General features: G+C 44.3%; 45 protein-coding genes, 1 tRNA gene and 1 pseudogene (1 of these 47 cut by a window edge). 17 read left to right on the plus strand and 30 right to left on the minus strand.

Annotated elements, in window-relative coordinates; all coding sequences use genetic code 11:
- Positions 1-1,409 carry the 3' portion of a tRNA (5-methylaminomethyl-2-thiouridine)(34)-methyltransferase MnmD gene (gene mnmD, locus EYQ95_RS05060; RefSeq protein ID WP_111913798.1) on the plus strand. The gene continues 415 nt to the left of window position 1, outside the view, so the window shows 1,409 of its 1,824 coding nt (coding positions 416-1,824); the start codon falls outside the window, past its left edge; the stop codon is at positions 1,407-1,409.
- Between the two features lies 1 nt (position 1,410).
- Here the strand turns inward: mnmD and EYQ95_RS05065 are convergent, their stop codons facing one another.
- Complete coding sequence (locus tag EYQ95_RS05065) at positions 1,411-1,701, minus strand: YfcL family protein (RefSeq protein ID WP_111913797.1); 291 nt, start codon at positions 1,699-1,701, stop codon at positions 1,411-1,413.
- Positions 1,702-1,836: 135 nt separating this feature from the next.
- Here EYQ95_RS05065 and fldB point away from each other — a divergent pair, with 135 nt between their 5' ends.
- On the plus strand, positions 1,837-2,361 hold the full coding sequence (gene fldB / locus EYQ95_RS05070; protein WP_111913796.1) for a flavodoxin FldB: 525 nt from the start codon (positions 1,837-1,839) through the stop codon (positions 2,359-2,361).
- Here fldB and EYQ95_RS05075 read toward each other — a convergent pair.
- Both EYQ95_RS05075 and EYQ95_RS05080 read right to left on the minus strand, forming a co-directional pair.
- Entirely contained in the window at positions 2,358-2,774 is a 417-nt protein-coding gene (locus EYQ95_RS05075) for an HIT domain-containing protein (RefSeq protein WP_111913795.1), read from the minus strand. The genes fldB and EYQ95_RS05075 overlap by 4 nt on opposite strands.
- An 11-nt stretch (positions 2,775-2,785) precedes the next feature.
- The gene (locus tag EYQ95_RS05080) at positions 2,786-4,480 is read right to left on the minus strand and encodes a M28 family metallopeptidase (RefSeq protein WP_207801064.1); all 1,695 of its coding nucleotides are present in this window, start codon (positions 4,478-4,480) and stop codon (positions 2,786-2,788) included.
- A 130-nt stretch (positions 4,481-4,610) separates the two neighbouring features.
- Here EYQ95_RS05080 and EYQ95_RS05085 point away from each other — a divergent pair, with 130 nt between their 5' ends.
- From EYQ95_RS05085 to EYQ95_RS05095, 3 genes are all read left to right on the plus strand, one after another.
- Entirely contained in the window at positions 4,611-6,821 is a 2,211-nt protein-coding gene (locus tag EYQ95_RS05085; protein ID WP_111913794.1) for a TonB-dependent receptor, read from the plus strand.
- Between the two features lie 150 nt (positions 6,822-6,971).
- Entirely contained in the window at positions 6,972-7,691 is a 720-nt protein-coding gene (gene deoD, locus EYQ95_RS05090) for a purine-nucleoside phosphorylase (protein WP_111913793.1), read from the plus strand.
- A gap of 75 nt (positions 7,692-7,766) precedes the next feature.
- Entirely contained in the window at positions 7,767-8,135 is a 369-nt protein-coding gene (locus EYQ95_RS05095) for an acyl-CoA thioesterase (protein ID WP_207916219.1), read from the plus strand.
- An 81-nt stretch (positions 8,136-8,216) separates the two neighbouring features.
- Here EYQ95_RS05095 and EYQ95_RS05100 read toward each other — a convergent pair whose 3' ends face one another.
- Both EYQ95_RS05100 and cysS read right to left on the minus strand, forming a co-directional pair.
- Positions 8,217-9,749 (minus strand): leucyl aminopeptidase family protein, encoded by a 1,533-nt coding sequence (locus EYQ95_RS05100; protein ID WP_111913791.1) that lies wholly within the window; start codon positions 9,747-9,749, stop codon positions 8,217-8,219.
- Between the two features lie 30 nt (positions 9,750-9,779).
- Positions 9,780-11,168 (minus strand): cysteine--tRNA ligase, encoded by a 1,389-nt coding sequence (gene cysS, locus EYQ95_RS05105; RefSeq protein ID WP_111913790.1) that lies wholly within the window; start codon positions 11,166-11,168, stop codon positions 9,780-9,782.
- Positions 11,169-11,243: 75 nt separating this feature from the next.
- Between cysS and EYQ95_RS05110 the strand changes: the two genes are divergently transcribed.
- From EYQ95_RS05110 to lpxH, 3 genes are all read left to right on the plus strand, one after another.
- Positions 11,244-11,993, plus strand: a complete 750-nt coding sequence (locus tag EYQ95_RS05110) for a TIGR00730 family Rossman fold protein (protein WP_111913789.1) — start codon at positions 11,244-11,246, stop codon at positions 11,991-11,993.
- 89 nt (positions 11,994-12,082) lie between these two features.
- The gene (locus EYQ95_RS05115) at positions 12,083-12,580 is read left to right on the plus strand and encodes a peptidylprolyl isomerase (protein ID WP_111913788.1); all 498 of its coding nucleotides are present in this window, start codon (positions 12,083-12,085) and stop codon (positions 12,578-12,580) included.
- Positions 12,577-13,323 (plus strand): UDP-2,3-diacylglucosamine diphosphatase, encoded by a 747-nt coding sequence (gene lpxH / locus EYQ95_RS05120; RefSeq protein ID WP_111913787.1) that lies wholly within the window; start codon positions 12,577-12,579, stop codon positions 13,321-13,323. The genes EYQ95_RS05115 and lpxH overlap by 4 nt, the downstream gene beginning before the upstream one ends.
- Here lpxH and miaE read toward each other — a convergent pair.
- On the minus strand, positions 13,320-14,102 hold the full coding sequence (miaE, locus tag EYQ95_RS05125) for a tRNA isopentenyl-2-thiomethyl-A-37 hydroxylase MiaE (protein WP_243699857.1): 783 nt from the start codon (positions 14,100-14,102) through the stop codon (positions 13,320-13,322). The two genes, lpxH and miaE, sit on opposite strands and share 4 nt — an antisense overlap.
- 169 nt (positions 14,103-14,271) lie before the next feature.
- Here miaE and EYQ95_RS05130 point away from each other — a divergent pair, with 169 nt between their 5' ends.
- Positions 14,272-14,874: a Yip1 family protein gene (locus tag EYQ95_RS05130; RefSeq protein ID WP_111913786.1), complete on the plus strand. Its 603-nt coding sequence runs from the start codon at positions 14,272-14,274 to the stop codon at positions 14,872-14,874.
- 128 nt (positions 14,875-15,002) lie between these two features.
- Positions 15,003-15,659 (plus strand): cupin domain-containing protein, encoded by a 657-nt coding sequence (locus EYQ95_RS05135; protein ID WP_111913785.1) that lies wholly within the window; start codon positions 15,003-15,005, stop codon positions 15,657-15,659.
- A 9-nt stretch (positions 15,660-15,668) separates the two neighbouring features.
- On the opposite strand, the gene EYQ95_RS05140 is transcribed toward EYQ95_RS05135, so the two are convergent.
- The 3 genes from EYQ95_RS05140 to EYQ95_RS05150 form a co-directional block, all read right to left on the minus strand.
- A complete protein-coding gene (locus EYQ95_RS05140; protein WP_111913784.1) occupies positions 15,669-17,717 on the minus strand; it encodes a S9 family peptidase in 2,049 nt (682 codons plus the stop codon).
- Positions 17,718-17,795: 78 nt separating this feature from the next.
- The gene (locus tag EYQ95_RS05145; RefSeq protein ID WP_111913783.1) at positions 17,796-18,584 is read right to left on the minus strand and encodes a TatD family hydrolase; all 789 of its coding nucleotides are present in this window, start codon (positions 18,582-18,584) and stop codon (positions 17,796-17,798) included.
- A complete protein-coding gene (locus tag EYQ95_RS05150; RefSeq protein ID WP_111913782.1) occupies positions 18,556-19,206 on the minus strand; it encodes an AhpA/YtjB family protein in 651 nt (216 codons plus the stop codon). Before EYQ95_RS05150 ends, EYQ95_RS05145 begins: the two co-directional genes overlap by 29 nt.
- 92 nt (positions 19,207-19,298) lie before the next feature.
- Here EYQ95_RS05150 and serB point away from each other — a divergent pair, with 92 nt between their 5' ends.
- The 3 genes from serB to rimI are packed head-to-tail and all read left to right on the plus strand — an operon-like array spanning position 19,299 to position 20,882.
- On the plus strand, positions 19,299-19,970 hold the full coding sequence (gene serB / locus EYQ95_RS05155; RefSeq protein WP_111913781.1) for a phosphoserine phosphatase SerB: 672 nt from the start codon (positions 19,299-19,301) through the stop codon (positions 19,968-19,970).
- 31 nt (positions 19,971-20,001) lie between these two features.
- Entirely contained in the window at positions 20,002-20,403 is a 402-nt protein-coding gene (locus EYQ95_RS05160; protein ID WP_111913780.1) for a hypothetical protein, read from the plus strand.
- Positions 20,400-20,882, plus strand: a complete 483-nt coding sequence (gene rimI / locus EYQ95_RS05165) for a ribosomal protein S18-alanine N-acetyltransferase (RefSeq protein WP_111913779.1) — start codon at positions 20,400-20,402, stop codon at positions 20,880-20,882. The genes EYQ95_RS05160 and rimI overlap by 4 nt, the downstream gene beginning before the upstream one ends.
- 3 nt (positions 20,883-20,885) lie before the next feature.
- Here the strand turns inward: rimI and EYQ95_RS05170 are convergent.
- Positions 20,886-20,962 (minus strand) — tRNA-Trp (locus tag EYQ95_RS05170).
- 200 nt (positions 20,963-21,162) lie between these two features.
- Between EYQ95_RS05170 and EYQ95_RS05175 the strand changes: the two genes are divergently transcribed.
- Entirely contained in the window at positions 21,163-22,602 is a 1,440-nt protein-coding gene (locus tag EYQ95_RS05175) for a CDP-glycerol glycerophosphotransferase family protein (RefSeq protein WP_111913778.1), read from the plus strand.
- Positions 22,599-23,012, plus strand: coding sequence for a glycerol-3-phosphate cytidylyltransferase (tagD, locus tag EYQ95_RS05180; protein WP_111913777.1), 414 nt, complete (start codon positions 22,599-22,601; stop codon positions 23,010-23,012). Before EYQ95_RS05175 ends, tagD begins: the two co-directional genes overlap by 4 nt.
- Positions 23,013-23,030: 18 nt before the next feature.
- Here tagD and EYQ95_RS05185 read toward each other — a convergent pair whose 3' ends face one another.
- Entirely contained in the window at positions 23,031-24,356 is a 1,326-nt protein-coding gene (locus EYQ95_RS05185) for a glycosyltransferase (protein WP_111913776.1), read from the minus strand.
- A gap of 127 nt (positions 24,357-24,483) precedes the next feature.
- Here EYQ95_RS05185 and EYQ95_RS05190 point away from each other — a divergent pair, with 127 nt between their 5' ends.
- The gene (locus EYQ95_RS05190) at positions 24,484-25,722 is read left to right on the plus strand and encodes a CDP-glycerol glycerophosphotransferase family protein (protein ID WP_165831900.1); all 1,239 of its coding nucleotides are present in this window, start codon (positions 24,484-24,486) and stop codon (positions 25,720-25,722) included.
- Here EYQ95_RS05190 and EYQ95_RS05195 read toward each other — a convergent pair.
- The 4 genes and pseudogenes from EYQ95_RS05195 to EYQ95_RS05210 all read right to left on the minus strand — a co-directional run bounded on the left by EYQ95_RS05195 (position 25,705) and on the right by EYQ95_RS05210 (position 28,094).
- On the minus strand, positions 25,705-26,094 hold the full coding sequence (locus EYQ95_RS05195; RefSeq protein WP_111913774.1) for a nucleoside-diphosphate sugar epimerase/dehydratase: 390 nt from the start codon (positions 26,092-26,094) through the stop codon (positions 25,705-25,707). The genes EYQ95_RS05190 and EYQ95_RS05195 overlap by 18 nt on opposite strands.
- Positions 26,095-26,140: 46 nt before the next feature.
- On the minus strand, positions 26,141-27,238 hold the full coding sequence (locus EYQ95_RS05200) for a DegT/DnrJ/EryC1/StrS aminotransferase family protein (protein ID WP_111913773.1): 1,098 nt from the start codon (positions 27,236-27,238) through the stop codon (positions 26,141-26,143).
- A gap of 2 nt (positions 27,239-27,240) precedes the next feature.
- A pseudogene (locus EYQ95_RS26960) lies at positions 27,241-27,696 on the minus strand (acyltransferase); the annotation flags it as partial.
- Positions 27,693-28,094, minus strand: a complete 402-nt coding sequence (locus EYQ95_RS05210) for an FdtA/QdtA family cupin domain-containing protein (protein ID WP_111913771.1) — start codon at positions 28,092-28,094, stop codon at positions 27,693-27,695. The gene EYQ95_RS05210 and the pseudogene EYQ95_RS26960, both read right to left, overlap by 4 nt.
- A 177-nt stretch (positions 28,095-28,271) precedes the next feature.
- Here EYQ95_RS05210 and EYQ95_RS05215 point away from each other — a divergent pair, with 177 nt between their 5' ends.
- Positions 28,272-29,357, plus strand: a complete 1,086-nt coding sequence (locus tag EYQ95_RS05215) for a glycosyltransferase (RefSeq protein ID WP_111913770.1) — start codon at positions 28,272-28,274, stop codon at positions 29,355-29,357.
- Between the two features lie 11 nt (positions 29,358-29,368).
- Here the strand turns inward: EYQ95_RS05215 and EYQ95_RS05220 are convergent, their stop codons facing one another.
- Genes EYQ95_RS05220 through pseF form a run of 15 tightly spaced genes read right to left on the minus strand, consistent with a single transcriptional unit; the run spans position 29,369 to position 42,638 of the window.
- Entirely contained in the window at positions 29,369-30,448 is a 1,080-nt protein-coding gene (locus EYQ95_RS05220; RefSeq protein WP_111913769.1) for a TDP-N-acetylfucosamine:lipid II N-acetylfucosaminyltransferase, read from the minus strand.
- Complete coding sequence (locus tag EYQ95_RS05225; protein WP_111913768.1) at positions 30,445-31,188, minus strand: sulfotransferase; 744 nt, start codon at positions 31,186-31,188, stop codon at positions 30,445-30,447. Before EYQ95_RS05225 ends, EYQ95_RS05220 begins: the two co-directional genes overlap by 4 nt.
- Positions 31,178-32,038 (minus strand): sulfotransferase domain-containing protein, encoded by an 861-nt coding sequence (locus EYQ95_RS05230; RefSeq protein WP_165831899.1) that lies wholly within the window; start codon positions 32,036-32,038, stop codon positions 31,178-31,180. Before EYQ95_RS05230 ends, EYQ95_RS05225 begins: the two co-directional genes overlap by 11 nt.
- Entirely contained in the window at positions 32,025-32,789 is a 765-nt protein-coding gene (locus EYQ95_RS05235) for a TauD/TfdA family dioxygenase (protein WP_165831898.1), read from the minus strand. Before EYQ95_RS05235 ends, EYQ95_RS05230 begins: the two co-directional genes overlap by 14 nt.
- Positions 32,786-33,460, minus strand: a complete 675-nt coding sequence (locus tag EYQ95_RS05240; protein WP_111913765.1) for a WbqC family protein — start codon at positions 33,458-33,460, stop codon at positions 32,786-32,788. Before EYQ95_RS05240 ends, EYQ95_RS05235 begins: the two co-directional genes overlap by 4 nt.
- Positions 33,457-34,542 (minus strand): DegT/DnrJ/EryC1/StrS aminotransferase family protein, encoded by a 1,086-nt coding sequence (locus tag EYQ95_RS05245; protein ID WP_165831897.1) that lies wholly within the window; start codon positions 34,540-34,542, stop codon positions 33,457-33,459. The genes EYQ95_RS05240 and EYQ95_RS05245 overlap by 4 nt, the downstream gene beginning before the upstream one ends.
- Positions 34,543-34,579: 37 nt before the next feature.
- Positions 34,580-35,764: an acyl-CoA reductase gene (locus EYQ95_RS05250; RefSeq protein ID WP_111913763.1), complete on the minus strand. Its 1,185-nt coding sequence runs from the start codon at positions 35,762-35,764 to the stop codon at positions 34,580-34,582.
- A complete protein-coding gene (locus EYQ95_RS05255) occupies positions 35,761-36,828 on the minus strand; it encodes an acyl-protein synthetase (RefSeq protein ID WP_111913762.1) in 1,068 nt (355 codons plus the stop codon). The genes EYQ95_RS05250 and EYQ95_RS05255 overlap by 4 nt, the downstream gene beginning before the upstream one ends.
- Positions 36,829-36,830: 2 nt before the next feature.
- Positions 36,831-38,252: an AMP-binding protein gene (locus EYQ95_RS05260; protein WP_165831896.1), complete on the minus strand. Its 1,422-nt coding sequence runs from the start codon at positions 38,250-38,252 to the stop codon at positions 36,831-36,833.
- Between the two features lies 1 nt (position 38,253).
- Positions 38,254-38,490: an acyl carrier protein gene (locus EYQ95_RS05265; RefSeq protein WP_111913760.1), complete on the minus strand. Its 237-nt coding sequence runs from the start codon at positions 38,488-38,490 to the stop codon at positions 38,254-38,256.
- Between the two features lie 27 nt (positions 38,491-38,517).
- On the minus strand, positions 38,518-39,273 hold the full coding sequence (locus EYQ95_RS05270) for an SDR family NAD(P)-dependent oxidoreductase (protein ID WP_111913759.1): 756 nt from the start codon (positions 39,271-39,273) through the stop codon (positions 38,518-38,520).
- Positions 39,274-39,293: 20 nt separating this feature from the next.
- A complete protein-coding gene (gene pseH / locus EYQ95_RS05275; RefSeq protein WP_165831895.1) occupies positions 39,294-39,851 on the minus strand; it encodes a UDP-4-amino-4,6-dideoxy-N-acetyl-beta-L-altrosamine N-acetyltransferase in 558 nt (185 codons plus the stop codon).
- Positions 39,848-40,888 (minus strand): pseudaminic acid synthase, encoded by a 1,041-nt coding sequence (gene pseI / locus EYQ95_RS05280; protein ID WP_111913757.1) that lies wholly within the window; start codon positions 40,886-40,888, stop codon positions 39,848-39,850. Before pseI ends, pseH begins: the two co-directional genes overlap by 4 nt.
- A complete protein-coding gene (gene pseG / locus EYQ95_RS05285; protein ID WP_111913756.1) occupies positions 40,885-41,940 on the minus strand; it encodes a UDP-2,4-diacetamido-2,4,6-trideoxy-beta-L-altropyranose hydrolase in 1,056 nt (351 codons plus the stop codon). Before pseG ends, pseI begins: the two co-directional genes overlap by 4 nt.
- A gap of 5 nt (positions 41,941-41,945) precedes the next feature.
- Entirely contained in the window at positions 41,946-42,638 is a 693-nt protein-coding gene (gene pseF, locus EYQ95_RS05290; protein ID WP_111913755.1) for a pseudaminic acid cytidylyltransferase, read from the minus strand.
- Positions 42,639-43,520: the final 882 nt, after the last annotated feature.

Genomic DNA, 43,520 nt, shown 5'->3' on the forward strand with positions numbered 1-43,520 from the left:
AGATTCACCCTCAAATCACTCTCGATCTTTACTTCGGAGATATCTCAGATACTTTACCCGACTGGCAAAGCAATAATTATAATTGCGTAGACGCTTGGTTTTTAGACGGTTTCGCACCATCAAAAAACCCTGATATGTGGCAATCGAGTCTATACATGGGCGTATTTAATACGCTCAAAGCATCCGGTACATTTTCAACCTTTACTGCAACAGGTCATGTGCGAAGAGGTTTAAAGGCCGCGGGGTTACAGGTCAGTAAAGTGAAAGGTTTTGGTAATAAGAGGGAAATGCTAATAGGCAGAAAGCTAACGCTTGGTACAGCGAATACCCCGCATAGCCCTCACATAGTAATTGTGGGTGGCGGGATAGCCGCGGCGACATTGTTATACGCCCTTAAAACTTACCCAGGTAAAATTACTCATATTTACGATGTGTTAGCTGACGGAGCATCTGGCAACCCACAAGCTGCGATTTATCCGCCTTTGCAAGCGCAATGGAACACCTTTAGTGAATTTTACCTTCATGCATTTCTCTATGCCCAGCGTTTCTATCAACCTTTGCAAGAGCAAGCTATATTTTGGTCTGGAGTACATCTAAAACATCGCACGCCAGCAGACCGGGAACGTCAGCAAAAACTACTCGCACTTTACAAGAATCACCCACCAGTACTGTCGCCTAGTCCATTAGGCATCGAAATACCCCGTGCAGGTTGGGCAAAACCGGAACAGCTGGTTAGCAGTATGATTCGCGATACACATGATTACCGAGCACATCAACAGCTGCAAACCAAAGTCATAGAACAGAGTAAAGTAACTCAGGTACATAGCCACGGAAGAGGCGTGGTTATAAGCCTAAATTCACAACAAGAACCAGTGTCTGCGGAACGCATTATCTTTTGCACCGCACACCATCAAATTCCACAGCATAGCTTTTTGCCAATTCGACCTGTTCGCGGGCAAGTTACGCAACTACAATGGAAAGGCACACCAAGTCGTTTAACAGAATTGGCAGAACACGTTGTATGCGAGAAGTCCTATGCAACTCCTCCGCATAATGGCACGTTCTGTGTTGGCGCAACGTTCGATAAAAGCACGTCGGAAGCAGAAGTTAAAGACCAAGATAATCTGGAAAATATTGAACAATTTAACCAGATGAGCGGCGAACAATATCAAGCCTCAGACATTAAATCCTGCCGCGCTTCGGTTCGTGCCACCACGCCTGATCACCTTCCAATTGTTGGATTCACTAACAATGGCAAAGTGGGAATATTTTCAGGGTTAGGATCTCGAGGGTTCACTAGCGCTCCGATTCTAGCCGAAGCGCTCGCTAGTGAAATTTTAGGCAAACCAGCTCCATTTGGTCTGCGCATTCAACAAAGAGTATCGATAAATCGGTTCGAGCGTCGCTAGTTTATTTTAACGCAGGGTGCTCAACCGTTTTTCTAATTCTGTTCAGTAGCTTTTTCACTAACTCCCAATCGTGCTCAGCAAGTTCTTTTGCGTTGCTTTGTAAGCTCTGGTCTACCTCATCCCAAAACTTATCCACGTCCTGTTCTCCAGCCATGAGCAACTGAGCAGCAACCAAGTCAATATGACCACGCAAGTACCCACTAGCGAATAGTTCATCGTCGCTTCCATCTACAATCATACGGTCGAATTCTACTTCAAGTTGGTCTGCAACTTCGGTAATGCTTTTGCTCATTGAATTAGCCTATTTAAACAACTTAAGGAATGATTATATCGCCCCTAGACCTCAATTTCGACCGAGAACTTATTTCTAACCTTTGATACAATTACACTTTATTTCAAACCCATATATCAGTGTCGTTGAAGTTTTATGAGTGAATTTAAAATCGGACTATTTTATGGCTCGTCCACTTGCTATACCGAAATAGCTGCGGAGAAAATTCGTGACTTTATCGGGGCAGATATTGTTGAAATTCACAATATAAAAGACGTGCCGCTTAGTGAAACGCAAAACTACGAAATACTCATTTTCGGCATATCCACTTGGGACTTCGGTGAACTGCAAGACGACTGGGAAAGTCACTGGGAAGAAGCGAGCTCTTTAAATCTTCAAGGTAAAACCCTAGCCATATACGGCATGGGCGATCAGGAAGGTTATGCCGAGTGGTTCCAAGACGCTGTGGGTATGCTTCATGACGCGGTGCAGCAACCGGGCTTAAAAAGAATTGGTTATTGGCCCAATGAAGGTTACGAATTCATAGCATCTAAAGCGCTTACCCCTGATCGGAAGCAATTTGTCGGTCTAGCATTAGACGAAGACAGCCAATACGACCTTTCAGATGAGAGAATAGCTACTTGGTGTACGCAGGTTTTAGAGGAAATTGCAGGCAGCTAAACAGCCTGCAATTTTAACTCTTTCGCTAGTTGTTGAGCGAACGCTTCAACCGTTTCGGTAGTATAGGGTTGAGCAGGTAGTTTTCCCCATACTGGCGCGGGCCAAGCAGGGTCTGACTTAAACCTCACAACGTGATGTACATGCAGTTGCGACACCACATTGCCTAATGCAGCTACGTTTAGCTTATCCCCATTAAAGTGGCGCATTAACCACATGCTCAGTAACGACGACTCTTGCAACAACTGTTGCTGTTCCATCGCCTGTAACTCATAAGCTTCTGTTACACCCTCTACTCGAGGTACAAGAATTACCCAAGGGTACTGAGCGTCGTTCATGATCAGAACACGCGACAGTGGGAAATCTCCCACTGTCACTGTGTCTTTTTCTAATTGAGCGTTCAATTGCCAAGACATGAACTTAACCCTTAATGACGAATACTATTTTCGTCGCCAGCAAACACCTGACCAAAATAGCTGTCTTCATTCCAAGTTGGACGCTCTTGTGCATTCGCAACAGTTTTTCCAATCTCGAAATTAATATTGGTGAACGTTGCTGCAGCACCGTAACGAATACCACCGTAAACTTCAGTTAAAGTGCTAACCTCGTCGGTTGGGCGGTGGTACTGTTCACGCAAGAACTGATGCCAAATAGCGCCAGCATCTTCACCTTCTACCTGAGAATTAAATCCAGTCATTAGAAATACAGAAGGAATACCCTGCTTCACAAGCGTGTAATGATCTGAGCGAGTAAACAAAGCTTCTTCCGGCATTGGGTCTGGGCTACTAGTAATCGAGAACTTCTCTGCAGCAGTAGACACCGCACTATTCAATGAAGAATGATTAGCACCAAACGCAACAACATCTGCAAATGTATACAGTAACACCGGCATGTCTAGGTTTACGTTCGCAACAATGTTTTCAATCGGTACTGTTGGGTTATTCGCGAAGTAGTCCGCACCAAGCAACCCACGCTCTTCGGCAGTTACCGCGGCGAACAAAATAGAACGTTTAGGACGCTGTCCAGAAGCAGCTAAGTCAGAAAACATGCGTGCAGTTTCTAGCATAATAGAAACACCAGAGGCATTGTCCATCGCGCCATTATTGAACTCTTCTGGGCCTTCTACACTGCGTACCGGACCGATATGGTCAGAGTGAGCAGTATAAATAATATATTCGTCTTTAAGCTCTGGATCGCTGCCAGGTAGCATCGCAATAACGTTTGGACTGTCCATATCTTCATAGGTTGAAGATTTCTCAAGCGTAACCGTTAAACCAAGCGGCATACCTACCGGACGCTCGCCCTCGTCCATTTGCTGCCAAATTTGCTCTGGCTGCAAAGCAACTTCCGAGAATAACGCATCGGCAACTTCGTAATTTATGGTCGCAGCACCTTTAATTTCAGGGTAAGCATTTTGTGGCTCGCCATTAGGAGCGACCCAGCGCACGCGCGGTGCGTTTGCGTAAAAAATCATGCGCTCATAAGGGCGTGTTTCCGCGCGCTTCGGCGTGTGAATGCTTACAATACCCACAGCTCCGCGCTCAACAGCAAGTTGCGTTTTAATACTGTTTAGATGCGCAGCTTCTTCACTAGGAAGTCCATCCGGAAGACCTGAAAGCATAACCACAATAGCGCCTTCAACATCCAAGTTTGCGTAGTCGTTGATATCGAACTTATCAGACACCATTCCGTAACCTACGAATACTAATGGAGCCGTTACCGTAGATTCATTCTCAAAAACGCTTGGCCCCATAAGGAAGTCTCTTGGGTAAACAAGTTCTACGTTTTCACCGCTACTTTGATGAATGGTAAATTTTTGACTGTCAGGAGTAATACGAGCAGTTCTTAGAGGCACGCGTTGGTAGAAACCTTCGGTACCGGCTGGCTCTAGACCCATTTGCTGAAATTCTGCAGCAATATAAGCAGAGGCAATTTCGTGCTCTTGCGAACCCGTATCGCGGCCTTCTAATAAATCACTCGCTAAAAATTCCAGATGAGACTGAATGGCTTGAGCATTTGCTTCTATGTCTGTTTCTTGCTGGGATTCGCCACATCCAACCAATACAAGCGCCATACCTGCCAGAGCACTTAGCGCAGACTTTCGCCCTAAATAGTTTTTCATGATTACTCCTTTTTTATAGTCAGCGCAGTTTATCGACTTCTGGTCGCAGACGCCACATTTGGGGTTGATCAAAACCGCCGATGAATGTAATGTTATATTATTACATTAAATACAAGTAAGGGTTATCACCATGAAGTTTAAGAAGTCCTTCATCGCAAAACAGGTTATTACTGCTTTAGCGTTTTCTAGCGTAGCTGTTTCAGCCATGGCGCAAAATACTCAAGAAAACGACGTTGCCGACGAGCACGATCATGACTACGAACGTATCGTTGTTACAGCGTCACCATTGCAAAAATCAGCCGTCGACAGCGCTCAACCCATTTATGTGATGAGCCAAGACGAATTACGTCAGTCACAAGCGGCTACCTTAGGTGAAACTCTTAGAAGTATCGTAGGGGTTCAAGCCAGTTATTTTAGTCCTGTTTCTAGCAGCCCTATTATTCGTGGACTAGGCGGTCCTCGCGTACGCATCCTACAAAACGGCTTAGACGTCGCAGACATTTCTCGCGGCGGGCCAGATCATGCCGTATCAACAGAAACAAGTACTGCACAACAAGTCGAAATTTTCCGAGGTCCTTCTACCTTGCTTTTCGGTAGCGGCGCAAGCGGCGGTGTCGTAAATGTCGTTGATAACCGCGTTCCACGTTTTCTAGAGCAAGGCGTTTCAGGCGAATATGGTGTGCAATATAACGACGTAAGCGACGAAAAGCTTGTGAGTGGCGAATTTAATGCCCGTTCTGGAGACTTTGCCTTCCACCTTGACGCATTCAAGCGTGATGCAGATAACTACAGCGTGCCAGAGTTCACGAATGACGAAGGTGAAGTAACCGACCATATAGAAAACAGCTATACGGAAGATGAGGGTTATACCATTGGCTCAAGCTACCTTTTCAACGGCGGCTTCATTGGCTTTTCTGTAGGCCGTTTAGACCGTACCTACGGAATTCCGGGTCACTCGCATGGGCATGAAGACGAACATGCACATGAAGAAGAAGGCGCTCACGATGAGCATGAAGAACACGAGGAAGAAGGTGTTTACGCTCTATTCAAGCAAGACCGTTATCAACTGCTGAGTTCATTTGTGGAGCCAATGTCAGGTATTCAGCGCTTAGACATTAATTTTGGTTACTCAGAATTGTCTCATAACGAAATTGAAGAAGAATTAGTGGCTTCTGGTTTTGCTGTCGAGCAATCTGAACTAAGAGTTTCAGCAACGCATACCGCTGTTATGGGTTGGACGGGTGCATTCGGAGCACAATTCGAGCAACGTGAATATAGCTCGAATGGTGAAGAAGCTTATACGCCAACATCAGACACAGACCTAGCTGGTTTGTTCTGGCTTGTAGAGAAGCAATTTGGAGCGCTTACTGTAGAAGCCGGTGCTCGTTATGAAGAAGTTTCTCTAGAAACTGAAGAGTTCAATACGCTCGAATACACACCTATGAGTTTCTCGTTAGGCGCACGTTACAGTGTAAATGAAAATTTGAGCTTGGCATTTAACTCAAGCTACAGCGAGCGCGCACCACAAGCGAATGAACTGTTCTCTGACGGCGCACACCTTGCTACAGGAACCTACGAATTAGGTGGTGTTTATGAGCTGCATGAAGCTCACCACGAAGAAGAAGGTGCCCACGAAGAGCACGAGGGAGAAGAGGTTTATCATATTGAGCGACGCAGCAATGCGCTAGCCACCGAGAACTCACAGAACATCGACCTTGGATTGCATTACCAAGGTGATCGCTTCCACGTTGAAGCAAATGTGTTTTGGAATGAAATAGAAAACTTTATCTATCAACAAAACTCAGGTGTGTCTTCAGCTCAATTTGACGAACATGCTCACGAAGAACATGAAGGCGAAGCGCACGAAGAAGAACATGCTCACGGTGAACTTCCTGTCTATGTTTACCAGCAACAAGACGCGCGACTATATGGTTACGAGATTTCGGGTCATTACCAACTCAGTACGAATTGGCACGTAGATGCATTTACCGACTACACCCGCGCTAAGTTCGTAAACGGTGGCAATATTCCGCGTATTCCAGCACAACGCGTTGGCGCTACGCTTAAATATTTACAGCCTAATTGGGACACGTCTTTAAGCGTGACTCGCTACAACGAACAAGACAAGGTAGGTATTAACGAAGAGGCAACCGAAGGATTTTCTCTGGTGAACGTGCGAATGAATTACTACCCAGGACGTTTCGCAAACCAAGACTTCTCGGTTTACTTGAAAGTTGAAAACCTTACTGACGAACTAGGTTTTGTGCATAGCTCTTTCATTAAAGAGGACGCGCCATTACCCGGACGAAACGTGGGTATCGGAATTCGCGCTCACTTTTAAACCGGTCGAGTAACAAATCGAAGTTCTCCCTTAAATGCCGTAAGTGTGCACTTACGGCATTTTTTTATGTTGCTTTGATGGTTTTATTTTAAATACCTCCGAGGAAACCGATATAGTATCTAAACATCGTTTTAAGAAGAGTGAAGTTAGATGGCTACCCCTCATATTGAAGCTAACATAGGCGACATCGCGAAATGCGTTCTGATGCCCGGCGATCCCCTTCGTGCCAAATACATTGCCGAACATTATTTAGAAAACGCCACTCAATTTAATTCAGTACGAAATGTACTTGGCTACACAGGCACGTTTCAGGGGCATCGCGTTTCTGTAATGGCAAGCGGTATGGGTATGCCGAGCATGGGTATATACGCTTACGAGCTCTACAATTTTTATGGCGTCGACACTATTATTCGTATTGGTAGCTGCGGCAGTTACAGCGAAGCATTAAATATCGGTCAAGTACTCTTAGCTACAGAAGCTTTTTCAGAGTCATCATTTGCTCGCGTACAAAGTGGAGAAATGAGCGACACATTATTTCCCTCACATGGGTTATTACAGCATATATTGCAGAAGTCTAAGGCACTTAACATTAACCTCGACCAGGGCGCTATTCACAGTAGCGACGTGTTCTACCGACTTAATGAACATATTCCCGCATGCGTTAAGGAAAAAAGCCTCGTAGCTGTCGAAATGGAATCATTCGCTCTTTTTAATATCGCAAAATGCCTAGATAAGTCAGCCGCAGCGTTGCTTACGGTAACCGACTCCATGCTGACTAGTGAAAGTCTATCTTCGCACGCTCGCGAATCCAGTCTTAATGACATGATTACACTTGCACTTCATGCTGCGGTTACTTGGCAAGATTCTTAAGTCGAGTTATCTTATTCATAACATTCAAAGGTAAGGAACTTTCCAATTATGCGTTTTCTTTCTCGACGCCTCGTAATGCCTAACGACCTGAATTTTGCCGGCTCATTGTTCGGTGGACGTATTTTAGAGTGGATAGACGAAGAAGCTTACATTTTTGCATCTTGCCAATTAGAAGCAAAAAGCTTAGTGACCAAGCACATCGGCGCGATTACTTTTGAAGCCTCAGCTTTTCAAGGTGACGTAGTAGAGTTTGGGCTAGCCATTAAGCACGTAGGCAACAGTTCCATTAGCGTAACTTGTGTCGTACGCAACAAAGGAACCAAACAAAATATTTGTACCGCCGACGACATTGTTTTCGTTCATATCGACAGTGAAACCCGTAAACCGCTGCCACACGGCAAAACAAAAGAACAGCTCGATGAAATGAAATTCGAGTTGCCTTAACTTCAGATCTTGAATAAAGACCAATCTAGAAACAAAAAACCCAGCATGTTGCTGGGTTTTCTTTATTCGGTTGCTTGCTTGTTACTTATCCAAGAAAGCTCCCGCCAATGCAATAACAGGGGAAGCAGAAGGCTTACCATGTTGCCAGTTACCACCTTCAACACCACTACCTGCGATATCTATGTGTGTATATGGCAAAGGTGTATCGCTATTCTGACCATGTTTGTCTAAGCCAGCTACAGCGACTAAGAATGCCATGGGGAACTGGTGTCCGCGCACAGTAGTCGCAGAAGGTCCATTGTTCGACGACAATACATCATCTGCCTTCGTGCGGCCGCGAATAAAGTCGAAGTCTTCACGACGACTTGGCGAAAGTTCAACGCCGTCACCCCAGCTTTCGCCTGCGTCTAAAATACGCTGCACATATCCCTTAGACATTGCAGGCTTATTAGGCACTAAAGCCGCATAAGGTCCTTTTGCTAGAGCTGCGTGGCCTGTAAGGGTTGCGATAGTGTACAAAGAAGGGTTGGTAGCAGACACCGCTTCCTCAGTTAACTTCGCCAAAGGATCAGCCATAACTAAACGCCCTTCAGCATCGGTATTACCAATACGCACGCGAACTCCCGAGCGTCCGGTAATAATTTCGTCCGCTACGAATGCAAAGTTGTCGATGTTGTTGCGCACAAACGCCAGTTCAGCAACTACTTTCACGCCCTTAGGATTCAACCCAGCTAATGCTTTCACAAAACCAGCAACGGCCGCAGCACCACCTTTGTCACGGCTCATACCTGCCATGTGGCCACCAGTTTTCAGGTCAGCACCTCCCGTATCGTAGGTAATCCCCTTACCCACAAGGAAAATAGACTCTTCGATAGGTCCTTCGCCTTCAAACTCCAAACGGACAACAGCAGGTAGCTGCTTTTCCACTTCAAACGAAGCTCTAGCAACCGCACAAAGCAACGGATATTCATGCTCCAGTTGCATACGGTCGTCAATAACTTGCACAGAAACAGACGTTCCAGCGAAAGCTTCTTGGCAATATTCCGCCGCACGCTTCGGAGACATACGCTCTGGCTCGGTTCCACAAATGTCTCTTGCAACCCGACGCCCTGCTTCAATTGATTTTACGAAGCTGGGGTCAACATTGCCCACAACACCAACGGTTGCAAAAGGTTCTACGTCATCGCCATGATGTTCTCTGGCTTCTAATGACTCGTAATTACCTTGGTTAAAACCAAAGTATGCAGAGGCTAATGCCTTGTTCCATAGCGCGCCAGTAGGTACCGCAGTAACCATAAGTGCTGGCTTTTTCGCACCAGATGCTGCAACACGAGCGACAGCTTCGCGCGCGGCGTCGTAAAAACGTCTTACGTCGTCATAGTCGCGGTCTAATGGTCCTGTAGGCGCGAGTAACAAACGATTCCCCGGAGCTACTTCACAGGAAAGTACTGACAAAGTCTCGCCAACCGATGCGTCAAACATTTTCGCATTCTGTATTGCTGCTTGATAGTCACTGTCCAATTCAGAAAAGTTTGGACCGATAACGATAAGGGCGTCCCAGTCGCCACCTTCCAATGCTTCAAATGTTAAAACTTCCGGTGCTGCTAAAGCCATTAATCACCTCTTACTTTTAATCTTTAAAAGTTAACCTTTACGCCAACGCGTACCTTCAGGCCCGTCTTCCAAAACAATGTTCATAGCCTGTAGTGCGTCGCGCGCCTTATCTGCACGAGCCCAATCTTTTGCAGCTCGTGCGTCGTTGCGCTCTTGAATCAACGCTTCTATTTTACTTACTTCGTCGGTATCCGCTTGACCGCGCAGGAACTGCTCAGGGTCTTGCTCTAAAATACCAAGCACCGCGCCAAACTCTTTCATTAAGCTGACGCACATTCCCATTTCTTGCTGCTGGTTCTCTTGCCCTTTTAATCGGTTCAATTCGCGAGCCAAGTCAAAAATGACCGTCATAGCTTCAGGAACATTAAAGTCGTCGTCTAACGCAACTTTGAACTTTTCTCTATATACCGCTGCAAAGCTTTCGGTGGCAGCTACAGCCGTCACACCTCGTAAGGCGGTATAAAGTCGTTCAAGCGCACTTCGGGCTTGCTCTAAGTGGCTTTGAGAGTAATTCAACTGACTGCGATAATGCCCACTTAACAAGAAAAAGCGCACTGTTTCAGCGTCGAATGTTTTCAGTACGTCACGAATAGTAAAGAAGTTTCCTAACGACTTAGACATCTTTTCAGAATCAACCTGAACCATGCCTGTGTGCATCCAATAATTTACATATGGACTGTCATTAGCACAGCACGACTGTGCTATTTCATTTTCATGGTGCGGAAACTGTAGGTCTGAACCGCCACCATGAATGTCAAAATGCTTACCTAAATGTTTGCCATTCATTGCTGAACATTCAATATGCCAACCCGGTCTACCCTCTCCCCATGGAGAGCTCCAGCTCGGCTCACCCGCTTTTGCCTTTTTCCATAATACAAAGTCTAGCGGGTCTTCTTTTCCTTCAGCTACTGCAACACGAGCGCCCGACTGCAACTGTTCAATGGCTTGGCCGCTCAGTTTTCCATAATCAGGGAAACTACTTACGTCGAACAATACATCGCCAGAAGCGGAGACGTATGCGTGCTTCTTCTCTAGAAGCTGTTCAATCAGTGCAATAATTTCCGCCATGTGAGTGGTAACGCGTGGTTCAATATCCGGCTCTACTAAATTAAGCGCTGCAAAGTCTTCATGCATTAGCTTTAGGTTTTGCTCAGTTACAAAGTCGATAGACTGATTGGTTTCTTCTGCACGCTTAATTATTTTGTCGTCAACGTCCGTTACGTTACGCACGTAAGTCACGTCGTAACCTGAATAACGTAAATAGCGAACTGCCACATCGAACGCCACATAAGTTCGCGCATGACCAATGTGACAAAGGTCATAAATGGTTACGCCGCAGACATAAAGCCCAACTTTACCTTCCACTAAAGGTTTAAAAGTTTCTTTCTGGTGAGTAAGTGAATTATAGATCTGCAGCATCGTTCGCTCTGGTCTCCAAAGACTACCTGTGGTAAAACCCGAAGCTTACCATTATTGGCCGCTTCGAGGAACCGAATGAGCGACACATCTAAGCAAGAACTTGAGCAAAACCTACAAGCTCTAGCGGGACATCAACAAGAAGAAGATATTGCTAAACACCTTGCCAACGAATGGCAAAAAGCAGAAAACACCTTCAACAATGAAAGTGTGCACCATACTATCTCCATTTTTGGTAGTGCCCGCATTCCAGCGCCAGAAGAAAAGACCGATAGCGCGTGCTCTAAAATGTCTCGGTTCTATCAAGAAGCTCAGCAACTCGCCTATGAGCTTGGAAAGATCATCGAGGATTCACCGCACCAAGGGGTACGCCTGATTACCGGAGGTGGGCCAGGTATTATGGAGGCAGCAAGTAGGGGTTCCTTCGATGCAGGACATCCAAGTATAGGGCTGAATATAGTCATTCCGCGCGAGCAACGGTTGAACCCTTTTATTGCCGCAAAGCACAGTATTGAGTTTCAGTACTTCGCACTCCGTAAAATGTATTTTTTAAGAAGAGCAAAAGCACTCATTGTTTTTCCTGGAGGATTTGGCACGCTTGATGAGTTATTTGAAACATTAACTTTAATTCAAACCAAAAAAATGAAACGCGTTCCTGTAATTCTTTACGGTAAAGACTTTTGGGCTCGGTTGCTGGACCTGGCGGTATTGGAAGAATGCGGCTTAATAGACAACACCGACGAATCCTTATACCAAATCGTGGACTCGGTTCCCGAAGCATTAGAAGCCATGCAACCGGTTTTCTCATCGCTTAATAACAGCAAATAAGAAGAATCGATAAATCATAGCTTTTGTTTCCAATAACAGTGATATTCGCTACACTTCGCAGCGTATTCGCATTTAAACAGGATAAATTCATGTTCGTAACACTACACACTAACCACGGCGATATTCGTATTGAGCTCTTTGCTGAGCAAGCGCCAAAAACAGCAGCTAACTTTGTTAAGTACGCAGAAAGCGGTTTTTACGAAAATACTTTATTTCACCGTGTGATTAGCGACTTCATGATTCAAGGTGGTGGTTTCACCCCAGGTATGGAACAAAAGCCAACAGACGCACCGATTGAGAACGAAGCGAACAACGGTGTTTCTAACGAGCGCGGCACAATTTCTATGGCTCGTACGCAAGACCCACACTCGGCGACTTCGCAGTTTTTCATTAACGTGAAAGACAACAAGCCATTAGACTTTACGGGCGAAAACCCATATGGCTGGGGCTACTGTGTATTCGGTAAAGTTGTTGAAGGCATGGACGTAGTAGACAGCATTCGTGACGTAGACACAGGCCGCTCTGGTTACCATGCAGACGTACCTGTTGAAGATGTTGTGATTAAAAACGCTACTGTGGAAAAATGATCACACGATTCATATCTGATCTACACCTCAGTGAGAACAGGCCTGACATAACAGGCCTGTTTGTTTCTTTCCTAAGAGGTGAAGCAAGAGAAAGTGACGCGCTCTACATTCTCGGCGACCTGTTCGATTATTGGATTGGCGACGACGACCTGCGCCCATTTCACCTGCATATCATTCAAGAGCTGAAGAACGTAGTGGAATCAGGTGTTCCAGTTTACTTCATGGCAGGAAACAGAGACTTCTTGATTGGGAAAAAGTTTGCAGAGCTTACCGGCATAACCATACTTCCAGACCCTACCGTAGTCGACTTATATGGCACGCCTACCCTGCTACTTCATGGCGACACGCTTTGCACCCAAGACGAAGGCTACCAAAAATTTCGTAAAACAATTCGTAACCCTCTACTTCTGGGTATTCTTACTAAGCTTCCGCTTTCATGGCGCCGTAAGGTTGCACAAAAGCTACGCGCAAATAGTAAGAGCCAGCAGAACTTGTCTGCAGAGCAATTAGCTATGATGGATGCTACAGAAGAGGCGGTAGTGCAAGCGTTTGAAAGTCACAAAGTAGAACGCATGATTCACGGCCATACGCACCAGCCCGACATTCATGAACACCCATTGAGTGAGGGTAAAACCGGACTTCGTATCGTTTTAGGAGACTGGTACGAGCAAGGCAGCATTCTCGAGCTTACTGCCGACACCTTTATTCTGCGCAACGAACCTTTTAGCGAAGACGAAGATTAAGCGGGAACCCCACTGTGAAACCGAAGTTCATTGTCGGTAGAAGTGATTAACCCCGCTTCCACGTCCACTAGCCTTTGTATATCTGCACTAATGTCGCGCCCCGCAATTTCTTGCGCCAGCTTCAGATAATCCTCGAAATGACGCGCTTCAGAGCGTAACAAGCTTATATAAAATTTCTGCAGTTGCGAATCTAAATGCGGAGCTAAGGCAGCAAAACGTTCACACGACCGAGCCTCAATTAAACCACCCACAATAAGCTTGTCGATTAAAGTTTCAGGCTCGTAAGTACGCACATGGCTAAGTAAAGACGCTGCGTAACGGGAAGCACTTAAGGGCTGTATATCCATCTCTCGTTCACGCATAATTTCATAAACTTGAGTGAAGTGATGCAGCTCTTCTTTCATCAGAAGCAACATGCGGTCCACCATACGTCCCTGCCAATTACGCTTCTGCTCTTCAGTTTTGCGAATCCTAGGTATTTCCTTTTGTGCAGCAATAAGATCGTGATTAGCTTTGCGGTAAGCCACGTCTTCAAAGGGCACTAACCACTCCAAAACCTGACTCGCCTGTTCTTTCGTGAGCACATATTTACGAAGCAAGAAAGCAGCACTTTGTGCAGCCTTTAACTCACAGTGCAAATGATCAATAAGTAACGCATGTAACTCATCAGACCTTGCCGCTTCATTGATCCAAGCGGCTGGAGTAGATGAGCCCAAAAAACCATGAATCGGTTCTAGTAAATGGTTCATTTCACCTTGGCTTACTGATGTTTCGCTCACTACAACGCACCTATAGATAGTTAACCTTTATATAACAAAAAGTTCTGAACAGTTTTTGTTCAGAATGTTTCATTCTTGATTTCAAAGCTCGTTCGCTCCGTATAATGGAGTCGACAACAGGTGTATTTTTGTTGATGGTCAACGAGTCAATGCACTTCAAGGAGTAGTTATGATACTAAATCATATTTGGGGACTCTACTTTCATCCGCTAAGAGAATGGAAAACCATCGATGAGCGTCATGAAAGCCTAAGATTTTCCCTTTCACACATATTATTGGTTGCGCTAATTCCAGCGTTCTGTGCGTATTATGCGTCTTCGAACATTGGCTGGAACATTGGGGCGCGAGAGCATATTTTCATATCTGAACAAAGTGCGACCATTATGGCAGTGCTTATGTACGCAGGTTTGATTGCTGGCGTATTAGCACTCTCCTACTTGGTGCATTGGATGGCGAAAACTTTCGGTGCTAAGCCTACTTTTACCCAGTCGTTGGAACTTGCTGCATACACGGCAACTCCGGTACTTATGTCGGGTATTAGTGCGCTTTACCCAGAACTCTGGTTTGTAAGTGTTGTGTTCTTAGGTGGGGTAGCTTACTCGGTTTACCTACTGTACACGGGCGTGCCGATTTTAATGCACATTCCTGAAGAGCGCGGATTTATGTACGCAAGCTCTGTAGTTACAGCTGGGTTAATCTTAATGGTTGTACTTATGGTGACCACGGCAATTTTATGGACAAATGGTTTTGCGCCAACTTTTGAACACGCGTAATTTCTAAGTTTGTCCTTGTGAAAGAAAGCGCCTACCTGGGCGCTTTTTTATTATCTGTAACCCTGATCTTTAGTTAAACTAACCACCGTAACCCTACTACATAGAATTTTGGTACTTGGGAAAAGCACATGCTGAACATGAACTTTAACGAACGAGTGGTTATCGACACCAATGCAATTAACTGGGAGCCTAGTCCCATGCAAGGGGTTGATCGTAAAAAGCTTGCGCGTGAAGAAGCCGAGCAAGGGCACGCAACCAGTATTGTTCGCTATGCACCAGGCTCTGAGTTTAAAGCTCATGCCCATCCGTTAGGTGAGGAAATACTGGTGCTCGACGGTGTCTTTTCCGACGAACACGGTGATTACCCAGCAGGTACCTACTTTAGAAATCCTCCAGGCACATCCCATGCACCTTTCTCAAAAGAAGGCTGTACTTTATTCGTGAAATTGCATCAGTTCGATCCGCGCGATCTAAAGCAGTTTGCAATCAACACAAATGAACAAGAATGGCTACCAGGTATAGGGGGTTTGCAGGTTATGCCACTGCATGACTTCGAACATGAACACGTTGCACTTGTGAAGTGGCCTGCGGGCGGGGTGTTTAAACATCACCGACACTTCGGCGGAGAAGAGATACTGGTTCTCTCTGGCGTGTTTCGGGACGAAAATGGCAGTTACCCTGCCGGAACATGGTTACGCAGCCCACACAATAGCGAACATACGCCTTTTGTAGAGGAAGAAACCGTTATTTGGGTGAAAACCGGGCATCTTCCTCTACCCTATTAGTTAAACCGCTTATTCATCTTCTTGCTGACGAAATCGGTCAAACCAATAGGTGACATAAGCAGGTTTAGCCATCAGCTGACTGGGTCTAACATGCAGCGCATGCGAAGCCCCCGGAACTCTCACCATTGCAGACTCTACGCCTCTAAGCTGCAATGCTTGATAATACTGTTCTGTTTCTGAAATCGGTGTGCGGTGATCTGACTCACCAGTAAATAATAATGTTGGTGTGTTGACCTGACCAACATAAGAAATAGGCGAGTACTTCAGGTAATGCTCAGGAATATCCCATGGAAACCCAGGGAACCAATATTGGGTAAAGTAATTATACAAATCCGCATTTAATACGAAGCTGTACCAATTAATGACTGGGTTCACGGCAACTGCTGCTGCAAATCGGTCGGTATGCGCGATACTCCATGTCGTAAGAACACCACCACCGCTACCCCCAGTAATAAAGAGTTCTTCTTCGTTGATAAAGCCACGGTCAATGACCGCGTCAACACCATCCATTAAGTCTTGAAAGTCATGACTTGGGTAGTTGTGATGAATCTCATTACCAAAACTCATGCCATAACTGGTACTGCCGCGAGGATTCGTATAAAGCACGACATATCCTTTCGCCGCCATAAGTTGTAATTCCATGGCAAAAACATCGCCATAGGCAGCATGCGGTCCACCGTGAATCTCAAGAATCAGAGGATATTTTTTGGTGTCGTCGAAACCAGGTGGATACATAATCCATCCTTGTATGGGTAGCTCGTCAATAGTCGACTCGTACCAAAACATTTCAACATCGGCGATTTCACGCGCCATGTCTAAGTCGTCATTAAACTGAGTAAGCGTTTCCGCACCTGAACGTCGAACCGCAGCAAGCTCTGCAGGGCGCGAAGTACTGGCTTGGGTATACACCAGTAAACCATCGTCTGAAACACTGAAGTCTCCGCCTAGGTATGGACGACTGTAAGCACTGCCACCAAGGTCGTTCACCAACACTGTGTGTCTGCCGCGCAAGGTTTGATTCGCAAGAATGCCACGCCCTTCGCTGTTATACGAAACGACAAGCTCTCTGCTGTTTTCTTTCCACGCAAAATCGTTAATGCTTCTATCGAGTTCGCCTGTAAGTACTTCAATGTCCGAACCGTCAATGTTCATCACATAAAGTTTGTTCTGCTGGTAAGCCAAGCGCTGATCGTCAAAACCTAAAAACGCGATACGCCGTCCATCAGGCGAAACTTTAGGACTCGAGTCTGGCCCCGAGCGCTGGGTGATTTGTTGCAACTCCTGCGTTTCAACATCAATGCTAAAAATCTCTGAATTCAAAGGTTGGGATTTCCAGTCTTCGTGGCGGTTAGCAGAAAAAAAGATTCGGTCACTTTCAGATGCCCAACTTAACTGTCCTGAATGATGAAAATTTCCCGATGTGAGTTGTATTGCAGTTCCACCAGCTGAAGGCACGACATAAAGGTGACGATATCCGTCAGGAAGGTAGCCAGCGCCATCTGAACGGTAGTTCATGCTATCAATAAACTTCGGTGGAGCCGCCCAATCAGCGCCCGCGGGCTGTCCAGGAAGTTGTAGAGGTGCCGTATTACTACCTGCTGTAAACATTGAAAAAGCGAGCCAGTGACCATTTGGCGACCATTCGACAGAACTCGGTGAACTCGCAAGCTGGGTAATTTGACTAACGCGACCACTTTCTAACCAATACATATGAATTTGACCATCTGCGATAAACGCAATTCGGTCACCGGTGGGAGACCATCGTGGCGAGTAGGCGTTTATATTCATATCGAGAAGCGCTTGTAAGTTCTCGCCATCTTCTTGCACGATCCACAACGACATACGTCTTCTATCCGTCTGTCGGTCCATCCAGTTTCTCACGAAGACAATGCTTTCTCCGTCGGGGCTAGGTTGTGGATCACTCACAAACTCCATTTCAAAGACATCATCGAACTGCAATGGCTGAATCTGATTCTCGGCCTGCTCTGACGGCTCTGCAGCTACTGTGAAAACAAAGAGTAGAACCGATAAACCTAGAAAAATATTATGCGCTCTCATGCTATAACCCTTCAGTAGTTTGAAGTTTTATATTAGCTCAAAGAAAGCGAAAGTAGAGGGTAACTAGTTCAACGGGTATTAAAGTGCGTTTATTGCAAACAAGTTCTGGGTGTTTTTCAATATTTGCGTCTGAATTTCGGCAGCAGATTCTGATCGTAGCTCACACAATGCACGAAAGATATGTGTTATGTTTTTTGGCTCGTTTCGTTGACCTTGCTTGCCTTCAATAGGCATATCTGGACTATCGGTTTCTAAAATCAAAGATTCGAGCGGCACTCGGGAAATGGCGTCTCGTGTTTTCTTAGCGCGAGCGTATGTAATCACACCACCCACGCCCAACTTAAAGCCCATTTCATACCAGCTCATTGCTTGTTCATAGCTACCACTGAAGGCGTGAAGTAACCCAGAGTCACTGCGGGAGCCAAGTATGTTTTTAACAGCAACAAGTAAATCGTTTTGCGTTTTCTGATGGTGCAACACCACACAGCGCTTTAAACCTTCAGCTATTTCTAGTTGCTGATGGAATAGTTTCAATTGAATTTCGTAGCTCTCTATACGGCTGTCTAAACCAATCTCGCCAACAAAAGCCAGCGGGTAAAGATCAAGAAAGTGCTCCAGAGCCATTATATCTGCAGGCACATGCTGACTTATAAAGTATGGATGCAACCCGAAGCCTATTGAGCTTTGCATATATTGCTCATGGAAAGAGACTAGCCTCGGCCAAGTGTCTTTCGACACGCCCGGAACTACAAAATGGTTTATACCAACGTTTTCTGCAGCTTGCACAACCGCTTCGCGATCAGTGTCAAACTCTGGAAAGTCGAGGTGGCAATGGCTATCAATCAGTGTCGGAGGATTCTGGCTCATGCTTCTTTCCACGAATCAGAACGGGTTTTCTACGTCGAATAAACGCTACAGCGACCATAAAGCCCGCGAAAAAAGCGAGTAAGGTTAAATAGGCGTTCTCACGTAAAATACCTCGGTGATAAGGGCGAGACTCTGCCATTATACGGTCGTAGTCGAAGGTAATGCGTACAAAGCCCAATAGATTAGCGCCAGCACCATCACGGTCTAGTACCGGTTCTACCATAGGTACGGCCCATATCACCTCGGGTAAAGTTTGCAAATATTCATGAATAGGTTGGTCGTGGCCTGCTCGAACAATGGTTTGCCCCCACTCGTCTTGAATGGCCACTTCTAGGACAACACTTTGCGCCACCAAATGGTTCGCTAAACTCTCGAGTGCTTCTTCATTTTCCTCTAAAAACCATATCCGTGCTTCGTGCTGCGCTTGCGACATGCTCAGTCGCGCAGACCGTTCGGTTTGAGCCATTAACGCAGCCTCACCTCGAGCTTTGGTTTGTAAAAACGTGTCGGCAATAGCAATGAAAAACAGTGTAGCTATCGCTAGGTAAAGCCCCCGGCGAATCCATCTGTCTTCTCTAAAGTGCCAACGGAAAGTCCGTTTCGTTCTAATCTCGGTTTGCATGAGCACACTTTAGCCTAAGCGCCCCACAGTGACAATCTTATTCGAGTAGGATAATCTTGCCACTTCCTTAACATGAAAGGTTAACTGCATTCATGAGCCATTTACTTCCCAAAATGCATGCTCCGGGCATGGTTGTATTTGATATGGACTCTACATTAATTCAAATGGAGAGCATTGATGCAATTGCCGAGGCCGCCGGCTGTGGAAGTGAAGTTGCTGCGGTTACCGAGGCCGCTATGCAGGGGCAACTCGATTTTAAAGAAGCCTTAGAGCAACGTGTGAGCAAGCTCACTGGCGTTTCAGAAGAAGTCATTTTGCAGATGTGTGACAACCTGCCCTGGTCCCCAGGAATAGATGATCTTATGACTTGGTTTAAAAGCAAGCGTTGGCGAGTCGTTATTGTTTCCGGTGGCTTCACCTGGTTCGCTGATGAAGCAGCCAGAAGATTTAAAGCCGACCACGTCGTGTGTAACCAACTAGAAGTGAAAAACGGACGTTTAACCGGCCAGCTGATTGGCGACATTATAGACGCCAAAGCCAAGCAGCAAACTTTGTTAAGCCTGATGAATACTTGGCACTTACCACAACAACAAGTGGTAGCAGTAGGTGATGGCGCGAACGATATCGACATGATTCAGTCAGCAGGAACAGGCATAGCCTACTGCGGCAAAGCAGCATTGAAAAAAGTCGCAGATATCTGCCTTGATGACAAAGACATCAGCCGTATAATTGGAATCTTATCTCCCACCGTTTCATCGGATTGAGTCAGTACAATAAGAGGGTTTACCTAGCACCATGGCAAATTGGTCTAACGAGCAAGTTCGAGCACTCAAAGCGCTTGGTATCCCTTTATTTGAAATGGGTAGCACCGCAACAGAAACTCCTTCAACAGATGTAAATGCGGAGACCACGCCAAGTGAGCCAGTGCAAAAGCAACCGGCTAACACTGCTACCCAAGACGTGAAGAGAACTTTTTACCAAGTAGGTGTATGGACCTTAAGTTTTCCGGTAGAAGTTCCTGTACCGCGTTTTCAATGGTTAGAAGATTTAAGTCGTGCATTCGATACACGGCCTACTCAAGTCAGTTCTCCTGAGCACAACTCAGTTGTTGATTGCACGGCCTATGCAAAGTCAGCGCTCAGCCCCGACGAAAAACGAGCATTGTGGGCGCAGCTTAAGCCATTGCTCCAGCCATGATTTTCAGTCAGCTTCATGAATACTCTGAACAGCTTTATGAAGTGGAATGTACTGCCCACCCGCTACCTTGGAAGGAAAAAACACTTGCGGGCTGCTTTAGTGCAACTTATGACGTAGTTGCCCTGTTCATTAAGCCCTCAGAATCAGAGCATGACCAGATTGCAGGTTTTTATATCTGCCAACATGTAGCCGATGAAGTGACCTTAATGAATATCGCAGTACACCCAAAATTTCAGGGGAAGGGCTTGGGTTCGGCACTACTCAACGACATGCTGATGCGCTACAGCGATTTCAGTGACCAAGAATGGCAAGTGAATGTGCCTATTTATCTAGAGGTACGAGAGAGCAATACCGCTGCCATACGCTTGTATGAAAGGTACGGGTTTAAATGCTTAGGAAGTCGTCCTGGGTATTATCCGCCAGTGAATGCTGGAGAGCCTAAAGAAACAGCGTTAGTGTATGCGAGGCTTGTGGAGTAAAACTGGCAGGGGTGGAGGGATTCGAACCCCCAACCGTCGGTTTTGGAGACCGCTGTTCTACCAATTGGAACTACACCCCTGCAACTAGGCTCGGAATTATACAGCCGGGTTTGAATCTGACAAGTGTTTTTGCGAATGTTCTGGCTTATATGGTTATTTGTTGAGCACCGCCCCACTTCCGCCTGGCTTGTGACAGCAAGCGGGTTCGGCTAACATCGAAGTTTGTAGTGGATACTCCTAAGCTAACAATAACAAGATTAAGCGAGCACACTAGGCATTCATGATTACCTCACTTCAAGGTTATAAAGTTTATATTGCGCCAGCCAACCCCAAGGGAAAGCTGTTGGCTGAATCGCTAGAGCAAAAGCGCGCTAATGTAATCGGCCTTGTCGATAATTTAAAAACGGGTGAAGGTATTATCAACCTCCCGGAACAAGCTGAACATTACGACTATCTTGTGATTGCCGACGGCCCCTATCAGCAAGAAATTGCCCGCACCTTGGTACAGAAAGGTTTTCAAAGTCAGTCAATTTTGTGCGAACAGGAAGGACACTTCGAAGTATACAATTATGGGTTCGTAGCTTGTGTAAGTCATAAGATCCAACAACTAAGTATCAAGGCACTCAAAACATTTGTTTCATTGGTTAGTAGCGCAATGCCTAGCCAAAGGGTGGTTTATTACACGGAGGATTTTGTCGACAACAACACGTTAAGCGCTTGGTTTTACCACGCAAAAGAGCAACCCAAAACATTACTGGTGGGTAAAAACCTGAGCGACACTAACCTGCCCTATCTAGATGTAAAAACGTTCAGTGGCGCATGGGCCTTAATGCGCGCAAAGTGCGTTGTTCTCGATCACGAATATCAAGGCACATTATTTAATATTATCCGTGAAAAACGCCCATGTATTCAGCTTTACCACGGGCTGCCCTACAAGTTTCTAGCGGGTAATCGACACTTTGAACATATAAACGACTTTGCTTTTGTATCTAGCTCCGAATATTTTAATCAGCATATTTTTCCACAGTTGTTTAATGCTCAAGCTTATTTAACTATAGGCTACCCCCGGAATGACGTATTTCTCCAAGCGGCAAATGACCGTTGTTGGTTAAATACGCCTGAATCACAGCCGCAACACATCATAGAAAGCACCGGAAAAATTTGGGTGTATATGCCCACATATAGAGACGACGGCACATTTAACATGCCATTCTCCCTTTCTAAAATGCAGGCATTATGTGAACAATTAAACCGTAGCCTTATTCTAAAATTTCATCCCTTTGTGGCAGAACAAGTCATTCAAGAGTTTGGGCTACAGAATGCAGAGTGCAATATAGTTTCGCTACCCCATTATCCCAATATCTATCTCTACCCTACACGAATGAACATTTATCCTTGGCTTGCAGATACTGAGGTTCTTATAACCGACTACTCAAGTGTCGCTTTCGACTTTTTGCTCGCCGACAAGCCAATGGTGTTCTTTCAATACGACCATCACCAGTACTACCAAAACCGAGGCAAATTCACATTCCCAACCGACGAATTTGCTGCAGGTCACGAGGTTTATAAGGAAAGAGAGCTGTTTGAGGCACTTACTCAAATAACCGAGCAAAATGCCGATACGTACAAAGACAAGCGACAAAAACTGCTTCGTAAACTCGGGCTCAATAAAGAACTCGCTAGCCCAGAACTAGTGAAATTTATTCAGGAAAAACTATGAAAACAGTGATCACCTATGGCACGTTCGATTTATTTCATATTGGCCATGTAAACCTTTTGAAACGAGCACGTAGCTTGGGTGACCGTTTAGTCGTTGCGGTGTCTACGGACGAGTTCAATCAAGGCAAAGGAAAAACAACACTGGTGCCTTATGAGCACAGAGTTGCGATATTAGAGAGCTGCCGCTACGTGGACAAAGTTATTCCTGAGAACGATTGGGCACAAAAACGCGACGATATTAAGAGCGAAAACGCCGACGTTTTTGTGATGGGTGACGACTGGAAAGGTAAGTTCGACGAGCTTTCTGACTTATGCGAGGTAATTTACCTGGACCGCACGAAAGACATTTCATCCACTGCCATGAAGCAGGCTATTATGGTCTTTACACAGCTGCAAAAAGATCTTTTATAAGTCCTGGCTGGCTACCTATTATTTTCTTAAAGTTATGACCTTGTGAGGCAACCTTACAATTTTGTCTTCTGATATACCTAGCTTGTCCATAAGTGCACTTTTTATCTCGTAATAAAAGACACTAGAGATCAGTACGCTGTCGATATCCTCGCTCAATTCTTTAAGGGTTTGGGGGCTTATAACCTGTATCCCCTCTACGCGAGTACCATGTAGTTCTGAGTTACTATCGCAAATAGCTTCTACTTGAAAACCAGGACTTAATCTAGACAAGGCATTTCGCCCTGCCTGACCCGCACCGTAAAGCACTACTTTTAAGGGCTCTACGTAGTTCAGCTCGATACGCTTTCTTACATTTGTATTTGATGTACCCAGTATGAAATTCCGAAACCTTCTAAAAAGCGACTTCAGAGTAATCCCCTGATTACCCAAAAGGAATTTCTGTCGTGCTATTAGCATTGCCCATAGCTCTTCAACAATTTGGTAATCTACGGCGGTCAGACCTTGTTGAATGGCCGCCCGCAGATCAAGCCATTGTTGTGTAGCAAGCTGGTGTAACCGGTAGTCATTTACAAAGTTTGGTCGAACAGTTTCTCCTTTATGTAATAGAGGAGCAAAAATTTCACCAGGCTTAACGATCTTGCGCTTACTGGGAGCCGCCATAAAGCTATTTTGATGCCTGCGATACTGGACTAATACTTCAGGAAAGTAGTGAGCTCCCTCGCTAAGAAGAGCTCTAAAGAACATAACGTGGTCTTCAAAATCTGGAAATGCGAGCGGCGTTCCAAATCGTAAATACGTGTCTCTACGATAAGCTATAGCAGCACCTAAATATCGAACGGGCATTTGGTTCTTGAGGTAGTCTTGCAGAGCAAGAGTAGGGTTACTAAGCAAAGAATGATCTTGGTAGCGATACTGGATTGTTCGCCCACCCTCAAAAACTTCACCTTGCTCGTTAATTTCCTCGAGCGCGTGGGCTACTAGCGCGGGCTTTCCATGTTCTAACCACTCTTCAACTATTCGGCTAACACGATTGGAATGTGAGATATCGTCACCACCGCACGCAACAATGAGTTCACCATCAGCGAGCTCTTCCATGATAAACGCGAAATGACGACCCACACCTAGATTGTGCTCATTTCTATTAATTTTAATCTGGTGTGACCCTTTATAGTCCTCAGCTAAACGTTCGATAATCGCAAATGTTTCATCTGAAGAGGTATCATCCGAAATTATAATCTGCAGGTTTGAGTAGTCTTGAGCGAATGCCGACCGAACACTCTCTTCAATAAACTCTTCCTGATTAAAAGAGAACATGATGAGCGTAACGTGCGGGTTAGTTTCCATGAAAACCTCTCATACCGTTTCGAGCCTATTCAGGCATTTTTTCTAGTATTATTGTCGTGTTAGGCCATAATCTGGTCTTGGTCATTAGAGCATGATAAGTTCAGTCAGTCACCATAAGGAGCTAATCTTGGCGCAACTACTTTGGCAAAACTTTCTCTTTCATATCAAAAGCCATCTCGCTTTGATTTTGAGTTGGGTTATTCCCCGTAGCGGCGCGATTTGGGTTGTAGGAAGTTCAAAGGGACTAAGATTTGCTGATAATGGTAAACATTTTGCGATTCACGCCCGTCGTAAATGGCCAAAGCAACGAATTATTTGGTTATCTCCTAGTGAAGAAGTTAGAAACCAAGTTGAAACAGCAAACATTGAAGCATATGCACCATCTAGCCTAAAGGGAATGTGGTACGGGTTCAGAGCGAGTTGGCATGTGTTCGACGTTTCCATAGCCGATACCCACATTTTTTCATCTACAGGCGCCAACAAACTTAACTTGTGGCACGGCGTTACATTGAAAGACTTAAATGTAATGGAACAAAACGACGCGCAACATTGGCTTTCTAAGTTTCATGATTGGTGGTACCGAAAGAGTGCTCGCAAAAACTACTTTATATATCCGAATAAGAAACACATGTCTTATTTGTTGAATCTTTTTAATATTCCTAATGAAAATTTCATACTAGCCAACTTACCAAGAAACCAAATACTGATTACTGGCTCAGCTGGAGTTTTATCAACCTCAGAAGAGTCCTTAAGAAACACTATTCAAAGTAGCTCTGAAACCATTATTGGATACTTTCCTACATGGAGAAATACAGGTCAGGACAAGTTTCTTGGGCTTTCCAGTAAAGAAGACATTTCCTTATTGAATGACTTTCTGAAGCAAAACAACACGAAAATCCTAACCAAATGGCATAGCTGCTCTTATAAAGAATACCAACATCAAGGCGTTAGCCAGACACACGAGTCAATAGACCAAGAAATTGAAGCCGCCAGTCAAATTATTAAATTACCTTTTGACAGTGACCTTATGGCGTTTTTAGACTTATGTGATGTGCTGATTAGTGACTATTCCAGTGTTCTTATCGACTACCTAATTCTTGAGCGCCCTATCATTCAGTCTGTTTATGACCTTGACGAATACAAGGAGCTGAACGGATTTATGGAGGACTACCCATACTTCGCAAAAACCAGTGGTCCACAAGTTGTCGATTCAGAATCACTGTTTATTGAAATTCGTAGCGCTATTGAACAGTGCAAGAACGAGTCAAGCTCCAGCCGCCCCAACTTAGTCGAATTGAAAAACTACTATTTTGAGACGTTGCAAACTATAGAGCTTTTGGAACCTGTGCTAAAGCCAGTTAAGTAGAGCATAAAGTGCTCCACCCGCTGCACAAAGAAACAAAATTAAGGTTGTAAGAAAAGAGAAATAATATACGTTGTCTTGACCAACCGCCTTTTGTTTTCTAATGAAGAAAATCTTTTCTCTCGGAATATTGAGCTCATCTGTTAACTGCTTGAGAATTTGATATTGATATGCGCTAGCTATACAAATTTTATCGAATTGAAGCGTATTAATGTCGTTGGGAGCGCTTATTTTTAAGTTCTCTAGTTCCGTACCATGTTTATTCGCATCATTGTCTAGAAATGAACCAATAACATATTGTTTTTTGAGTATATGATAAGCTTTTATTCCCGCTGTACTTGCTCCGAAGATCAAAATTCGTTCTTTATCACTCATATCTATCTCGCTAAGTTCTCACATCTGAATTTTGAAAAAGTTGCGGTTAGGAAAACTGATTACAAACAGTAATTACAGTTTGTACCTGCTCTTCAGTTAACACAGGACTCATCGGTAGGCTTAAAACTTGTTGATGAATCTCGTCTGTTTGAGGGTAATCACCCATAGCTAGATCAGAGTAGGCCTTTTGGCGATGTGGTGGCACCGGATAATGAATTGAGCTTTGAATATTGTGATCACTTAAATACTTCTGAAGTCGCTCGCGCTCTGGCGATCGGACAACAAACAAATGCCAAACATGATTTTCACGCACGGGACTTGGTAAAAAAATCAATGGATTGTTAATTCCTTGAAGATAGGCTTCAGCCACTTCTCTTCGCTTTGTTATCTCTTGATTGAGGTACTTAAGCTTAACGCTCAGCATTGCCGCTTGAATCTCATCCAAACGACTATTTATACCCTGGTATTTATGCTCATATTTTTGTTCACTGCCATAATTACCTAAAGCACGCACGAGGTTCGCTAATTCTTGGTTTTGTGTGGTTACCGCACCACCATCGCCAAGTGCGCCAAGGTTTTTACCGGGATAAAAACTGAAACCAGCAGCGTCTCCCCAGCTTCCTGATTTTTTACCCTGAAACTCTGCGCCATGAGCTTGCGCCGCGTCCTCTAAAACAAGCAAATCGTGTCGCTTCGCAATATCCAATATGGCCGGCATATCGGCCAATTGTCCGTATAAATGGACAGGTAAAACAAGGCGTGTATTTCTTGTTAATGCTTTTTGGGTGTTTTGCGGGCACAAATTATAGGTTTTGGGGTCTGGCTCCACGAGCACAGGCTTTAATCCATTCTCAGTAACAGCCAATACGCTGGCAATGAAAGTATTCGCTGGCACTATAACTTCGTCACCATCGTTGAGTTTTCCCATCGTTTTCCATGCCCTAAGTGTCAGACTTAGCGCATCTAAACCATTCCCCACCCCTACCGTGTGGTTCACGCCGCAATACGCAGAAAACTCATCTTCAAATTGCTTTAATTCTCGCCCACCGATAAACCAGCCAGAATCGATAACTCGTCGAGCTGCTTCAAACAATTCTTCGCGGTAGTTGGCATTTGTTTCCTTTAAATCTAAAAATGGAATCATTCTAGATACCTAATAATTCGGGCCGGATTGCCAACCACGACAGCTTTTTCTGGCACATCTTTCGTCACAACAGCACCAGCACCAATCATTGCATTCTGACCTATTGTGACACCTGCTAATATTGTTGCATTAGCTCCGATACTTGCCCCTTCGCGAACCGTAATACCAGTAAATTGTTCTGGATACTCTTTAGAACGAGGGAACGGGTCATTTGTAAACGTTGCATTGGGTCCTATGAACACCTTATCTTCAATACGCGTGCCGTCCCAAAGCTGAACACCACACTTCACTGTTACATTGGAGCCAATAACAACATCATTTTCTATGAATACGTGGGAATTAATATTACATCCATGACCAATCACTGCATTCTTTAAAACAACACAAAACTGCCAAATAGAAGTGCCCTCACCGATCTGAGTTGTTTGCACATCAGAAAGTTCATGTATAAAAGTCACTCAGTCACCTGTCGTATAAAATCGTCGTAACTTCGAATATAGTCTTCTTCACTATAGTGTTCACTGGCAAGCACTAAAAGTACACAATCCTCACTAAAATCATGCATTTCCCGCCAAGTCATATTATCGATGACTAACCCCTTTGTTGGCGAGTCTAACCAAGTTTCCTCTCGTTGCTTGCCATTATCCAGAACCATTTTGCATTTACCGGTTACACATACAGCAACTTGCTTGAGTTTTTTATGAGCGTGGAATCCACGGCTTACGCCCGGCTGAGTTCCGAAAATGTAATATACGCGTTTAATCGGAAAGGGAACGGTTTTATCACTTTCAAGCGCCACTAAAGAGCCTCGTTCGTCTCCCAATGGAGGAAAGTCCACAAACTCTAATAAACTCATTCATGCTCCTTGAGATAGAATATCGAGGCATACTATAAATACTAACCATAACAGACTTTTGACTGTACTTTCTTTATCGTACTTAAAGATATATTCTTGAAATTAATGCTACTTTAACGCTTTCAGCAAAGCATTATAGGTGAGCATTGCTCTCATTGAGTAACAAAGTTAGGTGCCATGACCAAATTCTATCAATGCCTTCATATTTACCCAGGATATGCACGTCAATACGAACGTGAGTTTGAGCCAGGTAATCAACCCAACCTTACTTTTTCGGCGCTAAACCAGCATTTACGTGGGCATGGTTATTATCAGTCATATATCCTAGAACCATCACCAGAAAGCAAGGACACAGCCTTTTTTAATTTGTGGGATTACCGTCGCCTTCAATACCTTTGGGCGCAAGAAAATAATCTGCCGGAAACTGCATCGTTATTAGATATTAAACTTGCACAGGTTGAGCAGCTTCAACCCGACGTAATTTTCGATATGTCTCCTTTCATCGACCAAGAGTTTATTCAGATACTCATTAGTCGCTATGGTAAGAGTAATATTCGGTACATCTGCTGGAATGCTTATATCAAGGACCATGCAATGACATTTCCCGATTATCATGGGCACACATCTTTGCATAAACCTTTCGTAGACTATTGGAACGCTAACGGAATACCAGCCATTGAGCTTCAGCCGGGAATACCTAGTTTTTGGGTGGAGCGCAGTACGAATACCGAGCGCGACATCGACATTTTATTCTATGGGCAATATATCGAAAGCATCTTTAAAAACCGAAGGCATGTTATTCAAAGCCTGTTGGAACGAAAAGCTAAAGGTCAGGAAAAAATTAATATTCATCTGCAAGCGGAAAGCGCCGCAGCAAAACAGTCTTTAAAAAATTATACAGACCTTATTTCTCCTCCTATTTTCGCCGAACAACTACATAGCAAATTAAGCAGAGCAAAAGTTGTCGTTAATACTTACGGTGACTTCAATCAGCTGTATAAAAGTAATGCTCGATTATTTGAAGCGATAGGTCATGGAGCAATACTCATTTCTGAGCGCGGTAATTATCCTGAAGGGTTTATAGAAGGTGAGGACTATCTTGCTTACGATGACGAACATGAACTGAATGAAAAGCTTGATCATGTTTTAGCGAATTGGAGCAGTTATCAATCAATGCGAACAAAAGCGCAAACTAAAATTGCGAGCCTTTACAGCAACACATCCTATTTTTTGAAGTTTAAAGCTTTTGCTACCACGCTATAATTACCTGCATATTAAATAGATAATTGAAGTCCCTCTAACCATAAATCATGGACTCTTTCCAGACTGAAGAGGTGCCGATAATGGTCAACATTAACGTTAAAATCTGACAAAAACTCTTCGGAAAGATTAGGGTTCATAACATCTCCCACATGGAACCCTAATTCCAAGAAGTGTTGGGAACTTGCACCGTTCATATAGCCAAAAATAGGCATTCCCGTAGCGAGAGCCGCCATCCAATGTTGGCCAGCTTGTTGGCGCTCGTGAGCAAAGAAATAGTAATCTACACAACTAAGAATTGTTCGATAAATATCATTAGTCACAGGCTCCTCGAGCACGACAACTTGTGCTTCCGGAAAAAATGACCGCGCGACATCGACAACATTTTTACGATACGCTTCATGAGCGCCGTAAGCTAAAGGCAACAGAATTAGCCCATTAAATTGGTTTTGGCTCAATGCCTCTAAGATTTCTCTGTGTTTGTTTGCAGGTGTACCTGAGTTCCCGATAAGTGCTACTTTTTTCCCGGACAAAAGAACTTTAAAGGAGTCAGGCAGACTTTTTTCAGTCAATTGCTTCTCAAGCTGTTTAGGTTGCCAATCTTGTAGATAAACATAACGGCCTACAGCGTTATGCCTGCCAAGACACTCTTTTACAATATTCTCTTCTTGCTGAGTGAACGTGAGTATTGATTTCACATTTTTCGTAGTCGCTCTCATCAATTCCAGGCGTTCCAGCGCCGGCTTTTCTAAACCTTCATATATTTCTCCGCCAAAAACGACCCATACAGAGTGACTCGCAATATTTGTCTCATGGGCTAAGAAATCCCAAGCTGTGGCATTGAACATACTATGAAATACAAGCGTATTGTATTGACGGAAGACACGTCTCAACCAAGGAAGCATGTCACCATTATTCGTAAAATAGTGCCCCCTATCGGTTGGTACATATTCTTTTTCAGGGAAAAAGCCATCCCGGTCAAAGTAGACATATTCTGAAGAGATATCTCCAAACTGAGAGAAAGCTTCAAACATGTCATAAACGGGTCGGTTATGATGATGAGAGTCGTAAAAAATATGAAGCAGATGTTTCAAGAGCTCACCTGATGATATCCAAGCAACTCCATATTTTCACCACATATCCTATTGATAAGTTTTATATTCTCACCAAAATAATCGCTCCAACCACTCACTTGCTTTCCTTTAGGTTGATATTGCTTATTGTAATCTAGCGCCTTCACAACCTTCTGCCCCAGTCCCAAATCGATACCTAAATTCGATATGAAGGCTTCTCTATTTTCTTTAAAATCTTCATACCGAATAAACTTAGCTGTTGGTAACACTTTTTGAAGGTCACAACTTATTTTCCAACGCCAGGCCAAAGCCTCTATGTAATTCGAGGAGGGTTGACCTAGCCAAGTCGAATCCAGGCATAGTCTCCAGGCTTTGGTTTTTACCAGTTCTTCCCACTCTTCAAATTTAATGCTTTCAAGGTGAGCCGGAATTTTTAATCTTTGCAGTGTGCTACGTACTACCTCATAAGGATGCCGCAATACAACAAGAAACTTTGCTTCAGGAAAAGTTTCTTCCAACTCCTGCGCAAAAAAAGTTAGGCACGGCTCTTTAACAATAGTTCTATTGAAGTCATCCGTGTGTGAATCCACAAACTCCTTGAAAGGCATCAAACCGAATTTCACCTTAAGCTGCCAATCGCTTGAACTGATAGCTCCATTGAGATCAAGTGTCGTAGGAATTCCAAAAGCATCTCCCAGCAACCCAGCAATTGCGGAGGTTCCAGATTTCTGCACACCTAATATGAATAATTTATCGTTCATATCCTTCCCACACTTGTTTAACCCTCAACTCTGGAAGAAGCGCATCTAATGTATCGACAACAGGCGCGTAATGTTCTCGGACAGAGGAGATTGTTTCCAAAGAAATCACTTCAGCTCGCTTGGTCTTATTGATCGGCGTAAAATCGATTTTGACCTCATGCAATGACAATCCCAAAAAATCAAACAGTTGGCTTAACGAACATTCACTAAATAAGTCTTCGTATAATAAAAATTGAACATCTTGCTTGGGAAATGCATTTTGCAATGCTTTAACTGTTTGATGATATTGAGTCCTCATCCAAATATCTTTTCTATCAAAGTTTTTATTCAGATACTCTTCCTCTGACATCTCTGCACCCGAGTCGTTTCTATAAAGCTCAGGATTGTTTTTCTTATGCATACGACATGCCGACCACACTCTATCGTATGGCTCTCGCATAATAAAAACGACTTTCACGTCAAAACCCGACTCGATTAAGCTCGCCCTAATATGACGGAAGTTCTCTTCCGATAGCATCGAGTATGAAGGTGTAAAATCACCCGTTAATGTAATTCCGGGTTGAGACAATACCTTCTTAAAGTATTGGTAGTAGCATTCAGGTTTAGCGTAAAACTCCATGAGCAGTTGGAGATGCTCAGGTTTTGTGCCCGTCGAGATCGCTGCTTGCTCGGCACGTTCATCCGCATTTAAGCGAAATCTTTGTTCTTCATGATAAAGAGCATCAAAAAAGTGGTACTCCTTGGTAAAACCCAAATCAACGTCCTTGTGTTTTTGTAACGCATGCCATAGCCAAGTTGTCCCGCCTTTCTGAGCACCCACACAAAGCAAAAATCGCTTATTGTGACGCATCTTGAAAACACCACATTGACTGAAGGAGCGCGCGGTCACCAAACTGATACGCCGTAAAGCTTTCGCGTGCGTGAAGGAGCAAGCCATCATTAAAACAAAAGGCGTCTCCTGTTTTTGAAGTAAGTCGCTCAACAGACTTTGAATGCATTTGCACATCTAAAAATTTAAAGAATGCATCGCACATATCTTCGATTTCTTGAGTCTCACGAATAATCCGATAATAATTCCAGTACACCTTAGTAGTCTTTTCGTTCATTCTTTTCAATATCGGTGTTCTATGACCACCAAGTTCACTGCCTTTTTGAATTGTGACTTCCACATTCAAAAGGCTATTAAGCAGCTCAGGCTCAATCTTCTGTAAATCCGCCAGCAATCTGTCTATTGGGTAAACTAATTGATGCCCACCGCTTTCAGCCTGCTTTTCTAAATAAAAGAAATTAAGTTCAGGAGGGTTTGCAAACCAAGCGTTATCGGTATGAAAAGGTTGGGTAGTTTTGCTATGGGCATAGGTATGGTCATGGTTCGGATCATATTCGATTCGCCACCAGTCTCTTTCATTGAGATTAGAATCAACATCAAAGTGACGTCTGTCAGACTTCAGGAAAGGTAGAGAGGTTAAAAATTGATACCATTGCCCGCTGCCAAAGGAAACGTTTCCAGCCTTCAGATGAAGAACATGCCCTTGCGTTCTCAACATCTCAATTTCTTCTGCGACTTGCTCTAAATCGAATGTATCTAGGGTTTTAATCATATCATCTCCCGCATGCATCGACGCGTGCTTTCAACACCCCATTCAAAAACAGAGTCAACGACAGACGACAACTGTCTTGGGGTTAATTGGCTATGGTAATCTTTAAACTTCAATCTTAGACCAGCGTTTTCAAATTCCTGTGCATCGTATAACTCTTTTCCTCCAATTGGATTGATATATTCACTCGCTCCAACTGCGTGACAAATATTGATAATGCGTTTTGCGCCTTTCTCAACTGAGATATCTAGATCAGATGCTTTGATTACCTTTGTATTTATTTCTAGCAAATCTAAAACGGTTTGAATGAGCGATTGATTAATTTCTGCCACATTTTTATTTTGAGATGACTCCTCGGACTCCCCATTTAAACGATCTATCCCATCAAGTATTTGAGGGAAATCATGTGCTGCAGGGTAAGTTTTTTTTAAAAGCTCACACAGACCACCATCATTAATGTATGTGTGTTCATTGATCATTCTATTCTGACTTACCTTATGAACAGGCAAGGTGAATCTAAATGGCGCGTCCTCAACCCAAATAACGTTACGGTTGATATAACTCTTTTTCCGAAATGAAACATTGTCGAGCACCACAAAAATATCTGCATCTGCAATTAATCTGAAGTAACCGATGTAAGGGAGAAAATATGGCTGAAAAGCTGCAGCAATCATTTCACTGCCTCTAAAACGGTTTGAGCTATGGCATCTACATCATTCATGGATAAATCAAAGTAGATGGGCAAGCACACTACAGTGTCGCAAGCATGTTGTGCATTAGGTGTAGGAGCTTGATCACTTTCACCAAACATAGAGCAGTTCAAGTTTTTGTAAAAATATTGCTTATAACCTACATGTTGAGAATCTAACGCTTTAACCACTTTGGCTCTTTGTTGCGCTGATTCAAGAAAAATCGGCATATATGCACCATTTGGAGAGGACTTGGAATGCCACTGTTGAATCTCAACCCGCCCTTGAAAGTGTTTAATGTATCTTTCGTATAAGGAGATACGATGTTTTTTCACACGCTCAATAGTCCTCATTTGTACGAGTCCTACAGCAGCATGGTACTCACTCATTTTTGAGTTAATACCAATTTCTGTAACCTCTGCACTTCGGTCTATACCGAAGTTGATAATTTTTCTAGCACGCTCAAAAACTTCCTCATTTGGAACGGCAATAGCTCCTCCCTCAACGCTGTGGAAAATCTTCGTAGCGTGAAAACTTAGTACCGAGAGTTCGCCAAACATCAACACCGAACGGTCATCTACTTTGACATCAAAAGCATGTGCAGCATCGTATATAATTTTTACATCGTAGTCTTTTGCAAGTCGGTCAAGCGCTGCTACATCGCACGGATTACCGTATACATGGGTAGCAACAACTGCATCAACTTTACCCTGATTTTTTGATAGGTACTGTTCGAGAGCTTTTGGGCAAATATTTTTAGAGTCCGGATCAATATCTACAAAATGCGTTTGAATGCCCATCCATTTGAGGGAGGAAGAAGTTGCCACAAAACTAAAAGGGGTAGTGACCACACTCTTGCATCCAAGAAGCATGAAACAGGTCATTAAACCGTTAGTACAACTCGAAACCGGCAATATGTGTTGATGGCCAAGTAAGTTACTCAATTGAGCTGCGAGCTTATCACTTAGGGGACCAAAGTTAGTTAACCATTTACGTTGATTAATCTCCTCCAAATAGGAAGAAAGTAATCCGACATCAGGCACGGTTGGAACGTAATATGGAATCAATGTATTACCTATTTAATCTATCTTAATCTCTGGACATTTATTGAGAATTAACTCGTCCCAAAGCAGTTACCAAATCAACCCCATCCCAAACCACATCAAAGTTCAAAGCTTGGCCGACGGGTACTACTCTATCGACACCCACGAGACAATCCTTTAACCACTCATGCACGTCTTCTACGCCCCAATACGTCATTGTCTGATGCGCAGGAGTCATGTATCGGTTTAATTCCTGTAGCTGCTGTACGTGGCTCTCTACAAATAGCCCTGCTCCACGGTGTATCTCGGAAAAGTCTTCACGAAGTTGCTTTGCCCATACTCTAACCACTTGCTCGGCATGCATTTGTCCACTTACGACTCCAGCCATTGCCATGTCTTGTGCGTTATTCAGCGCTTGGTATCGCTCACTTTCTGTAAGCTTGTACTTACTGCGCCCTTTTTCCGAGCTCAAATAGGCTAAAAGAGCTGTCCAAAATATATTTTGAGCCTCAGCTAAATGTTCTTCGTTACCCTGCCAAATTACCCATTTAGCAGAAGAACATGCTTGCTGTGAAAATGTTAAATTATCACGCGCAAAGTCTTCCACTAATTGCTGCAAGGTTGGTTTGTCGACACGAAGCAATGCGTCTATACCCAATACACTGAACGAGATTTTGTGCGCGAATACAATGTCGCGACAATGCGCTGGCGTTTCGACACTTTTAAGTGCTTTTATGCCCTCATTTGAGCCCCACAGCACGCGAGCATCAACATTCGCCTGCAGAGCTTTTAACTTCGGATCGTCTCGCTCGCAGCGGATAAGTTGAAAGCGAGCGGAAACCTCAGGGTGTTCGGGCGCAAGCTCGGCCAATATGTCACACAAGACGTCGGCACTTCCGCCCACTTTTGACGACAGCCGAATTGTGTTCACATTCCCACATAACAGGCTAAGAATGCCAGAATAAACAAACAAGCTATCTACATTACCTGGCGCTGCATGAAAAACATGTCCCAAAGGACGAATGAGCTGAGACTCATATTGCTCTGCAATTTTTTGCATATTGGCGTTTCTCAGCCAATAACCCAACGCAACTAAGTCGGGAAAATCTCTCGCTTGGGCATCGCGAATTAAGCGATTTGACAGCTGAGAAGTGAACGCAAAGAAGCTATGGTCTGCAAATCGAGTGAGCTTCGGCTTCATTCCTACCTCATTTATCGTTTGCCAACTCGATGCTTGCTGCTTCATGAGGCACCTCGCTCAAACGTATCACTGCACCCTCTAGCTTCGACCTTTGCCATTCTACCTAATACTTTAAAATATGTGCCTTTGCGGCCACATTGGCAGTCGTCACGCCCAACCACAAAGCCTTTATCTTCAGTTAATAAACTATGCCCTGGGTAACTTTCGGGTAATGCGGAAAGAACTTGTATACAGCCCGTTTCACCTACTGCAGCAGGTTTCCATGTTTCTGGGTTGCGAATAATCACTTCAGCCGTAGACGGAGCGTGAAAATAACCGTGCTCACAAGCTACAAAGATAGAGCCGACTTGTTCGACCATACCATAAAAATTATGCGCTTTTATTGAGCCAAGACAGTCGTTTGCAACGGTATTGAATGTGTCCGTACTAACCGCTTCGTCCTGTAACTTTTTCCAACCACCACTATGCAACAATACCGCGCTCTCGAAGTTCAACTTTAAGCTCGACGCTTGCAGCGCTTGAATTCCGTACTTCCACACCATGAAAGTAAAACCAAACATAAAAACGGGTTGGTCTGAAAACTTCTCATGAAACTCATTGATTGCTTCAACGTTTAGCGACATATCATCGTTTAGTGCATACGTATGATTGCGACCTAAAAACGACAAGCCTTGAATACCTGCCCCGCGTGCTGAAAAAGACGCTTTGTCTTTGATTACATTAGGGTGATCCCAAATCAGCATATGGCGCCTTTGCTTACCCAGCCATTCCTGCATAATTTTAACGAGTACTCGACTTTGCAATTTCGCAGTTTGTGCATCTAAGTAAATTTGCGAAGGACGCTGTCCGGTTGTTCCCGAAGACTGCAAAACTTTAAATACATGGTCTTTGGTGATGCTTTTCAGCTCCCGTTGTTTAAACAAAGGAACCGTGAGAAAAGGAATGTCTTCGAGTTGCTTTATTGAACCTAGCTCTATATCGCCAAACAGCTTCTGATAATCCGCGCAGTTGGCTATGTGATGCTCTGTGAGGCTAACTAACCTCTGCCTTAGCATCGTTGTTTTTATTGCTTCAGAGAGCTCGTAAGGGCCTACATCAAACAAGTCCATGGCTATTCACCTTCCCTCTTGTTGCACATTGTAAGCAGCTTCTGGAAATCAATTTTACCACTAGAAAGCGTAGGCAGCTCAGTAACTTCAGTAATTTGGTACAAGCTAGGGTGTAATCCTAAAGACTCACGTAAATATTGATGGGTTGTTTCGGTATCAGGCGCATTTACTACATAAAGCATGTCGTCTTCACCGCAACATAATATGTCCTTAGAAATGCTTTGCATGGCCTGCTCTATGTGGTCGAGCTGTAAGCGTTTGCCTCTAATTTTTATAAACCGTGAAAGGCGTCCTGTAATACGCACTAATCCGTTATCCGTCCATTCAGCAATGTCGCCAGTGGCTAAGCTTTGTTGTGGTACACGCTCTAGCGTCCAGTCAGTAGCAGCTTTAGCGTAACCTAACATTACATTATTACCGAAATACCACAGCTCACCCGCTTGGTCAGAACTTCTTATAAGTTCACTAGTTCCGATTTCACGAATTTCAAACCGTCCGCCAGGAATCGCTTTTCCTATGGAATCTCTAGCACCACTTAAAACCTCTGGCGGAACATAAGCCATACGAGCCGTTGCTTCAGTTTGACCGTACATTACATAGAGTGTCCAGTCTCGGTCTTTCGCTATACCTTCAAAATGCTCAACGAGATCCGGCGACATTTTGCCACCCGCTTGGGCTAAATAGCGCATCTGTGGCAGCTCCATGCGCTCTAACCGGAGCATTTGTAGCATCTGGAAATGGAACGGAACGCCAGAAAGAGAAGTAACACCGTGCTCTCGGAAGAGTTGCCAAAACTCTTTAGACATCAAAGGGTGTTTAGTCAGAACTATCCGAGCACCTTTCGCAAGATGAGTATTTAAAACAGATAAACCAAAACTGTAATGCAAAGGAAGCGTTGTTATTGCGCAGTCCGCCTGCTCTATGGGCAAATAATCTAAAATTGAATTTGTATTCGAAATTAAGTTGTCCCGACTTAACATAACCGACTTTGGAGCCCCAGAAGAACCACTAGTGCTGAGCAAAAGTGCAGCTTTTGCTTTGCTTGAAGCAATAGGCTTTTGAGTATTATGAAAAGGCCACGGCGCTATTTGCATAATAGCTTTTCCGCTAAGCACAATACTCACCCCTAGCTTCTCATACATAGCCTTTTTCATGTCTATGTTGAGGTCAGGGTCGATTAACAGCAATGGAACCTGCGCTCGCAGAGCAGCAAGATAATTGACGACACTTTCTATGTTGTTCTCGAATGCGAGTGCTGCCAAGCAAGGCTCTCCTCGCTCATTAATACACTGCTGTTCTATTTCTAATGCATGCTCTGCTACACGTTGCTCGAGTTCAGCATAGCTCACTGACTCTTTGTCAGTTAGAAGAGCGGGACCTAAAAAGTAGTCTAATCTATTAAAAATATCTGCATTTTTCTGCAAATTAACACTCGACGTCATATTTTTTTAGAATTTCACGACACTTGCCTACAGAGCTCATATCAATAATATCGTCTGTGTCGAGCATGACTTCAAATGTATCCTCAATTTCGGCCACAAGAATCATATGAGCAGTGGAATCCCATTCTTTAATGGTGTTGTAGGTTAAGTCATCATTAACCTTCTCTAAAGGAATACCAAGAGCTTTTGCAAAAACGGAATATAAAACTTCTGATGTCATTATTATTTTTTCCAAATGTAAAACGTATTAAACAAGCATACCGCCATCTACGCCAACGACCTGACCTGTTACATAAGACGATAAGTCCGAGGCTAAGAATAAAACTGAGCGCGCAACATCGTCCGGCGTCCCTATTCTTTGCATACCGATAGAGTCCATTCGCTGCTGGTATTTATCTTCTGGAATGCTCTTCGTCATATCAGTATCTATAAAACCAGGAGCTACCGCGTTAACTCTTATGTTTTGTGCCGCTAACTCTTTAGCCAAAGATTGGGTAATACCAATCACAGCAGCTTTGCTTCCGGCATACACCGCTTGGCCTTCATTACCGACACGGCCAATAATGGAAGCGATATTAATAATACTACCTGAACCTGCGCGTGCCATCAGTCTCGCGGCATACTGGCTGGTATAAAGCACACTATAGGTGTTTGTTGAGAAGGTATTCTTTATCTGCTCTTGCGACACCATACCAATGAGCGCGTCGTCTAAAATGCCAGCGTTATTGACCAGAATATCCAACCTTTTCGAGACTTTAAATATTTTCTGAAATGCATCTTTTACTGCTTGCGGATCAGTAACATCGAACGCTATTGGCTCTGCGGTACCTGAAAAACTATCATTAAGCTTTTGGCAAAGCTCAGTGAGCGCATCCTCGTTGCGGCCATTGACCAAAACATGAGCTCCAGCTTTCACTAAGAGTGACGCAACTTCAGCTCCTATACCTCTGCTAGCTCCGGTCACCAATGCGACCTTTCCTGTTAAATCGATTTCAATACTCATAGTTTTCTTGTACTCAACCCTTAGTACCTTATAAACCTAGCGATTGGAGCTTTAGCGGCTTCGTAATCTTTTCTATTTAAACTGTACCACTGTAAATCTTTCTGTTGCTCTTCTACATGAGTTATTTGAGAAGTAGATTTATAACCACATTTTTCATGGAACCGCACCGAAGCCTCGTTATCAACAAATATTTTGCCCACAAGGGTCGTTAAACCAAGCTCTTCAAACGCAAAGTCGTTCAAAGCAAATGCGACACAAAAAGGAATAATATTATTCTTAAACTGCTCGGGGTAAATATACATGCCCGGCTCAGCACTACCTTTGCTAAGGTCAATTTTAGTCAACGAAGCGACGCCGATGGGTTGTTCCTTGAACCAAGCTACCCAGTAAATCCTGCTATCGTCTTCCTGAAGCCCTTGGTACCAATTTTCCTGCTGCTCTTTTGAAATTTCACCTTGTTGTAGCATGTGTTTCGCCACTTCAGGAGAGTTTCGCCACGAACGGACTTGCTCTAGCATATCTTCTTCGAGGCGTTTCAATGTAACGCCGTATCTTTGAAACGGTACAACCGCCTTCATACCAAGTCCCATTGCATAGCTGTACCCTTCTTAGCAGATCGCTTAATAGGGCGACCTAACAGTATAGGTAAATACTTCACAGGTAAGCCGAGTCCAGGGCGAACAGACCTAAGATTCTTCTCAGTTAGAATTTCACCTTCTGCCATGTCTTCAGCAATATAGAGCGAACGACGGTGTTTTCGTGACGCTATCTCTTGCTCGGTACATCCGTAGTGTACTGTTCCCATAGCATCATGTGCACGCTTCGCTTCTTCAACTAACTGTTTAAACTCATGGGGCTCCATCGAAAACTCGGCATCTACCCCACCTTCACTGCGGTCGAGTACAAAATGTTTTTCTATAACAGTAGCACCAACCGCAACAGCGGCTACAGCGACGCCAAGCCCAGCAGTATGGTCTGAAAGTCCAACTTCACAGCCAAAAAGCTCGCGTAAATGAGGAATCGTATTGAGGTTTGCGTCAACAGGACGCGCAGGGTAATGGCTTGTGCATTTTAGGAGAATATAGTCCTCGCAACCATTGCTCTCCAACACCTCCACTGCCTCAGCTATCTCAGTTTGGCTTGCCATACCCGTAGACACAATAACGGGCTTTCCTGTTCTTGCGACAGCCGCAATAAGTTCATGATCAGTATTCTCAAAAGACGCAATTTTGTAGCAAGGCGTATCTAGCGACTCTAAATAATCGACAGCAGTTAAATCAAAAGGTGAACTGAACGCCAAGATACCTAATTGCTTAGCACGCTCGAAAATGGGTTTATGCCACTCCCAAGGTGTCATTGCCTTTTGATACAACTGATATAAAGAATAGCCGTGCCAAAGGTTTTCTTTGTTATCTATATAAAATTCATTTTCATGAACGTCGAGCGTAATGGTGTCTGCGGTGTAGGTTTGGAGCTTAATCGCGTCTACGCCAGCAGCCGCAGCTGCATCAACCATAGTCAGAGCTTTCTCTAGCGATTGATCATGATTACCGGACAATTCAGCAATTATAAAAGGCTTCTCGCTCGAGCCTATCTTACGTTGACCTATTTTCATTGCTCGTTTACCTCTTTCATCGCATTGACGACCCGAGTTACACCGTTACCGTCAACCAACGTCGCAGCTTTTCTGGACATAGCTGATAAACGGGAATGATCATGCGCTAACATTTGAATTTGATGCACTAACTCTACCGCAATATCTTCAACCTTTAAACGAATGCCTACCCCTTGTGCTTCAAGTGCTACAACCGCTGTACGTTGATTGGGTGCCAACTCCATCATTATAGTTGGTAAGCCTAAGCAGCAGCGCTCCCAAGACGTTGTTCCCGCAGCTCCAATCGCAAGATCGGCATGCATCATCACTTCCGCTACATTGCTTATACCATGGAGTACACTAACGTTTGTTTGGTTAAACTTAGTGACTGCAGACCTAATTGAGTCAACATGGGGTGAAGTAGCGCCTAAAACCACATCAATTTGGGTAAATAACCCATCTAGTTTTTCGGCAATACACTCAATAATTTGATGGGTATAATTAAATTCATCTACCCCACCTAAGGAAATCATTAACCGCTTAAGGCTTGTCCTTGTTTTTGCTTGCGCGCGGGCATTTAAAAACTCATCGCGTAATAACGTATAAGAAGTGCCCGCAAGAACTTGCCCATGTACTTTACCTTCGTAGTTTTCAGCCGTTCTGCCTAAGTTTTGATCAAGCAGTAAATCGGCGTCGTAATTACGATTAGCTAGGTCGTCAATGACCAATATATGCTTTGTAAGTTGTCGTGTTAAGCTATGCCAAGTAGACGACAAGCCATAGTGATCTACAATCACCCAGTCATAACTGGGTTCGCTAAAAAGCGATTGTACTTTTTCAAAATCTTCATTTTCAGACCATGGCAGCCAGCCATCGTAAGAACTATCACAATTCAGCCGATGAACCACATAGCCTTGTGCTTCTATGTGACCAATGAAGTTACCTGGTTGATCAATGCAAACGAACTCAACGCTAGCATCAGAACTTTTAAGCTTATTAGCAAGCGTTAAACAACGCATTACATGTCCGCTGCCCATGTGAATATTAGCGTCAACACGAATTAGAATATTCACCGGAATTATTTTCCAACCTCTAACGCTTTCATCATAAGCTCTGCTCTTTCCCAATCCTCATGCGTATCAATATCTTGAACACGAGAGCGTGGTAATACAAAACCTTGCGCGCGGCCTGAAAAAACGCTTTCCTTGCTTAACCAAGCTTCGGAGGTTCCCCAATAAAACTGACCAGCGTCATGGAATGCTTCTTCTAAGTCTTGAGAGCGTACATTGAAGTTTCGCTGTTCAAACTTTTCTACATGACCAGAATCAGAAAGCTTTACCGCTCGTTGAATCGGATAGGGAAAAGAACAAATACTGAATACATATGGGCAGGAATGGTCAGTGAGCATTTGCTTTGCTGACGACAAAAACTCTGGAACGAGAAAAGGTGCCGTAGCATAAATGCAGCAAACTTCGTCATAACTTTCTCCTTGTTCCTTCAGTGTTTCAATAGCGTGTCTAACAACGGGAGAAGTGCCAGTGTAGTCATCACTTAACTTTTGAGGCCGCACAAACGGCGTTTCTGCACCATAAGATCGAGCGACCTCTGCGATCTCTTCGTCGTCAGTCGAAACCACTACGCGCTCAAAACAATGGCTATTCAAAGCCGCCTCAATAGACCAAGCTATCATAGGCTTACCACAAAAGGGTTTTATGTTTTTACGGGGGATACGTTTACTTCCACCCCGAGCAGGAATAACCGCTAACGCCATATCGCCGTACTCTTTTAGTTTTAATTATAGACTTATCATACATCGACCATAAGCAAGAATCATTGATATAAAAAACAAATCATTTTTATGCCTACTACATGACGATTAAGGCTTACACGAATCGTTACGGTTAATCTGCAGTTGGGATTGGAGATACAGTCTTTAAGCTTAACCGTGCAGACCGCACAGCGGTCCGTACGAACGTAGCTCTATACAAGATAGGTGCTCAATGTGCCTGGCTTGTGCTCTGACTTTATAATCTTGTGGGGTAAAAGCCGTTAAAGCGAGCACTGCTCGCTAGGCTTTTACGCGAGGCATGGACGCCGAGCCGGGGGATGCTACATGGGTAAAAACCGCCCGAAGCGAGCACAGCTCGTTTAGGTTTTTACGCGAGGCATGGACGCCGAGCCGGGGGATGCTACATGGATGTATACATAGGTGGAACCCAAACAAAAAGCCCCCCGCTCACCGCGAAGGGCTTTAAGCCTGGACAGGGTAAAAGCCGTTAAAGCGAGCACTGCTCGCTAGGCTTTTACGCGAGGCATGGACGCCGAGCCGGGGGATGCTACATGGGTAAAAACCGCCCGGAGCGAGCACAGCTCGTTCAGGTTTTTACACGAGGCATGGACGCCGAGCCGGGGGATGCTACATGGGTAAAAACAGCCCGAAGCGAGCACAGCTCGTTTAGGTTTTTACGCGAGGCATGGACGCCGAGCCGGGGGATGCTACATGGGTAAAAACCGCCCGGAGCGAGCACAGCTCGTTCAGGTTTTTACACGAGGCATGGATGCCGAGTCGGGCGATGCTACATGGATGTATACATAGGTGGAACCCAAACAAAAAGCCCCTCGCTCAACGCGAAGGGCTTTAAGCCTGGACAGG

Source organism: Lysobacter sp. N42, from assembly GCF_004344885.1.

Bases quoted from the DNA above. Each gene is read 5' to 3' on its own strand.
- EYQ95_RS05215 (WP_111913770.1), top strand. From the start codon at position 28,272: ATGACCAAATTCTATCAATGCCTTCATATTTACCCAGGATATGCACGT.
- EYQ95_RS05225 (WP_111913768.1), bottom strand. From the start codon at position 31,188: ATGAACGATAAATTATTCATATTAGGTGTGCAGAAATCTGGAACCTCC.
- EYQ95_RS05185 (WP_111913776.1), bottom strand. From the start codon at position 24,356: ATGGAAACTAACCCGCACGTTACGCTCATCATGTTCTCTTTTAATCAG.
- EYQ95_RS05200 (WP_111913773.1), bottom strand. From the start codon at position 27,238: ATGATTCCATTTTTAGATTTAAAGGAAACAAATGCCAACTACCGCGAA.
- EYQ95_RS05075 (WP_111913795.1), bottom strand. From the start codon at position 2,774: ATGTCTTGGCAATTGAACGCTCAATTAGAAAAAGACACAGTGACAGTG.
- pseF (WP_111913755.1), bottom strand. From the start codon at position 42,638: ATGGCGTTAGCGGTTATTCCTGCTCGGGGTGGAAGTAAACGTATCCCC.
- fldB (WP_111913796.1), top strand. From the start codon at position 1,837: ATGAGTGAATTTAAAATCGGACTATTTTATGGCTCGTCCACTTGCTAT.
- EYQ95_RS05250 (WP_111913763.1), bottom strand. From the start codon at position 35,764: ATGAAGCAGCAAGCATCGAGTTGGCAAACGATAAATGAGGTAGGAATG.
- EYQ95_RS05110 (WP_111913789.1), top strand. From the start codon at position 11,244: ATGAGCGACACATCTAAGCAAGAACTTGAGCAAAACCTACAAGCTCTA.
- rimI (WP_111913779.1), top strand. From the start codon at position 20,400: ATGATTTTCAGTCAGCTTCATGAATACTCTGAACAGCTTTATGAAGTG.
- serB (WP_111913781.1), top strand. From the start codon at position 19,299: ATGAGCCATTTACTTCCCAAAATGCATGCTCCGGGCATGGTTGTATTT.
- deoD (WP_111913793.1), top strand. From the start codon at position 6,972: ATGGCTACCCCTCATATTGAAGCTAACATAGGCGACATCGCGAAATGC.
- EYQ95_RS05265 (WP_111913760.1), bottom strand. From the start codon at position 38,490: ATGACATCAGAAGTTTTATATTCCGTTTTTGCAAAAGCTCTTGGTATT.
- EYQ95_RS05230 (WP_165831899.1), bottom strand. From the start codon at position 32,038: ATGCGTCACAATAAGCGATTTTTGCTTTGTGTGGGTGCTCAGAAAGGC.
- pseI (WP_111913757.1), bottom strand. From the start codon at position 40,888: ATGAAAATAGGTCAACGTAAGATAGGCTCGAGCGAGAAGCCTTTTATA.
- EYQ95_RS05095 (WP_207916219.1), top strand. From the start codon at position 7,767: ATGCCTAACGACCTGAATTTTGCCGGCTCATTGTTCGGTGGACGTATT.
- EYQ95_RS05175 (WP_111913778.1), top strand. From the start codon at position 21,163: ATGATTACCTCACTTCAAGGTTATAAAGTTTATATTGCGCCAGCCAAC.
- cysS (WP_111913790.1), bottom strand. From the start codon at position 11,168: ATGCTGCAGATCTATAATTCACTTACTCACCAGAAAGAAACTTTTAAA.
- EYQ95_RS05135 (WP_111913785.1), top strand. From the start codon at position 15,003: ATGCTGAACATGAACTTTAACGAACGAGTGGTTATCGACACCAATGCA.
- EYQ95_RS05240 (WP_111913765.1), bottom strand. From the start codon at position 33,460: ATGATTGCTGCAGCTTTTCAGCCATATTTTCTCCCTTACATCGGTTAC.
- EYQ95_RS05255 (WP_111913762.1), bottom strand. From the start codon at position 36,828: ATGGACTTGTTTGATGTAGGCCCTTACGAGCTCTCTGAAGCAATAAAA.
- EYQ95_RS05080 (WP_207801064.1), bottom strand. From the start codon at position 4,480: ATGAAAAACTATTTAGGGCGAAAGTCTGCGCTAAGTGCTCTGGCAGGT.
- pseH (WP_165831895.1), bottom strand. From the start codon at position 39,851: ATGAAGGCGGTTGTACCGTTTCAAAGATACGGCGTTACATTGAAACGC.
- EYQ95_RS05270 (WP_111913759.1), bottom strand. From the start codon at position 39,273: ATGAGTATTGAAATCGATTTAACAGGAAAGGTCGCATTGGTGACCGGA.
- EYQ95_RS05145 (WP_111913783.1), bottom strand. From the start codon at position 18,584: ATGAGCCAGAATCCTCCGACACTGATTGATAGCCATTGCCACCTCGAC.
- EYQ95_RS05150 (WP_111913782.1), bottom strand. From the start codon at position 19,206: ATGCAAACCGAGATTAGAACGAAACGGACTTTCCGTTGGCACTTTAGA.
- EYQ95_RS05160 (WP_111913780.1), top strand. From the start codon at position 20,002: ATGGCAAATTGGTCTAACGAGCAAGTTCGAGCACTCAAAGCGCTTGGT.
- EYQ95_RS05100 (WP_111913791.1), bottom strand. From the start codon at position 9,749: ATGGCTTTAGCAGCACCGGAAGTTTTAACATTTGAAGCATTGGAAGGT.
- EYQ95_RS05235 (WP_165831898.1), bottom strand. From the start codon at position 32,789: ATGATTAAAACCCTAGATACATTCGATTTAGAGCAAGTCGCAGAAGAA.
- tagD (WP_111913777.1), top strand. From the start codon at position 22,599: ATGAAAACAGTGATCACCTATGGCACGTTCGATTTATTTCATATTGGC.
- EYQ95_RS05195 (WP_111913774.1), bottom strand. From the start codon at position 26,094: ATGAGTGATAAAGAACGAATTTTGATCTTCGGAGCAAGTACAGCGGGA.
- EYQ95_RS05140 (WP_111913784.1), bottom strand. From the start codon at position 17,717: ATGAGAGCGCATAATATTTTTCTAGGTTTATCGGTTCTACTCTTTGTT.
- EYQ95_RS05115 (WP_111913788.1), top strand. From the start codon at position 12,083: ATGTTCGTAACACTACACACTAACCACGGCGATATTCGTATTGAGCTC.
- EYQ95_RS05065 (WP_111913797.1), bottom strand. From the start codon at position 1,701: ATGAGCAAAAGCATTACCGAAGTTGCAGACCAACTTGAAGTAGAATTC.
- EYQ95_RS05085 (WP_111913794.1), top strand. From the start codon at position 4,611: ATGAAGTTTAAGAAGTCCTTCATCGCAAAACAGGTTATTACTGCTTTA.
- lpxH (WP_111913787.1), top strand. From the start codon at position 12,577: ATGATCACACGATTCATATCTGATCTACACCTCAGTGAGAACAGGCCT.
- EYQ95_RS05130 (WP_111913786.1), top strand. From the start codon at position 14,272: ATGATACTAAATCATATTTGGGGACTCTACTTTCATCCGCTAAGAGAA.
- EYQ95_RS05210 (WP_111913771.1), bottom strand. From the start codon at position 28,094: ATGAGTTTATTAGAGTTTGTGGACTTTCCTCCATTGGGAGACGAACGA.